Origin of the sequence: Paenibacillus tyrphae, assembly GCF_024158745.1 — a bacterium.
GTDB lineage: Bacteria > Bacillota > Bacilli > Paenibacillales > NBRC-103111 > Paenibacillus_G > Paenibacillus_G tyrfis_A.
The window spans coordinates 57,466-113,652 of record NZ_JAMZAW010000016.1 but is presented as its reverse complement, the minus strand read 5'-3'; the positions used below and the strand labels follow the sequence as shown (position 1 = coordinate 113,652).

57 protein-coding genes (1 of these 57 only partly in view) are annotated in these 56,187 nt (G+C 55.8%); 27 read left to right on the top strand and 30 right to left on the bottom strand.

The features are described 5' to 3' along the window. Positions 1 to 3: 3 nt before the first annotated feature. A complete protein-coding gene (locus NI000_RS23275; RefSeq protein ID WP_253413779.1) occupies positions 4 to 333 on the top strand; it encodes a hypothetical protein in 330 nt (109 codons plus the stop codon). Positions 334 to 590: 257 nt separating this feature from the next. On the opposite strand, the gene NI000_RS23270 is transcribed toward NI000_RS23275, so the two are convergent. After that, positions 591 to 797: a helix-turn-helix domain-containing protein gene (locus NI000_RS23270; protein WP_253413778.1), complete on the bottom strand. Its 207-nt coding sequence runs from the start codon at positions 795 to 797 to the stop codon at positions 591 to 593. 237 nt (positions 798 to 1,034) lie between these two features. Between NI000_RS23270 and NI000_RS23265 the strand changes: the two genes are divergently transcribed. Both NI000_RS23265 and NI000_RS23260 read left to right on the top strand, forming a co-directional pair. Then, positions 1,035 to 1,298, top strand: a complete 264-nt coding sequence (locus NI000_RS23265) for a hypothetical protein (protein WP_253413777.1) — start codon at positions 1,035 to 1,037, stop codon at positions 1,296 to 1,298. A 210-nt stretch (positions 1,299 to 1,508) separates the two neighbouring features. Next, positions 1,509 to 1,913, top strand: a complete 405-nt coding sequence (locus NI000_RS23260; RefSeq protein WP_253413776.1) for a hypothetical protein — start codon at positions 1,509 to 1,511, stop codon at positions 1,911 to 1,913. Between the two features lie 273 nt (positions 1,914 to 2,186). Here the strand turns inward: NI000_RS23260 and NI000_RS23255 are convergent, their stop codons facing one another. The 3 genes from NI000_RS23255 to NI000_RS23245 all read right to left on the bottom strand — a co-directional run bounded on the left by NI000_RS23255 (position 2,187) and on the right by NI000_RS23245 (position 5,876). Continuing rightward, entirely contained in the window at positions 2,187 to 3,143 is a 957-nt protein-coding gene (locus NI000_RS23255; protein ID WP_253413775.1) for a DUF4367 domain-containing protein, read from the bottom strand. Further along, the gene (locus NI000_RS23250; RefSeq protein ID WP_253413774.1) at positions 3,140 to 3,694 is read right to left on the bottom strand and encodes an RNA polymerase sigma factor; all 555 of its coding nucleotides are present in this window, start codon (positions 3,692 to 3,694) and stop codon (positions 3,140 to 3,142) included. Before NI000_RS23250 ends, NI000_RS23255 begins: the two co-directional genes overlap by 4 nt. A 154-nt stretch (positions 3,695 to 3,848) precedes the next feature. Next, positions 3,849 to 5,876 (bottom strand): peptidoglycan D,D-transpeptidase FtsI family protein, encoded by a 2,028-nt coding sequence (locus NI000_RS23245; protein WP_253413773.1) that lies wholly within the window; start codon positions 5,874 to 5,876, stop codon positions 3,849 to 3,851. 241 nt (positions 5,877 to 6,117) lie between these two features. Between NI000_RS23245 and NI000_RS23240 the strand changes: the two genes are divergently transcribed. After that, complete coding sequence (locus NI000_RS23240) at positions 6,118 to 7,179, top strand: YiiG family protein (RefSeq protein WP_253413772.1); 1,062 nt, start codon at positions 6,118 to 6,120, stop codon at positions 7,177 to 7,179. 64 nt (positions 7,180 to 7,243) lie between these two features. Here the strand turns inward: NI000_RS23240 and NI000_RS23235 are convergent, their stop codons facing one another. Then, the gene (locus NI000_RS23235) at positions 7,244 to 7,522 is read right to left on the bottom strand and encodes a DUF3784 domain-containing protein (protein WP_216795720.1); all 279 of its coding nucleotides are present in this window, start codon (positions 7,520 to 7,522) and stop codon (positions 7,244 to 7,246) included. Positions 7,523 to 7,627: 105 nt separating this feature from the next. Here NI000_RS23235 and NI000_RS23230 point away from each other — a divergent pair, with 105 nt between their 5' ends. Next, the gene (locus NI000_RS23230; protein WP_253413771.1) at positions 7,628 to 8,719 is read left to right on the top strand and encodes a M24 family metallopeptidase; all 1,092 of its coding nucleotides are present in this window, start codon (positions 7,628 to 7,630) and stop codon (positions 8,717 to 8,719) included. An 82-nt stretch (positions 8,720 to 8,801) separates the two neighbouring features. Here the strand turns inward: NI000_RS23230 and NI000_RS23225 are convergent, their stop codons facing one another. Together NI000_RS23225 and NI000_RS23220 are read right to left on the bottom strand one after the other, a co-directional pair. Next, entirely contained in the window at positions 8,802 to 10,535 is a 1,734-nt protein-coding gene (locus NI000_RS23225; protein WP_253413770.1) for a sensor histidine kinase, read from the bottom strand. Further along, positions 10,532 to 11,257, bottom strand: a complete 726-nt coding sequence (locus tag NI000_RS23220; RefSeq protein WP_253413769.1) for a response regulator transcription factor — start codon at positions 11,255 to 11,257, stop codon at positions 10,532 to 10,534. Before NI000_RS23220 ends, NI000_RS23225 begins: the two co-directional genes overlap by 4 nt. Positions 11,258 to 11,426: 169 nt before the next feature. Between NI000_RS23220 and NI000_RS23215 the strand changes: the two genes are divergently transcribed. From NI000_RS23215 to NI000_RS23205, 3 genes are all read left to right on the top strand, one after another. Then, a complete protein-coding gene (locus NI000_RS23215) occupies positions 11,427 to 12,113 on the top strand; it encodes an ABC transporter permease (RefSeq protein ID WP_253413768.1) in 687 nt (228 codons plus the stop codon). Further along, on the top strand, positions 12,113 to 13,027 hold the full coding sequence (locus tag NI000_RS23210) for an ABC transporter ATP-binding protein (RefSeq protein WP_253413767.1): 915 nt from the start codon (positions 12,113 to 12,115) through the stop codon (positions 13,025 to 13,027). The genes NI000_RS23215 and NI000_RS23210 overlap by 1 nt, the downstream gene beginning before the upstream one ends. A gap of 106 nt (positions 13,028 to 13,133) precedes the next feature. Further along, entirely contained in the window at positions 13,134 to 13,919 is a 786-nt protein-coding gene (locus NI000_RS23205; RefSeq protein WP_253413766.1) for an endonuclease/exonuclease/phosphatase family protein, read from the top strand. A 127-nt stretch (positions 13,920 to 14,046) separates the two neighbouring features. On the opposite strand, the gene NI000_RS23200 is transcribed toward NI000_RS23205, so the two are convergent. From NI000_RS23200 to NI000_RS23130, 15 genes are all read right to left on the bottom strand, one after another. Then, complete coding sequence (locus tag NI000_RS23200) at positions 14,047 to 14,916, bottom strand: carbohydrate ABC transporter permease (RefSeq protein ID WP_253413765.1); 870 nt, start codon at positions 14,914 to 14,916, stop codon at positions 14,047 to 14,049. Between the two features lie 12 nt (positions 14,917 to 14,928). Beyond that, entirely contained in the window at positions 14,929 to 15,813 is an 885-nt protein-coding gene (locus NI000_RS23195; protein WP_253413764.1) for a carbohydrate ABC transporter permease, read from the bottom strand. 79 nt (positions 15,814 to 15,892) lie between these two features. Beyond that, entirely contained in the window at positions 15,893 to 17,278 is a 1,386-nt protein-coding gene (locus tag NI000_RS23190; RefSeq protein WP_253413763.1) for an extracellular solute-binding protein, read from the bottom strand. A 507-nt stretch (positions 17,279 to 17,785) separates the two neighbouring features. Continuing rightward, positions 17,786 to 18,229: a hypothetical protein gene (locus NI000_RS23185; RefSeq protein ID WP_253413762.1), complete on the bottom strand. Its 444-nt coding sequence runs from the start codon at positions 18,227 to 18,229 to the stop codon at positions 17,786 to 17,788. 480 nt (positions 18,230 to 18,709) lie between these two features. Further along, on the bottom strand, positions 18,710 to 19,978 hold the full coding sequence (locus NI000_RS23180; RefSeq protein WP_253413761.1) for an ABC transporter substrate-binding protein: 1,269 nt from the start codon (positions 19,976 to 19,978) through the stop codon (positions 18,710 to 18,712). Positions 19,979 to 20,029: 51 nt separating this feature from the next. After that, on the bottom strand, positions 20,030 to 21,016 hold the full coding sequence (locus NI000_RS23175; RefSeq protein WP_253413760.1) for a substrate-binding domain-containing protein: 987 nt from the start codon (positions 21,014 to 21,016) through the stop codon (positions 20,030 to 20,032). 14 nt (positions 21,017 to 21,030) lie between these two features. Beyond that, positions 21,031 to 22,806 (bottom strand): cache domain-containing sensor histidine kinase, encoded by a 1,776-nt coding sequence (locus NI000_RS23170; protein WP_253413759.1) that lies wholly within the window; start codon positions 22,804 to 22,806, stop codon positions 21,031 to 21,033. Then, the gene (locus NI000_RS23165; RefSeq protein ID WP_253413758.1) at positions 22,803 to 24,425 is read right to left on the bottom strand and encodes a response regulator transcription factor; all 1,623 of its coding nucleotides are present in this window, start codon (positions 24,423 to 24,425) and stop codon (positions 22,803 to 22,805) included. The genes NI000_RS23170 and NI000_RS23165 overlap by 4 nt, the downstream gene beginning before the upstream one ends. Before the next feature lie 367 nt (positions 24,426 to 24,792). Continuing rightward, a complete protein-coding gene (locus NI000_RS23160) occupies positions 24,793 to 25,374 on the bottom strand; it encodes a YqaA family protein (RefSeq protein ID WP_253413849.1) in 582 nt (193 codons plus the stop codon). A gap of 618 nt (positions 25,375 to 25,992) precedes the next feature. After that, the gene (locus NI000_RS23155) at positions 25,993 to 26,223 is read right to left on the bottom strand and encodes a response regulator transcription factor (RefSeq protein ID WP_301292646.1); all 231 of its coding nucleotides are present in this window, start codon (positions 26,221 to 26,223) and stop codon (positions 25,993 to 25,995) included. 413 nt (positions 26,224 to 26,636) lie between these two features. After that, the gene (locus NI000_RS23150; protein ID WP_127460703.1) at positions 26,637 to 27,365 is read right to left on the bottom strand and encodes a GntR family transcriptional regulator; all 729 of its coding nucleotides are present in this window, start codon (positions 27,363 to 27,365) and stop codon (positions 26,637 to 26,639) included. A 69-nt stretch (positions 27,366 to 27,434) separates the two neighbouring features. Then, positions 27,435 to 28,217, bottom strand: a complete 783-nt coding sequence (gene frlD / locus NI000_RS23145) for a fructoselysine 6-kinase (RefSeq protein WP_253413756.1) — start codon at positions 28,215 to 28,217, stop codon at positions 27,435 to 27,437. Between the two features lie 64 nt (positions 28,218 to 28,281). Next, positions 28,282 to 29,304, bottom strand: a complete 1,023-nt coding sequence (locus tag NI000_RS23140) for an SIS domain-containing protein (protein ID WP_253413755.1) — start codon at positions 29,302 to 29,304, stop codon at positions 28,282 to 28,284. Between the two features lie 79 nt (positions 29,305 to 29,383). After that, entirely contained in the window at positions 29,384 to 30,742 is a 1,359-nt protein-coding gene (locus tag NI000_RS23135) for an amino acid permease (RefSeq protein ID WP_253413753.1), read from the bottom strand. Positions 30,743 to 30,774: 32 nt separating this feature from the next. Beyond that, positions 30,775 to 31,599 carry a sugar phosphate isomerase/epimerase family protein gene (locus tag NI000_RS23130; RefSeq protein ID WP_253413752.1) on the bottom strand — a complete coding sequence of 275 codons (825 nt, stop codon included), beginning with the start codon at positions 31,597 to 31,599 and terminating at the stop codon, positions 30,775 to 30,777. A 326-nt stretch (positions 31,600 to 31,925) separates the two neighbouring features. Here NI000_RS23130 and NI000_RS23125 point away from each other — a divergent pair, with 326 nt between their 5' ends. The 4 genes from NI000_RS23125 to NI000_RS23110 all read left to right on the top strand — a co-directional run bounded on the left by NI000_RS23125 (position 31,926) and on the right by NI000_RS23110 (position 35,026). Beyond that, positions 31,926 to 32,915 carry a cation diffusion facilitator family transporter gene (locus NI000_RS23125; protein ID WP_253413751.1) on the top strand — a complete coding sequence of 330 codons (990 nt, stop codon included), beginning with the start codon at positions 31,926 to 31,928 and terminating at the stop codon, positions 32,913 to 32,915. Between the two features lie 79 nt (positions 32,916 to 32,994). Further along, positions 32,995 to 33,270 carry a hypothetical protein gene (locus NI000_RS23120; RefSeq protein ID WP_216795700.1) on the top strand — a complete coding sequence of 92 codons (276 nt, stop codon included), beginning with the start codon at positions 32,995 to 32,997 and terminating at the stop codon, positions 33,268 to 33,270. A gap of 207 nt (positions 33,271 to 33,477) precedes the next feature. Further along, positions 33,478 to 34,368: an SMP-30/gluconolactonase/LRE family protein gene (locus NI000_RS23115; RefSeq protein ID WP_253413750.1), complete on the top strand. Its 891-nt coding sequence runs from the start codon at positions 33,478 to 33,480 to the stop codon at positions 34,366 to 34,368. After that, positions 34,358 to 35,026 carry a serine/threonine protein kinase gene (locus NI000_RS23110; protein ID WP_253413749.1) on the top strand — a complete coding sequence of 223 codons (669 nt, stop codon included), beginning with the start codon at positions 34,358 to 34,360 and terminating at the stop codon, positions 35,024 to 35,026. Before NI000_RS23115 ends, NI000_RS23110 begins: the two co-directional genes overlap by 11 nt. Before the next feature lie 4 nt (positions 35,027 to 35,030). On the opposite strand, the gene NI000_RS36790 is transcribed toward NI000_RS23110, so the two are convergent. Continuing rightward, complete coding sequence (locus NI000_RS36790) at positions 35,031 to 35,153, bottom strand: hypothetical protein (RefSeq protein ID WP_301292645.1); 123 nt, start codon at positions 35,151 to 35,153, stop codon at positions 35,031 to 35,033. On the opposite strand from NI000_RS36790, the gene NI000_RS23105 reads away from it, so the two are divergent. From NI000_RS23105 to NI000_RS23070, 8 genes are all read left to right on the top strand, one after another. Then, on the top strand, positions 35,146 to 35,919 hold the full coding sequence (locus NI000_RS23105; protein WP_253413748.1) for a sporulation protein: 774 nt from the start codon (positions 35,146 to 35,148) through the stop codon (positions 35,917 to 35,919). The genes NI000_RS36790 and NI000_RS23105 overlap by 8 nt on opposite strands. Before the next feature lie 137 nt (positions 35,920 to 36,056). Continuing rightward, positions 36,057 to 38,411 carry a PAS domain S-box protein gene (locus tag NI000_RS23100; protein WP_253413747.1) on the top strand — a complete coding sequence of 785 codons (2,355 nt, stop codon included), beginning with the start codon at positions 36,057 to 36,059 and terminating at the stop codon, positions 38,409 to 38,411. Between the two features lie 95 nt (positions 38,412 to 38,506). Next, entirely contained in the window at positions 38,507 to 38,947 is a 441-nt protein-coding gene (locus NI000_RS23095; RefSeq protein WP_036688242.1) for a Dps family protein, read from the top strand. 193 nt (positions 38,948 to 39,140) lie between these two features. After that, positions 39,141 to 39,419, top strand: a complete 279-nt coding sequence (locus NI000_RS23090) for a hypothetical protein (protein ID WP_253413746.1) — start codon at positions 39,141 to 39,143, stop codon at positions 39,417 to 39,419. Between the two features lie 90 nt (positions 39,420 to 39,509). Beyond that, the gene (locus NI000_RS23085; protein WP_253413745.1) at positions 39,510 to 40,697 is read left to right on the top strand and encodes a PQQ-dependent sugar dehydrogenase; all 1,188 of its coding nucleotides are present in this window, start codon (positions 39,510 to 39,512) and stop codon (positions 40,695 to 40,697) included. A 28-nt stretch (positions 40,698 to 40,725) separates the two neighbouring features. After that, positions 40,726 to 41,916 carry a class I SAM-dependent methyltransferase gene (locus NI000_RS23080; RefSeq protein ID WP_253413744.1) on the top strand — a complete coding sequence of 397 codons (1,191 nt, stop codon included), beginning with the start codon at positions 40,726 to 40,728 and terminating at the stop codon, positions 41,914 to 41,916. Between the two features lie 220 nt (positions 41,917 to 42,136). Next, positions 42,137 to 44,119, top strand: coding sequence for a methyl-accepting chemotaxis protein (locus tag NI000_RS23075; protein WP_253413743.1), 1,983 nt, complete (start codon positions 42,137 to 42,139; stop codon positions 44,117 to 44,119). A 109-nt stretch (positions 44,120 to 44,228) separates the two neighbouring features. Continuing rightward, positions 44,229 to 44,759, top strand: coding sequence for a DNA-deoxyinosine glycosylase (locus NI000_RS23070; RefSeq protein WP_253413742.1), 531 nt, complete (start codon positions 44,229 to 44,231; stop codon positions 44,757 to 44,759). A gap of 17 nt (positions 44,760 to 44,776) precedes the next feature. Here the strand turns inward: NI000_RS23070 and NI000_RS23065 are convergent, their stop codons facing one another. Continuing rightward, positions 44,777 to 44,926, bottom strand: coding sequence for a hypothetical protein (locus NI000_RS23065; RefSeq protein ID WP_253413741.1), 150 nt, complete (start codon positions 44,924 to 44,926; stop codon positions 44,777 to 44,779). Between the two features lie 139 nt (positions 44,927 to 45,065). Here NI000_RS23065 and NI000_RS23060 point away from each other — a divergent pair, with 139 nt between their 5' ends. Further along, complete coding sequence (locus NI000_RS23060; protein WP_253413740.1) at positions 45,066 to 45,599, top strand: hypothetical protein; 534 nt, start codon at positions 45,066 to 45,068, stop codon at positions 45,597 to 45,599. A 118-nt stretch (positions 45,600 to 45,717) separates the two neighbouring features. Further along, entirely contained in the window at positions 45,718 to 46,719 is a 1,002-nt protein-coding gene (locus NI000_RS23055; RefSeq protein WP_253413739.1) for a hypothetical protein, read from the top strand. A gap of 99 nt (positions 46,720 to 46,818) precedes the next feature. Here the strand turns inward: NI000_RS23055 and NI000_RS23050 are convergent, their stop codons facing one another. Beyond that, entirely contained in the window at positions 46,819 to 46,983 is a 165-nt protein-coding gene (locus tag NI000_RS23050; protein WP_253413738.1) for a hypothetical protein, read from the bottom strand. Positions 46,984 to 46,985: 2 nt separating this feature from the next. Beyond that, on the bottom strand, positions 46,986 to 47,138 hold the full coding sequence (locus NI000_RS23045; RefSeq protein WP_253413737.1) for a hypothetical protein: 153 nt from the start codon (positions 47,136 to 47,138) through the stop codon (positions 46,986 to 46,988). A gap of 197 nt (positions 47,139 to 47,335) precedes the next feature. On the opposite strand from NI000_RS23045, the gene NI000_RS23040 reads away from it, so the two are divergent. Together NI000_RS23040 and NI000_RS23035 are read left to right on the top strand one after the other, a co-directional pair. Then, the gene (locus tag NI000_RS23040) at positions 47,336 to 48,673 is read left to right on the top strand and encodes an MFS transporter (RefSeq protein WP_253413736.1); all 1,338 of its coding nucleotides are present in this window, start codon (positions 47,336 to 47,338) and stop codon (positions 48,671 to 48,673) included. Positions 48,674 to 48,804: 131 nt separating this feature from the next. After that, on the top strand, positions 48,805 to 49,053 hold the full coding sequence (locus NI000_RS23035) for a hypothetical protein (RefSeq protein WP_253413735.1): 249 nt from the start codon (positions 48,805 to 48,807) through the stop codon (positions 49,051 to 49,053). 79 nt (positions 49,054 to 49,132) lie between these two features. Here the strand turns inward: NI000_RS23035 and NI000_RS23030 are convergent, their stop codons facing one another. Beyond that, positions 49,133 to 51,514 carry a transglycosylase domain-containing protein gene (locus tag NI000_RS23030; RefSeq protein ID WP_253413734.1) on the bottom strand — a complete coding sequence of 794 codons (2,382 nt, stop codon included), beginning with the start codon at positions 51,512 to 51,514 and terminating at the stop codon, positions 49,133 to 49,135. A 398-nt stretch (positions 51,515 to 51,912) separates the two neighbouring features. Continuing rightward, positions 51,913 to 52,380: a hypothetical protein gene (locus NI000_RS23025; protein ID WP_253413733.1), complete on the bottom strand. Its 468-nt coding sequence runs from the start codon at positions 52,378 to 52,380 to the stop codon at positions 51,913 to 51,915. A 152-nt stretch (positions 52,381 to 52,532) separates the two neighbouring features. On the opposite strand from NI000_RS23025, the gene NI000_RS23020 reads away from it, so the two are divergent. Further along, the gene (locus NI000_RS23020; RefSeq protein WP_253413732.1) at positions 52,533 to 52,988 is read left to right on the top strand and encodes a hypothetical protein; all 456 of its coding nucleotides are present in this window, start codon (positions 52,533 to 52,535) and stop codon (positions 52,986 to 52,988) included. Between the two features lie 97 nt (positions 52,989 to 53,085). On the opposite strand, the gene NI000_RS23015 is transcribed toward NI000_RS23020, so the two are convergent. Then, positions 53,086 to 53,574, bottom strand: a complete 489-nt coding sequence (locus NI000_RS23015) for an effector binding domain-containing protein (protein ID WP_253413731.1) — start codon at positions 53,572 to 53,574, stop codon at positions 53,086 to 53,088. A gap of 101 nt (positions 53,575 to 53,675) precedes the next feature. Between NI000_RS23015 and rluF the strand changes: the two genes are divergently transcribed. Then, positions 53,676 to 54,374: a 23S rRNA pseudouridine(2604) synthase RluF gene (rluF, locus tag NI000_RS23010; RefSeq protein ID WP_253413730.1), complete on the top strand. Its 699-nt coding sequence runs from the start codon at positions 53,676 to 53,678 to the stop codon at positions 54,372 to 54,374. 8 nt (positions 54,375 to 54,382) lie between these two features. Here the strand turns inward: rluF and NI000_RS23005 are convergent, their stop codons facing one another. Beyond that, a complete protein-coding gene (locus tag NI000_RS23005) occupies positions 54,383 to 55,075 on the bottom strand; it encodes a response regulator transcription factor (RefSeq protein WP_036688281.1) in 693 nt (230 codons plus the stop codon). Between the two features lie 375 nt (positions 55,076 to 55,450). Between NI000_RS23005 and NI000_RS23000 the strand changes: the two genes are divergently transcribed. After that, on the top strand, positions 55,451 to 56,187 hold the beginning of the coding sequence (locus NI000_RS23000) for a sensor histidine kinase (protein WP_253413729.1). 1,219 nt of this gene lie beyond the right edge of the window; 737 of the gene's 1,956 nt are visible here — the first part of the coding sequence; it begins with the start codon at positions 55,451 to 55,453; the stop codon falls past the right edge of the window.

The window sequence follows — 56,187 nt, the reverse complement described above, 5'->3', positions numbered from 1 at the left end:
TATATGATTATTTGGAGGGGCTTAGGAATCTTGAATATCGTTGTTCCAGTGATTGTGTATTTTATAGTCGATATTTTATTATCCGCTCTGGGGCTTAGGTCAATAAATCCCCGGCTGCCGCTGGCTTTTGTCTTCATTGTATCGGGAGTTATTATCTGGTATATGGGGAAAGCACTTAACGCCAACTCAGGCAAAGTGCTAGTTGATGTGGAAACGGGACAACACTATAAAATGGGAACCTCGCACAGTCTGTTTTTCATCCCTATGCATTATTGGGGCCCTGTCGGTCTAGTGATAGGATTTATTTTAATAGTTGCATCGATATTTATATAACCCTGATTGCAGAACATGAGCAATTTCTAGATCAAAAAGTGGTCTTTTTTCTTTTGGTTCTTGTCGCGGCGGCAGGTGAAAAAGCCCCACAAGGTCAACAACTGATAACAAGCAAAACGTTAAAAAGCTTATTCCGACTTGAACTATTAAGTAGGAATAAGCTTATTTTTTACATACTCATTTTTAGGAGGGGGAACTTTTACCGGTTCCGTGAATCATTGGGTACATTTCAATCAGGTATTGTTGCCCAATAAAGATTATTCATCTTCCATAACAATCAAATCATGGATGTGGATGTTCAATGCCGCGCAAATTTCTTCGAGGGTGCTAATGTAAATTCGGTCAGTTGTTCCCCTGCACAGGGCGTTTATCGTTCCCGGGCGCATGTTAGCTATTAACGCAAGCTGACGTTGGGAAATACCTCGTTCATCTAAAATTTCTTGCAATCTAACTTTGATTCTCATTTTGTATCTTCCCCCAGTGGGTATATAGAACAATATATCATGATTTGCAAAAAAACACATTGCATGATACGCTGTAACGTCATATAATATGAGTGTGACGCTGTAACGTAACGGTGGTCTTAAAAATTCTGTGGCGGAGGTCATTTTAATGAATGTAATAAACGATATTAAAGTTTTAAGACGAGTAAAGGTGGAAACTTGGCAAGCATCCAGCCGTCCTACGAGGAGGTTCCCGATATGGAAATGACCGAAACTACCCTTAAGGACCGATTGGATGCCGAAGAACGAGAAATGATGCGGCAAATTCAAACCTATGAAGCTTGCACCATGGCTGTATTAAATATGACCAATGGTCAATTAAAATCATTACATAAGTTAGCGGTTGAAGACATTGTTTCGACCCTTCATCGCGCAGCCCTCGATCTGCAAACCGAATTGCTTTATGTCCGATTAGAAAAGGCGCTGTGCCTATCGTCAAAACAAGAAACAGGATTGGTCTGAGATCCAGGAGATACGCAACTTTACCGAGAGGTTAAATAAAATAATGATCACGTTAACTTCAAAAATTTGTAACTTTTGGATAAAAAGATTGTGTAATTTGATTGAAAAATATTTCAAATAAAGGGTAGATATGGTATTAATTGAGTGAGGGCACTGGCCAGACCTCAAAAATTACTTTTTGCATGGTGTTATTCGGAGGAGGATAAAGAAATGAAAAAAGTGACAACTGCTTTAACGATTGCCGTGATTGGAGCAAGTCTTGTATCAAGCCCCGGCTTTGCGGCGGAGGGAACCCCGGTTCAACAACCGCCTCAGCAGCAGATTATTGTCGCGCCGCCGGAAGGCGAGGTTACGTATCATTTGGAGCCGGGTGCCGTAGCAGTTGCCGGTCCTTATGTACTCCAGCCGAACGAAGGCATTCGCATCACCTCGATTATTGCCGACGAGTACGATTGGTGGCTTGTGGATCTTCGAAATAACAACCAGACGATCCGGAAAGAGCAAGCGGAAAACAATACGATTTATGTGAAACAGAGCAGCCAGTACATGCTTTTCATCAAAAACAAAAAGCAATGCACCAACTTTATGAAGGTGAATATTCGGGTGGTTCGCTAGTTTCATTCCAAGCAAAGTGCAGTTCCTTCACGCTTTTATTCTCGTTCTGAGAAATATTATAGAGCAGTAAGGTTGTAAAGGACGGGACTCCCCACCGGGAGTCTCTTTTCCATTTACCCGGAATACTTCAAGTGTACGAAACATGCAGAGAAATTAGTTTGAACGTTAGGTAAACGTTAAAGGTTAATGATTTTAAAAGTAAGCGTAAAAAAGCTCCCCGCCTTAAGCAAGGAGAGGAACTTTTTACGCTATTGATGATTCGGCATGTTAATTTTAGTTCAAGTACGCTTCGGCGATTTTAACCAGGTCCTCTTTGCTCATGTTGGCGGATTCGTCGATTTGATACGTATATTCGCTGCCCGAAATGCCGTTGTTCCATGTGATATTTTTTCTTCCGCCTTTTCCGTCTTTGTCTTTATATTCCGTGTAAAGCATCTCTACTCCCTTAACCGTGATCTTTTCCTGGTCGAAATCAATTTTTTCATCGATATAAGCTGTAAATGGACCATTGTTGGATTTGATGACAGTAACGGCTACTTCTTGGTCCCCTTGTTTATAAACGGTCCTCAAATGTAAAAGATCATCAGACAGCTCAATCGGCATCATCGCATAATCCTTGCCTGATTCCTCCGCCTGCTTCCGCAGCTTTTCCGCCGTTGCCGCCTTTTCGTCGGGGGTAGGAGGATTTACCTTATCGACTGGCTGAAAGAAGACCTTGGCGTTTTCGAATTTGTAGTTTTCTTGTAAACGATCAAGAATCGTAATCGGCTTGCCTGCCATTTTGGCGCGGAGTGCGGACAGATCGTTAAAGACGAACGGCTTGAACCTGGTGTCCGTTTGCTTGTTCGGATTGTTCGGAACGATATAAAAGATCGCTGCCGAACCATCCGGCAACAGCTCTTCCGCCAAATCCTGGCTCATTCCTATGCGTTGGGTATCTTCTTCCGAATATTTGGTCTGGGGAGGAGCCGACTTCAACGGTTTTACCTCATAAACCGCTTGGCCTTGTTCGTTTTTCAATACCCCGTACTTCACCGCTGCAAACCCTGAAGATACCGTCAACAGCATTCCTGCTACGACCAACATACTGACTTTATATTTCACAAAAAATCGCTCCTTTTTGTTCCGCTCGGCGTACAGCTTCCTCATCACTTCTCCAGTCAAGTCAACATCGGGAATCTGCGGGTCATGAAAAAGTGCTTTCAAATCCTGATCCTTGTCCAATGTCATACGAATCCCACTTCCTTCACTTGAGCATAGTACTTCCGGAATTTTGCAGCCGAACGTCCGTATTTTTTTCGCAGGTTGGCGCTGCTTTGATTCAGAATCAGGCTGATTTCCTCGTAGCTCTTATCCTCCACACAGCGCAAAATTAGCAAGTTCCGCTCTTCTGTCGTTAATCTCGATAGGGCCCGATGCACGAATTCATTAAAATAGTTGGCTTCGATCTGCAGATCTATAGGTTTATTTTCTTTCTCATCCCGGTAAAAGAAGGGCAGATATCTGGCCAGCTTGCGCTTGCGAATCACATCGATACAATGGTTGTAGGCAATCTTGTACAACCAAGCCCCGAACGGCACATCCTGACTGTACTTCGTCAAATTGCGAAATGCCTTCAAAAATACTTCTTGTCCGCTATCCTCCGCTTCCGTATCGCTGCCCAGCATGTGATAGCAGTAGCGGAAAATCGGCTTTTGGTAATGCTGCACGATGTTTTCGAACTTGTCGATATCACCCTCCAAGACGTCAGCAATCATCTGACGCAGTTCTGAATCGTCCACCTCGTTCACTCCCTTTCACCCTGTACAACGAACCACCCGTGCAAAAATGTGACAGTACCAACAGAATAATTTAAGCGCGTCAGCCGGGCAAGCAAGAAAAAAAGCAAGGCTTACTCCGACTCTCATTCGAGAAGGAGCAAGCCTTTCCACATGCTTACTTATCGGCGGGCGCTTTGCTTCCCTTGGGTACGCCGTCCAGGCCGTAATATTGGTCATACGCGTCGAATATTTTGCGGGCGATCGGGGCGGCGCCCCATGCGCCGAATCCGCCCTCCGGGACGACGACGGCTACGGCGAGCGTCGGATTGTCCAGAGGCGCGAAAGCGATGAATACGGCGTTGTCGACCAGTTTTTTGCCGACGGACTGCGTCGAGGTGCCGGTCTTTCGGGCAAAAGGATACGGGAAGCCGTCGAAGCCTTGTACCTTGACATTGGCCATGCCTTGCAGCACCGCGTTCCACTCGGCCGCGGCAAATTCCGTTTCGTCCAGTACGACCGGTTCGTCGAACTTTTGGATCAGCTGGCCTCTATCGTAGCTTTCGATCTTGTCCACCAACAAAGGCTTGAGCCTTTTTCCCCGTGTGGCGAGGGTGGTGGCGAATTGGGCCAATTGCAGCGTCGTGTAACGTTCGTTCTGGCCCCAGGAGGCAAATACCATCCGGGATTGGAACGATTCGCCCTTGTTCGTTTTAAACTCATTGACGCCTTTATACTCTCGCGGCAGGCCGCTTTGCGTGGAAACCCCCAGCCCGAACTTGGCCAAATAATCCTCCCACACGTCTACGGCTTTTTCGCCGTACTTCGAGTGCAGCTCATTGCCGATTTTGGCCGACATAAACGTGTTGGACGAGTGCGCGATGGCCGTGGCCGGCGTCAGCCACCCGTAAGCGGCCCGGTCGGAGTTGGTTAAGCGCGAGTTGTCTTTGCCGTAGGTAAATACGCCGGTATCGTAATATTGGGTTCCAGGATGGATGAGCCCTTCCTTGAAGCCGATCAATACGGACAACGGCTTGATCGTCGAGCCCATATACACGATTGAAGTGGGGTGCTTGGTCCATTCTTCCTTCGGAAAATTGCCATAGGCGGTCGTAATGGTGCCGTTGTTGACAAAAGGCTGGATACTATCGTAATCGCTTTTCGTCGAGAATCCGCTGATCCATAAGTTCGGATCGTAATCCGGCATGCTGGCCATGGCGACCACTTTGCCCGTCTTCACCTCCATCGCTACCGCATACCCCGCCCGGGCATTCGGAGCGTAAGTGAACCGGTTGCCGGAGGATTGCAGCGTCGCCAGATGGTCCATTATCGCTTGTTCGGTGATAAGCTGGACGTCCTTATCAATTGTTAAATACAGGTGATTGCCCTTCTTCGGAGCTTGCAGCGTCACCTCGGGGCCGGCAATTTTATTGGCCGCATTGACCGGAAACGCTTTGTATCCGCTTTCACCACGCAGCTCCTTTTGATACATCAGCTCGATGCCATCGAATCCGACATCCTCCGTATCGACGTAGCCCTCCGTATTTTCTTTCTTTTTATAAAAGGAAAGTCCGTACTGCGGTTCCCGCGCGGCAGGGTACGGCTTCATATAGCCGACCAATTGAACGGCAACCGTATTTTCCCGGTCGTAGGTCCGCGTGCTTTCCTCGATGACTTGAACCCATTTCAGTTCATCGCGCCACTCCCCGATATACGCGATTTCATCGCGGGTGAGATCGGTCTTGATCCGGCGGGGGACGTAATAGAAGGAAGGCTCCTTGGTTTTGGCTTTCGTCAGATCGTATCCGACATCCATCAGCCTGATGATGTCTTCGGCGGACAGCTTTTTGGGAGACGGGGCTCCGCGTTCCGAGAAAATTCGTTCCAGCTCGCGCGCGAGGGCAATGACCTCATCCTGCGTTTGCCCTTGCTCGATACGAAAATAAAGCGATTGGGTAGGCGTGGTATAGGCGATCGGAGCGCCTTTGCGATCGAAAATATTGCCCCGGGTGGGCGGTATGGGCGTGTTTTTATGGTTGAATTCCTCATCCTTCAAATGTTGGCTTTCCACAAGTTGAAGCATGGCAAGCCGGAGAATCAAGACCGAGAATAAGCAGAACGTAATAAAGAAAAAGACATTAATTCTGGATGCAAGGGGAAGTCCGCTGCTTGGCGGACGCATCCGTTCGGCTAACTTTTTCAACATCGTGCCTCCTGAGCGGGAAAAGGAAGAAATTACTTCAATTGTACAGACGATCCAACATGAAAAAAAGGTGCAAAAGCCGAGAAAAAAGGGGGATTTATTTTTTTATACGGTTCAGAATTGTGAAAATCACCACTTTACGGGGTTTTATCCTAAAGCTTTCAAACTCATTCGCCGATAAAACAAGCTGGTATGTATTCGCCAGGTCTGGACCGAAAATTTAAATCGCTTGGAGGCTTATATTTTGAAAAAGTTCAGCTCATTTGTTGCGCTCGCGCTGCTATGCACGATGTTTACCGCCTGCTCGAATCTGAAAATAAACCGGCCGGCTGCGGAGCCAAGCGGCACGACGGCCGAAAAAACGTCCGGAGACGCGTCGGGTTCGAAAAAAAACGACGGGGCGAACATCGAGGAATTGGAAAAGGCGATGGAAATCGAGAAGTATAACGCGTATGTAGGCCTGAATAATTTTATGACCGGACGGTTAGATCAGGTGTTAACCGATTATTTTGACAAGTTTGGCGATGAAGAGCAGCCTGTCATTGACAAGAACTTCAGCTTTACCATGCTCTCGATTTCATCGGGCGACGCGAAAGCTTTGGAAACGCAGTTTGGCTTCGCCGATAAAGCGCCTGCCTTTCCGGCAATCGATCCGGTTGTCGTCCGATTGAAGCCGGCGATGAACGATCTGACGGCGATCCTGAGCGAGGCCCGCGAGTATTATAAAACCAAAGGGTATGTCGATGACCATTTTGCCAAAGCCAAAGAAATGCATCCGAAGATCGTCAAGGCGGCGGATGCGTATTATGCCGTCGCGGACGAGTACTTGAAGGCGATGGCCGGCATGGGAGCCGAGCGCAAGAAGGAAAGCCTGAAGAAATTCCAGGAGAATGACGAGCAGATCAGGTACGGGGCTTTGAAGTTCTTGGTCGATGCCCAGGCGCTGTCCGCCGAGATGGAGGAGCAGGGTATAACGGCAAAAAACATTCTGGATCTGGACATGGAGAAGTTTAGAGCGAAGTACGATCCGCTGGTGGACGATCTTAAAAATCTGACACAGCACGCCCAGGACGAGAAACGGCTGAAGAAAGAAAAGATAGAAAGCTATACCTTGAATTCATATATAGAAGAGGCTCAAAAGGTCAAGGTGGCTGCTTCCGACATCATTGAGCGCGTGAACAAGAAACGCAAGGTGGACGAGTTTGATTTGAAAAATCGTTTCTTTACCGAGAATCAAGACGGCACGCCGGAAAAGTTCGAAAAGATGCTTCGCGAAGCCATCCAAAAGTACAACCGCTTGAAGTAGAGTTGGACTCTCCCGTGTCCGAGGCGGCATTTCGCCGCCCGCCGGGAACATCGTACCTTGGCTATCAGTCCACCATATTCATGTTCACATAGACAAGCAGGATGACATATCCCAGGATAACAAGAGGAACGAGGGCATTGCCGTAAGGAAGGTTGAGTGCGCCGGCCAGGACGAAGAGCACGCTGACGATCAGATTGTAGGTCCCGACGATTTTGGCCAGCTTCTCTTTATCGCGGACCCGGCTTTCGTTGAAACCGGATAAAAAACGGGTATATTTTTTCGCGCCGATCAGATAAGCTAAGAGATAGGTGATGAATCCCAGCAGAATGAGATGATAGTTCATAGGCAAGAACCTCCTCGTATCATCGTATATTCATAGCCTTTGATTTCATTATACCAAGGATTTGTCGCCCCGGCATGAAAACATGAAGGGCAGGGGAGATTGAATATGAACGACAGAATCGCGAAGCTGCAAGCTTATATGGAGAGCCGTGAATTGGACGCGGTGCTGATTACGCTGCCGAAGCACGTATTTTATTTGACGGGCTATGCCTCGGACCCGCACGAACGCTTCCTCGGACTGCTGATCGCCCGTGGGGAGGAACCGACGCTGGTCGTCCCTGCGCTGGATGAAGAAGCCGCGCGGGGTGCAGCCAAGGGTGTCGGCGCGTTCGCCACCCATACGGATACGGACGATCCATACGCCGTGCTCAAGGGGCTGCTCCCGGGAGGAATCCGGCGGTTCGGCCTGGAGAAGACGCATCTGACCGTCAGTCGGTTCGAACGGCTGAACGAGGCGCTCGGCGCTTCGGAATACGTCGACGTGGACGAGCCGCTCCGCGAGATGCGGGTCGTGAAGTCGGACGACGAAATTGTACGGTTGAAGCGGGCCGTGTCGCTAGTGGAAGAGGTGCTGCGGCGCGGGCTGGAGAAGGTTGCGCCGGGAGTCACGGAAATCGAGATTGTCGCCGAGCTGGAGTACCAGATGAAGAAGCTCGGCTCGGAAGGCCCGTCGTTCTCTACGTCGGTCCTGGCAGGTGAAAAATCTGCAATGCCGCACGGAACGCCGGGGCTGCGAAAAATCCAAAGCGGCGAGCTGCTGCTGATCGACTTGGGCGTCTTCGCGGACGGATACGCCTCCGACATTACGCGGACCTTCGCCGTCGGAGATATCGACGACGAACTGAAGCGCATCTACGACACGGTGCTGCAGGCGAATTTGCGGGCGATTGAGGCGACGAGGCCCGGGGTGACGTACGCCAGCATCGATAAGGCGGCCAGAGACGTGATCGAGGCGGCTGGATACGGTCCGCAGTTCGTGCACCGGCTCGGCCACGGGCTCGGCATCGATATCCACGAGTTCCCGTCGATTCATGCCGGAACCGCCGATCTCCTCGTTGCGGGCGCAGTCTTTACGGTCGAACCGGGCATTTATGTCCCGGGGCTTGGCGGCGTGCGCATCGAAGACGACGTCCGGGTGACCGACAGCGGCGTCGAGGTGCTGACGTCGTTCCCGAAGGAACTGACGGTGATCGGGTAAACTCGCATGAAGAAAGGTCTGCTTGCTCGTCCTTCGGACGGCAGGCAGACCTTTTTCGTATGGGCGAATAAGCGTCTAAACCTTAAGCTCCGCCAAAACGCAGCACAATCTCCGTCCCCTCGCCCGGCTCGCTGCGTACGGTAATGTCGCCGCCATGCGCCAGCGTCAACTGCTTGGCGATCGTCATGCCGAGGCCCGAACCGCTCGTCGTTTCCTCCGTGTTCGTGCCGCGATAGTAGCGATCGAACAGCCGGTCCAGCGTCCTCGGGTCCATCCCCGCGCCGTTGTCGCGGATCGTGACCGTGAAGCCATGGTCGGCCTCTGCTTTCACCACAATGTCGATCGCCGTCTGCGCCGGGTTGTGCTTGATCGCATTGGAGATCATATTGTCGACGATGCGGGTGAACCATTTGCGGTCGATCGGGTACGTGACCGGGCTGCTCGATGGGGAGAACGTGATGGCGTAGGAGGCCGCCTGTGGATCGTTCATAAAGGCGACCACCGCCCGGCGCACGACTTCATTCACGTCCGAAGGCTTCCGGTCGAGCGGCAGCGCGTTGTTTTTCAGGCGGTACGTCAGGCTCAAATCCTCGATCAGCTCCGACATGAAATCGGACTTCTCGCGCAGGGTGCGGCCAATCGTTCGCAGCTCCTCTTCGGACCAAGAGTATGGGGCCGATTCGAGTACATGCGCATAGCCGCTGATCGACGACAACGGCGTCTTCAGGTCGTGGGATACGCCGGTGATCCATTCCTCGCGCGTCTGCTCCAGCCGGTTCCGCAGCTGCTCGCCGCGGGCAAGCTCCAGCCTCAAGCCTTCGAGCGATTCGTTCACTTCCCGGAACAACCGGAAGGTCCCCTTCGGCTTCCTGAGCCGTTTCCCGCTGACGCCGGACTTCCCCTTGCCCGTCCGGGGCGGCTGCGCATAGTTCCCCGAAGCCAATTGCTCGATGAATTCCAGCATCGCCCGGAACGGACGTCCGAAGCGGACGCCGTATACGTAGGAGAGGAGCAGAATGAACGCGGCCAGACCGATAAAATAGGCGAGAAACCCATTCGAGATGATCTGGTCCAACCCTTCCCCGGCCTCCGCAGACATCCCGTCCGAGGTACGGACGATCCACGTCTGCCGGGTCGCCGGGTCAAAGTGCACCGCTTCCTCCGCCTCCGTCTTCCCCGCAGCTGAGGCGCTCCCAATCATGTCACTTAGCGTAGCCTCTGAACGGGCCGCATGTTCTTCCCCAAATGCGTGAAGCAGCCGGCCGTCGGCGTCGTAAATGTACAGCGAAGCATGCTGCTGCCGCAGCGCCTGCTCGCCTGCCAGCGATAAAGCCTGCCCGTCGAAGGCGGACAGCACCTGTTGCAGTGCCTGTTCGGCCTTGCGCTTCTCGCCGTAGACGACGACGTACGTCTTGTTGTCCTTCTCCACTCGATTGACGGTCAGCGCGTATGGAAAAGGAAGCTTTTTCTTCCAGTAGGCGAATAGCTCTCCTGCCGCGTACTGCCCGGGGACATCGACGGGAGCCGCGGATGAGGCGAGCACACGCCCCTCCGGGCTTACGACCTGAAGCCAGCCGCCGCGCTCCGGCAAGGCGGACGCCCATCCGGCATCGACGACGGCTTGACCGCCCTTCACGGCAAACAAAGAACGGAACGCCCCTAACCCCGGCAGGCCTTCGGGATTTTGGGCGGCGTGTTTTTCCGTCTGCAGGCCGATGTAGACGATTAATACGAGTGCCCCCAGCGCCATGACCCCAATGAACAAGACCAACTGCGCAACGAATTGAAAGGTGAGCCTGCGGCTGATCCGGTTCATGGCAGCTCCTTCGGCGGGACGAGCTTGTAGCCGAGCCCGCGGACCGTCACCAGGTAATCCGGCTGCCCCGGGTCCCGTTCGATGCGCTCGCGGATGCGCCGGATATGGACGATGACCGTATGATCGTCGCCCATGCTGTCGATGCCCCAGACCGCTTCATATAGCTGGTCCTTCGTGAAGATGCGGTTCGGATGCTTGCAGAGGAAAAGCAGCAGTTGGAACACCTGGGCGGGGCAGGCGACCGGCTTTCCTTCCACGCGTAATTCTCCGGCCAGCTCGTCGACCTGAAAGCGCCCGTAATCGTAGACGGGCGTATGCGTGCGTGCGGACTTGCCCGGTTCCTCCGCCTGCGGCCTGGAACGGCGCAGCTGCGCCTTCATGCGCGCGACGACCTCCAGCGGATTGAACGGCTTCGTAATATAATCGTCGCCGCCCATCGCGAAGCCCGTCAGCTTGTCCAGATCCGAGCCCTTCGCGGTCACGAACAGGATCGGGGCATCCGTCGTCTCCCGGATAAACGGGCAAATCTCGAAGCCGCTTTTATCCGGAAGCATCACATCGAGCAAAATGATATCGTAGCGCTTTTGTCTGCATCGGGTGAGCGCCGCGGCGGCCGATTCGGCATGGTCGATGCGGCGGAAGCCTTCTTTTTTCAACACCATATCCAGCATCAGCAGGAGAGCCGGCTCGTCGTCCACCAGCAAAACAGCCGTTTCTTCCATGTCTATCGTTCCTCTCTATAGGCCAAAGATGATCTTGTCTTAAGTATAACGCTTCCGGGTTAACAGAACCTAAACGGCGCGGCACATGATTTATCTTGTCTTTATCTGATGCTTTGTCGCCGTTTAGCTCCGTGGGGTATGCTGGTTGGAGTGAAGGAGGAGAAGCAAAATGTTAGCCATCTGGAAAAAAGAATTCGTGCAGTCCTTTAAAAGCGTGTTTTCGATCGTGACGATTGCGATTTTTACGGCGGTCTCTTATTACTTGTCCGATTTCATAGCGAAGAACGGCGCGATGCTCGGCAAGGAGGTCGCCGAAGAAGGCTATGTCAGCGGCTTGGTGCTGCTGATGTATCTCTTTGGGTTTCTGTTTATGTTTTCCCTTTTCCACGATACCATGAATCGCGAGTTGGAAAGCCGGACCATCCGTTTTTTGGTAACCAAAACGTCGCGGTTGTCCATCGTGCTGGGCAAATTTCTCGGTATTTTTACGTACTGGTTCGTCTGTTTGCTGGTATCGTTCGGCATCATTACGGTGTTCGCGGAAAAGTTTTATTTCAAGTCGTTCGGCCAACTGCTGGTGATGATTCTCTACATGGTATCCATGTGCCTGTTGCTGTCCAGTCTGATTCCCAGACGCTCGATGTCGATGTTTAGCGGTCTGCTCGTCGGCTTGGCCATCCCCCTGTTCGGGCTGTGGAGCCAGTTTTCCGACAAGCTGTGGCTGAAAATATTCAAGTATGCGACCCCGTATTATTATTTTATCGATGGCGGCTCGTGGGGCTGGGCGGTCGTTCTGCTGATGGCTGCTGTCATGTTGGGCGGCTCCATTCTGCTGCTGCAAAGGAGGGATCTGTAATGCTCGTGATCCAGACGAAGGAGCTGAGAAAATCGTACGGCCCGCACGAGGTGGTGCGCGGCATATCGCTGCAGGTGAGCCAAGGGGAAATTTTCGGCTTCCTCGGCCGCAACGGCGCGGGGAAAACGACGTTCATCAACATGCTGACCGGCATCGTCCGGCCCTCGGGCGGGGAATTTTCCATTCTGGGCACGCCTCACGGACAGTTGGACCGCGTGAAGCGGCATATCGGGGTGCTGCCGGATTATACGGAGTTTTACGGGAACGACACGGCGCTTGAGCACTTGCGGTATTTTTCCGGTGTGAAGGGGCTGAAGGTCTCCAAGCGGGAATGTCTGGACGTGCTGGACAAGGTCGGCTTAAGTCAGGCGGCGCATGTGAAGACGAAGAAATTTTCGTTCGGGATGAAAAAGAAGCTTGGAGTCGCGCAGGCGATTCTCGGACAGCCTGAGCTGATTTTTCTAGACGAGCCGACCTCCGGCATGGACCCCGAGTCGGCCTTGGAGATGCAGCAGCTCATCCGCACGCTCGCGGACAAGCGGCAGACGATCTTTATGACCTCCCATAATCTCCATGAAGTGGAAAAGCTCTGCACGCGCATTGCGATCATGAAGCGGGGGACGATCACGGGGCTGGGTACGATCGAAGAGCTGCAGCGGACGTTCCAGCCGGGCATGCAGGTGACGGTCAAGCTGGCGGCGCGGAACGAAGAGCTGTATGGGAAGGCGCGCGAAGCCTTGCAGCAGCAGGGTGTATGCCGCATCCAAAGCTGGGACGAGCGGTACCTTACGGCGGAGATCGGGGAGGAAGCGGACATTGCCGCCGTCATCCGCGTGCTATGCTCGCATGAAGTGGACATGTTCAGCGTACAAACGGCCCGTCTGTCGCTGGAGGACATTTTTATGTTGGATTAGCACTTGCGGGATATCTCCTCATGGTTGACAATGGAAAATGGAAAAAGCCCATCTGTGAAGATGCGTTCACGCCGAAGTACATCACCCATTGGAGGAGAATGCCGCGATGGAACTGAACCTGATGACGTTTAACCTGCGCGTAAATACGCCCGTAGACGGAGGCAACGCTTGGCCTTACCGCATCCGGCACGCAGCCGCCGCCATCAAGAAGACGGTCCCCCTTGTCGTAGGGACGCAGGAAGGGACAAACGCGATGCTGCTCGACTTGGACCGGGAGCTGCCGGGGTACAGCCGGCTGGGCGAAGGACGGAGCGGTTCGACGAACGAGGAAGACAGGCTCCACGACGAATGCTGCGCGATCTATTACCGGCATGACCTGCTTGCTCCGGTGGCGAGCGGGCAGTTCTGGCTGTCGGAGACGCCGGACGTGCCGGGCAGCAAGAGCTGGGACAGCAGCCTGCCGAGAATTTGCACGTGGGCTTGCTTTGAGGTGAAGGCGTCGGGACGCCGCTTCTATGCGTTCAACACGCACTTCGATCATCTGGGGCAGCGGGCCAGGGAAGAAAGCGCGCGCCTCGTGCTGGAGCGTATCCGACGGTGCCGGGAGGAAGACGGAATTCCGGCCGTACTCACGGGGGATTTCAATGCCTTCCCCGACAATCCCGCGATTGTCGCGCTGAAGGAGCGGCTGGCCGACGCCTTCGACGTTCTGCAGGAGGAGGTCGGCCGGACGTTCCATGCCTACGAAGGCGGTACGGAAGGTCAGCCGATCGATTACCTGTTCGCCACGGAAGGCGCCGAATTTGCGAGAACGATCGTACACCGCGAGCGCTGGGAAGGTGTGTATCCGTCGGACCATTACCCCGTCGAGGCACACGTGCGGCTGCTCTAGGAGGCGATCCAGGGGCGGCTGGCACGCTCCACGACCTGCCTGTTCAACGCACATCTAAGGTCTGCTTCTCGCCCTCAACCGGGCAAAGGAGCAGACCTTATTTTTGTCGGGAACATGTTCCCTCGTATCATCCCTTCAGCGCCCCTGCGGTCAACCCGCCGGTAATTTGCCGTTGGAAGAAGCTGTAAGCGACGATGACTGGAATCATCGAGATGGCGAGTCCCGCGAACAAGGGGCCCCATTCCGTACGGTACTGCATCTCCCCCTGCATGATGGCGATCCCGACCGGAACCGTATATTTCGTCGGATCGTTGATCAGGACGGTTGCCATGATATATTCGTTCCAGACGGTCAGCGCGTTCATAATGGCGACGGTGACCAGCCCCGGCTTGGATAACGGCAGCATGATGCGGAAGAACGTTCCGAAATACGAGCAGCCGTCGATCGTGGCCGCTTCTTCCAGCTCTTTCGGCAGCGATTTGTAGAAGCCGACGAGGAAGAAGACGCCGAAGGGCAATATGCCGACCGCCCCCACCGAGTAGACCAAGGTCAAGCCCAGCAGCGAATTGGACAACTGCAGCGTATTAAGCAAAAAGACGAGTGGAATCAAGCCGAGAATCGTCGGAATCATCATGGAGGCGACGTAGACGAAATAAAGCGCGCCTCGTCCTTTGAATTCGTAGCGGGCGAGCACGTAGGCGGTCGTAGCGGCCATCGCCAGCGAGAGCAGCGTGCTGCCCGCGGTGACCAGCGTTGAGTTGATGAAATAATCGCCGAAATGCGCGCGGCTCCAGACGTTGGCGTAATTTTCGAAGATCAGCGGGGACGGCAGATCCCACGGCTTTCCCTGAAGCACCTGCGGATTATCCTTCAGCGAGGTGAAGAAGGTCCACAGGACCGGGTAAATGACAAGAATGCTCCATACCAGAGGAAAAAAACGGACGAGCGCTTTCGTTGCGCCATGTGCGGGTTTGCCTGCGGCGGAAGTCCCGGCCATACCCATCCCTCCCTACAATTCGATGGTTTCCCGCTTCAAGAACCGGCTCAAGATCAGCGTGGTCAGCAAAGACAGGATTAAAATCAGGACGCCGATGGTTGCGCCGTAGCTTAAGTGATACTGCTTGAAGCCCATCTGATACAAATAGTAGCCCATCACCTGCGTCGCGTTGTCGGGACCGCCGTCGGTCATGAGCCGGACGATAATGAACGACCCGTTCAGCGTGGTGATGACAATGTGCAGCACCGAGGTTTTGAACTGCTCCCAGATGAGCGGCAGCGTCACGTTCCAGAACTGCTGCCACTGCCCGGCGCCATCGATCTCCGCAGCCTCGTAGAGCGAGCTTGGAATCGCCAGGATGGAAGCGATGATCAGAATCATGTAAAAGCCGATCCCGGCCCACACGCTCGGAGGCAGCAGCGACCACATGGCGAGCTTCGCGTCGCCCAGCCAGTTCGTCTCGACCGGCTTGTCGGTGAAGAGCGACAGGAACGCATTGAGAAAGCCGAGCTGCGGATTATAGATGAAGCTCCACAGCACGCCGATGACCGCAACCGAAATGATGTTCGGGAAGAAGAAAATGACGCGGTAGAAGCCGTATTCCCGCAGCTTCAGCCGGGTCAGAGCCACGGCGAAGAAGGTGGCGATCAGCATGATCAGAACCACTTTCCAGAAGACGAGAAAATAGTCGTTCTTGATCGCTTGGCCGATAATCTCGTCGGACAGCAGCTCGCGGTAGTTGCCGAGTCCGATGAAATTCATCGTTTCCGAGCCGCCGGACCAGTCGAAGAAGCTCAAATACAAGCCGCGGAATAACGGATAGATCGTGAACACCAGAAACACCGCGAAGGTCGGCAGCAGGAAGGTCGTAATAAAAAGCGCGCGATTCCATTTCATAAGACATCCTCCACTGCTAGGGATTGGAAGAAACAAATCGGCAGGAAGAGGTCCTGCCGATCGTTCCCGGGTCGAGACGCTATTTGCTTCCTCTGACTTTAGCGGCGGCTTTCTCCATGCGGTCCATCCATTCGTCCGGCGTAATTTTCTTTTGCAGCAGCGCGATCGTGGCGTCATTCTCGGCCTGCTCCAAGTCGGCGTTCAGCTTGAATACGGGGGCGACGATGGTGTTGCTGCTGTTGAAATATTTCATGGCCGTTTTCACGACGCCGCTGGCGCTTGTCGCTTCGAGGTCGGCCTTCACGTTCATGATGGCTCCGGTCAGCTCCGCCCAGCGGGTGGCCGTTTTCTTCGTGAAAATGAACTGCACGAACGCTTTGGCCGCTTCGGGGTTTTTCGCTTTCTTCGCGATGGCGATATTGCTCGTGTATGGAATGGCAATGCTTTTGCCGCCCGGCTTCTGCATGACGGAAGGAAGGAAGCCGAATTTGAAGTCGGCCGGGACGTCCTTCTTCATTTCGTTCTCCAGCCACAGCCCGTTCGGAATCATGGCGTCTTTACGCTGGAGGAACAGCATTTGCGAATCGGTGTGATTGATGCCGAAGGAGGCATTGTCAAAGTACCCTTTGTCCCGCATAACGACCAGCTTTTGCAGCGTTTTGGCGACGGCGTCGTTTTTGAACGCTTTTTCCTTCGCGGCTTCCTGATCCTTCAAAATTTGCGGATTGTCGCCGTTCTCGGACACGAAGCCGGAGTTGACCAGCCCGCCGACGATGTAGTACGGGTATTTGCCGGTATGGATGTAAGGATTGATGCCGGAGGCTTTGATCTTCTCGCTGGTGGCGAGGAAGCTGTCCCAATCGGTCGGAACGGTCCAGCCGTTCTTCTTGAACAGCGCTTCGTCGTAGAACGTGCCCCAAGAGCCGAAGACGAGCGGGATCGTAAAGTTTTTGCCGTTGAAATCTTGAGGAGGGGCGATCAATTGGTCCGTCAGCTTGTCGCCGTCAACGTTTTTCGCGGTTTTCACCCAGTCGGAGATGTCCATGAGCTGATCGTCCTTGACCATCTGGGCTTCGTTCGACCCGGCTCCATCGATGTAGACGACGTCGGGCGGATTGCCTTGAATCCAGCGCGGCTTCATTTGGTCGTTGATCTGCGAGCCGGCCGATTGCTTGATTTTCAGGTCCGGGTACTTCTTCTGGAACTCGCCGATCACTTCTTTCCACCAGGCGTCGCCGTAGCCGCCGACGAAGTATTGAATCTCGAAGTCGCCCGCGATTTTGGTGCCGTCCGCCGGTTTGGCCCCGTCCGCAGGCTTCGCTCCGTCGGCGGGCTTGGCGGCTTCGCCCGGCTTGGCCGTGTCTGCCGGTTTAGCGGCCGGTGCGCCCCCGCAGCCGGCCAGCGAAAGCGCACAAAGCAGGGAGGCCATACCCAAGGCCGCGCTTTTGGTTAATGCTTTTTTCATCATACAAACCCTCCTAAAATAGGATCTCTAAGGCATACATTGATTGCGTAACCTTATCTTAGGAGGTTTGATGCAAAAGCTCCATTGAATATCTTCCAAGAGTTCTTTATTTTTTTATGATAATCGTCACTCAAACAAATGAAATAAGCTTCCTATGCAAGGAAGCTTATTCAGAGTGTCGAGAAAGTAGTCAATCAAGGTAATAGAGGTTACGAGGGGGTGGGGTATCTACTTCCGGTCGCTGTTGTCAGTGGGAAACTTTGATTGAAGCCGCTTAACAGCGGATATTTCCCACAGACAAAGGCGAACGCTATCGCTCCTCCAGTAGATACCCCACCTCCGTATGTTTCTCTATTTTTGTCAAAAGATCTTTCTTAAACACTCTAATCTTCCAAAACAAGGAAGCTTGTTTCATGTAGGCGAAACATGTTCTAGAAGGCGAAGACGACAAGCAATACGCAATGTTCGCGTCAGAGTTCGTGAAGACGATGCCGCAGAAAGGAACCGCTAGCGGCTGGCGTGTGGTCGAGGAGACGAGGCCGAAGTTTGCTTCTTACTATACCTCTGTTCCAACCTAGATTCTCTCTTTTGTTTGACTTTTTCTAGGTCTGCAATTCTTTTTTCTACAAATTTCAGTTCTAGCACGTCCCTCGCTACTTCTCGAATAATTTTTAAGAATAGCAACGAAGATGAGAATCCTATAGCGCAATACACTATTATTCCCAAAGTAGTTATAGTGGATGGACTTAAAATCCCCCAAGTAGGAATAACATCCTTAATGAAGTAGGTACAGAAAGTTATAATGAGCCCAATAATGACTGGTATATAAGCACTTTGTTTGCCACCTTCAATTTTTGCTTCTAAGGTGCCTTTTCTCAGTAAAAGCGAGTCCGCCGAAAGAGATCGAATCTCGTCAATAGATGCATCAGAGACACTAAGTTTATATCCCATAATTATTCCGCCCCCTATAAGATTGTTATAAATACTGGCATCGGTATATTCTAACAGATTCTTTAGAGGATTACGGAGACGGTATTATCGAGGTCGAAAACCCACGCAGAGTGACACTCTTTACCACTGCCCGGCGTGCGGCGACGGCTCTGACGGCCGCGCTACAACGGAAGTCCCGATGCCTTCACTTAACGTTAAAATCCGTAAACTCCACCCACACGCTACCGTACCTACTTACGCCACGGCCGGCGCTGCCGCTTTCGATCCTGTCGCGGTCGAGGACTTTGTGATCGCGCCCGGCGAGACCGCTAAAATACCTCATGGCCTCACGTTCGAGATTACGCCCGGATACGATGTATGTTTGTATGCGGTCCTATTTGTTTTAAAAATTTTTCCATGCGTTCCCAAAACCTTTATTCGAAGAGATAGGCACTGACCACTACCATTCAAACGCTTTTTTAGTATTGGATTCCCATCACATTATTCCCTGCTTTTCGTGAGGGCGATCTGCTGAAGCTGATCGAGGGCGGCTTGGGGCGGCATGTGGTCGACCAGGACGGCTTGACCCATCTTTCGCGTTCCGTCCATGACCTTCTGCCAGGCAGGGTGGTTGACAGGATAAAATTTGGCCGTCTGCAGCGCTTCGAGGCTGTCTTTTACGTTCTTGTCCTTGGCCGCAAGCTTGTCTCCTACGGATTTGGTCACCGGCAGGAAGCCTTCGCGCAGAATAAGGTTCTCGTAGCGCGCATCGTCGTATAGAAAGCTGATGAATTTGGAAAGCGCCTCTTTGTTCGTATGATCCGTCTTGAAGGACACCAGCACATCCTGCACGCCGAAGGAGATGGGCGGGGTTCCGTCCTTGACCGGCATCGGTCCGATGCCCCATTTCAGACCGGGAAATTCTTTGGGAACGACGGAAGTGAAATAATTGCCCGAAATCATCGTCCCGAGCTTTCCGTTCCCGAGAATGCGGTGCTTCTCGTCGCGTGTCGTGACGGTCGGCTCGGTATCGGTCAGCCCTTGGTCGTAAAGCGACTTCAGAAAGGTCAGCCCTTCGACGTTTTCCGGCGAATTGATCGTCCACTGCCCGTCCTTCATCCAGCCTCCGCCCGCTCCGAAGAAGAAATAGGACAAGTAGGCTTGGCTTTCGTTGTCCGTCAAGTCCACGCCGAAGCCTTCGGCTTTTCCCGTCTGCTTGATTTTCCGCGCCGTCTCGACCAGCTCGGACCACGTTTTCGGCGGCTCGGTCAGCCCGATGTCATCAAAAATGTCCTTGTTGTAATACAGGTTGCGGACAGTGGCGAGATAAGGGATCGCGTATTGGGCGCCGTTCCAATAATCCATTTGCAGAAACTTGGGAAGAAGGTCCGCCTTCAGCTCCGGGGACAGGATTTCGTTCCAGTCGTTGAGCAGGCCGTCCTTGGCAAAATGGGCGTACACGTTCGTATTCAACAGGTCCGGCGGCTGGTTCTTGCTGATCATGGTCGTATAGACGCCGTCGAGGATGTCCCAATTCGCCACCTGCAGCTCGACGTCAATGTTCGGATATTTCGCTTCGAAATCTTTCACGATGCTCTCCAGCAGCGGCCGCGTATCCGTGCTGTACTCCGCGGCCAAGAACTGGATCAACGCCTTCTGCTCCGCCAGAGCGGGAGAAGGGGAAGAGTCGATCCCGCAGCCGGACAGCGGCATCAGCAGCAGCGGCAGCGTGGCCGACACGGCCACTGCGGCGGGCTTCCGTCGGTTCATTCGGTCCACCTCGATTCTTGGATTGATCGCCCGAGCCGGGGCATGGTTTCCTTACCTTTCCACAAAAGGGAAGAGCAGCTTTTGATTCTCCGGATCGTACATGTTCTCCTTGGTGACGACCGTCGAATCGATGTTGTCGCGCGGGTTCGCATTTTTCCCGTCGATGAGCTCCACAGCCGCCTTTACGCCCAAATAACCGATGTTAAAAGGCTTCTGGACCAGCGTGGCATGCAGCGCGCCTTCCTCCAGCAGCTTGATCTCATAGATCGAAGCTCCGAAGCCGACGAGCTTGACCGAGGCGCTTTTGTTCAGTTCCTTGATCGCTTTGGCGGCTCCCAAGGTAGCCGTCTCGTTCAGGCAGATCATGCCGTTAATCTCCGGGTGGTCGGCCAGCAACTGCTTGGTCGCTTGGTAGGCCAGCTCCTCCTGATTCGCAGCATACCGCGTGCCGACGACGGCCGCCGGCGGGTCGGCGGCGAGCACCTCCCGAACGCCGTTTTCCCGGTCTGTGGCGGTGGGCGAGCCGCCCTTGTCGCTAAGGATCGCCACGGCGGGCCGGCCATTGGTCATGGAGACCAGCGCCCGTCCGGCTTTTCGGCCTGCGTCCAGATTGTTGCTGGCGATAAAGCTGTCGCCGGGATTGCCGTCCAACGGCGAATCGATCACGACCAGCTTGATTCCGGCTTGGCGCACCTTCTCCGCTACAGGAACGAGCAGATCGTTGTCGGCGGGGGCCAGCACGATCGCTTGGGGCTTCTCCGCGATCGCTTGCTCCACGAGGCCGATTTGCTCGTGCACGTCGGTTTCCTGCAAGGGGCCGCGAATGTCCGCCTTCGCCTGAAATTCTTTGGCGGCCGTCTTCGCCCCGGCCCGGACCGTCTGCCAAAATTCCGTGCGGATATCGTTGCTTTTCATAATGACGATAATGCTCTTGTCCTTGCCGCTTTCGGTCCGGACGGACTGGAGCAGGATGGCGGTATAGGCGCCCAAGGCCAAGAGGGGCACTAGCATCCACACGATTTTTTTATGCGTCTGCATCGGCTGCTCCTTTCCTACTCGCTTTTCGGGATCGTCAGCGTGACCCGGGTGCCCTTCTCCGGTTCGCTTTCGAAGCTCACGCCGTAGCTCGTCCCGAAATAAAGCTGAATCCGCTCGTGAACGTTGGCGATGCCTACGCCCGTGCCGCGCTCCGTTCCCGTCTTCGGCACCAGAATGTGCCGCAGCTGGTCCGGTGTCATGCCGAGGCCGTTGTCCTCGATGGTGAACACGATCTTGCCGTCTTTCTCCCTGCCCGCAATGGTGATGAGTCCGCACCCCGGTTTGTTTTTGATCCCGTGGTAGATGGCGTTTTCGACGAAGGGCTGGAGCAAAATTTTGATCGTTTTGCAGGCCATAATGTCTTGGGAGACGTCGATCCGGTAATCCAGCTTTTCCTTGTACCTCATCTTCTGGATCAGCAGATAGCTGCGGATATGCTCGATTTCGATGAAGAGGGGCACGAGCTCGTCGCTTTTGTTGATGCTGGCGCGGAACAGCTTGGCGAGCGCGGAGGTCATGAGCACGACTTCCTCATGCTTTTTGCCCTCGGCCATCCAGATGATCGAATCGAGCGTATTGTACAGAAAATGCGGATTGATCTGCGCTTGAAGTACCTTGAGCTCGCTTTTGCGCTTCGTTTCCTCGTTGCGGATGATTTCGCTCATCAGCTCCTTCGTGTGGCCGACCATCAGGTTGAACGTGCGCCCGAGCTGGCCGATCTCGTTCTGCTGCTCGATCTCGGCGCGAATGTCGAAGTTGCCTTTTTCCACCTGCTTCATCTTATCCTGAAGGTTCTTGATCGGCTTGGAAAACCGGTGCGAGAGCACAAACGACAGCAGCAGGGTGATCGCCAGCCCGAAGACGGCCAGCAGCAGGAACGAGCCTTGAATCGTGTGCTTGTTGGTGACGAGCTCGTCCGTGTAGGCGACGCCGACGATTTTCCAGCCGAATTTCGTATCGTGGACCGAGTAGATCCGCGATTCGTCGCCGTCGTACGCGACGAAGCTTTCCGTATGCATCACCTTGTCGATCAGCTCGCTTTTCAGGTTGCTGTAGATGAGCTGCTGCTGCGGGTGGTAGACGATGTTGCCGCCGTTGTCGACAATGAACACGTAGCCCCGCTTGCCGAGGTTGACCTGGCTGCAGATTTCGCTGATGACGCTCAAGTTGAGATCGACGAGAAAAATGCCTTCCCCCGCGATCCCGTCGGTGCTTTTCAGCTCCCGGCTGAGGGAGACGACCCAGCGATATTCGTTCTGGATCACATGCTGGACGTGGGAGGAGGAGACGACCGGCTTGCCGCCTTCCTGCTTCGCTTGCTTGTACCAGAGCTGCTCCTCCGGTCTCGCGTTCGGATTGAGGCTGGTGCTGCGCCGGTCTGACACGAACTTGCCGTTGTATCCGAACACCATGATGGAGGCGATGTCTTTGCGGGTGTACAGAATCGACTGGAACATGTCCGAAATGCGTTTCTCGTATATCCGGCGGTCGGCCTCGCTGATGAACACCGTGTTGGAGATAAAATATTTGACGTCTTTGTTCGTTAGGGCCAGGGTGGAGATGTTTTCCATGTTCGTGAAGTAGGACTGGATGTTGGCGCCGACCTGCTTCATGACTTCCGAGAGGTAGGCTTGCGAATTTTTCTCCACGGCGTCGGCGGACAGCCGGTAGGAGATGAAGCTGGTGATGCCGACGGAGACGAGAATCAAGCAGGAAAAAGCCGCAGCGATGCTGGAGCGGATGCTCTTGAATTGGAACCGTGGCAGCGGAGGGCGGAGCATCGGCTTCATTGGCGTGGCTCCTTGGTCGCGTTATCCCGGTATTCCGTCGGCGTGAGGCCGGAGTGCTTCTTGAAGATCAGGCTGAAATAGTTCGGATCGGCATAGCCGACCTGCGCCGCAATCTCATAGGATTTGAGCGGGGTATGCAGCAGCAGCTCCTTCGCCTTGTCGATGCGCACCCGCGTCAAATATTCGACGAACGTTTCACCGAGCTGCTGCTTGAACACGGTGCTGAAATAGCTGGTGCTCATGAGCGTATGCCGGCACAGCTCCTGCAGGGAGAGCTTCTCGTTCGCGTAATGCTCGTGAATATACTCGGTGGCCCGCAGCACCTGCATATGCGTCAGGCGGTTTCGCTGCTCGGAAATTTGGTTCAGCGCCAGGCTTAGAATGTGCTTCAGCCAGTCTAGGATTTCGTCCAGCGTTTTGAACCGGTACACGTCCGTCAGCCAATTGCGCTCGCCTACGGCTGCGCGCGGTTCGTCCGCTCCGAGCTCCCGGACCGTATTCGTCAGCGTGACGATCACCGACTGGATCTGCCAATAGCACGCTTCGATCGGCATCCGGGACGTTTTCAAGTGGGTGACCAACTGCTCGATCAAGAGGTGAACGTCTGCGGTTGTGCCCGTTTTCACGGCGGAGGCAAGCAGCCGGTTCCATTCCGCGCCGTTGTCCGGAGCGGCGGGCGGCTGTCCCTCCATATCGACGATGCCGATCACTTGGTTTTTGCCGAGCAGCAGCCGGTATTCGAGCGCGGACAGGGCGCTTTTGTAAGAGAGGGGAAGCTGCTCCAGCGCGCCGCATACGCGTCCGACGCCTATGCTTACGGTCAGTTTCAAATATTTCTCGACAAACTGCCGGATCGTTTCGGCGAGCTGGTACGCGAGCTCGTACAGAGGCATGGCTGCAAGCCCGGACACGATGGCCACAACGCGCTCCTCGCGGGTACGAAACGCGATTCCATTCTCCTGGCCCACGATTTCCTGGACCATGTTGTACACGGCAAAGCGCAGCAGCTCCTGATCCTGGTCGGAGGGCAGGTGGCCGCCGCCGCCGAAATCGTCGATGTCGACGACCATCGCCACATAGTCGGGCAGAGGCTCGGGAAGCCCGAAATAGCGGAGCCGCTCGCGGATTTCCATATCCCCCATGGTGGTCGTCGCCCATCGTTCGAGAAAGCGTTCCTTCAGCAGGGGCAGACTTTGGTTCAATTGCATGTGCAGCCGCGTCAAATCTTCCCGCTGGCGGGTCTCCTCGTCGAGCTCGCCTTTCACTTTCGTCAGCAGCGCGCGAAGGTCGGCCGCTGTAATCGGTTTCAAAATAAAGTCATAAGCTTTGAGCCGCAGCGCCTGCTGCGCATAATCGAAATCGTCGAAGCCGGTCAGGATGATCACCTTCACGAAAGGGTACCGGGTCCGGATGAGCCGCGTCAGCTCCAGCCCGTCCATAAACGGCATGCAAATATCCGACAGCACGAGGTCCGGTCTGAGCTGCTCCATCGCTTCCCACGCTTCCCGGCCGCTCGCATAATCGCCTACGAGCTCGAAACCAAGCCCGTTCCAATCGATATGCTCCTTGATGCCCTCGCGTACGATCGCTTCGTCGTCCACAATCATGATTTTGTACATGCGCACCCCCGGATTTCCAGCGTAACTTTGTGTTGAGTGTACTGTAAAAAGGGAAATTCAGGCAAGAGGATTGTGGGCGCTTTTGCATTTTTTTGTAGAAACTTAACATGCCGCCCTCGCTCATCGCAGCTACGGCATCCGTAATATGAATCGTGTCCGCCTTCAACGAATCGTCCGCATGCCGTACGATGGCTTCGACCAAACCGAAAAGGAGAAAGCATCTCATGATCAAACAACCTGCGGCGTTAAGCCGCAACCTGTTCGACAAGCAATGGATCGGGGAATCGATACATCTACAAAAAATTGCTCCGCATAATTTCAAATGAAAAAGCCAGCATTCTTCAGAGAAGAACGACTGGCTCGCAGCTTATTGTGAAATGTCGGTTTGGCGTTTTTCTTTTTTCCGGCGTTGAATTTTTCGCACGAGCAGCCAGCATAATGCAATCACTGCGCCGGCAGCCAGCATGGAGATGGTGAGCGTGCTTCCGCCGACCATATCTTCTGCCGCATGGCCGTAAATGTAGAACAAAATTCCGACGACATAAAATTTCGCCGCACGCCCGATGGCAGCATAACCGATCAGCTTCCAAAGGGGATAATTCATACAACCCGATACAATGGTAAAAATCTTGAAAGGAATAGGAGTGAAAGAACCGATCATAATGGCTGCTTCTCCATGACGACGGAACATTTCGGTAACGGAATCCAGCTGCTTTTGTTTCATAAATTTGCGAAGAATAAGATTGCCTGAAGTTTTACCGATGGCGTAGCCGATTGGCGTACCGATCATACAACCTATAAAGCCGATCGTAGCCAGCCATAAGGCGTTCCCGGGGTTTAAAGCGCTCAAGGAAATTTGAAGAAAAAACGCGGGAATTGGAAAAATAATAGCGTCGATCATGGCGTGAATGAAAAGCCCGATATCCCCGAAGCTGCGCAGAAATTCCAAAACTGAATTAATCAAGCCTGTTTGCCCCCTCAACGAAAAGAAGGGCTTGTATCTTAGTTCCAATCATTTGCATTCTCCTCGAAGTCCTCTGTCCGGCAACTTCATAATATTTCGTTACTGTCATGATATCAAAAAATGGAGCGAAAGGCACTATTCCGAGGTATAGTTCCCGTCCTAGACTGAAGTCTTGGAAGCCGGACTTTTCCTATTTAAGCTCGAGGAGTTTCAATCGTATTTAACGGAATTGACGGCAATCGAAAAAAATCCCCCTTTTCGCCAGTGAAGAGAATGAAAAAACGGGCATAGTCCTCCGACAAGTGACAAGTTGGGGCGTGTTTGAGAACGGGATTTCAGCTTGTTATGCCAATTCCGTTGCTCCGATGACAGTAGGATGGTCGCGCAGCATGTCAACACGGATTTCCTTATACTTATAAAAGGTATAGACGGCTGGGAGATTAGCTCGTATGAATCCGACCTTGATTACAAACTGCCTGGTTAGTATCCGCATATATCGAAGTGGCAAATAAAAAAAGAGTGTCTCAAAAGCCAAAAATGGTTAGGGACACTCTCTTGTTCATTCAGCTTGGTTATCCGCTGTTTAAAGTATGGGAAAACGCGCTAGTTGACTAGACCGTTCTGAATGGCAAAAATCACCGCTTGCGTACGATCCCGAACCTCCATTTTAGCAAATATGCTGGAGAGGTGGTTCTTAATCGTAGTCTCGCTTACGTACATTCTTCCTGCCATTTCTTTATTGCTGCAGCCTTCCATTAACAGGTGCACTACCTCTCGTTCCCGTTCGGTTAACTGGACGTCAGCTTTGTCTTCTCTATGATAGGACCGCGACATCCTGAATGGTTGCCACGGTAAGAAACAGAGGAATCATCCACAATGTCCAGCCCCGTACCCGTCTTTCTCTAAGCTGAATTAAAGCTACTAGAATCATAACCAACACAAAATAAGCCAGTTGTGGATCTGCCATTTTATCCTCCACCATCCCATTCATCATAATGAGGATAATTATAAAAAATGCAGATTCAACTCACGTCACCCATTCAGGCAACATTCATCTGGCTGATTGGACCGTTTTTTTTGAGATTTGGTTATACGCTCAATCAAATATTGAAGAAAGGTAAAAAAAACAAGCGACCCCGGAACAGCACCGGGGTTCGATTGTTTTTTTTACCAGACTCGCATGGAAGCATACCCGAACCTTGGCCGGCAAGGGTAGCCCAATATTTTTGAGGAGGGGGGGATTCGCCTCATTTCGCGCGGTGCACGGTCAGATTCACCTTGTTCGTCTCGCACATGAACGTGGAGAGATGAACCGGCCGGTCGTGCGAATCGTAGGCGATTTTGACGATGCGGAACAGGTTGGCGCCGACGTCGCATTCCAGCGCTTTCGCCAGATCCTTCGTCGCTCCGATCACATTGATAATTTTATCGTTGCTGTCGATTTCCGTTTCGTAGTCTTGCTTCAAAATCTTGTACGTCGATTCGTCGCGCGCGATTTTTTTCTCCAGATCGGGGAATCGCGTCAGTGGGTAGTGGGCCAGATCGTAAAACAGCGGCCGCTCGTTGACATACATCAGCCGTTCGAGCTCAAGCACCGGGCTTCCTTCCTCGATCTGCAGCCGCTCGGCCATATCCGCGGTAGCCGGAATCACTTCACTGCGCAGCGTGCGCGAATTGGGGATCATCCCCAATTGGTGGCTGAATTCCGAGAAGCCGCTGACCGACAGCAGCTCGTTCTGGAATTTGCTTGAGGTGACGAAGGTGCCCTTGCGCTGGATGCGGGTGAGCGTGCCATCCTTGACCAGTTCCTCGATCGCTTTGCGGATCGTGATGCGGCTGACCTGATAGATGTCGCACAGCTCCGCTTCCGTCGGAATCTGCTCGTCGGGCTTGTATTTTCCTTCTTGAATATCGTTCTTCAGCATTTGCCTGATTTGCATGTATAAGGGCTGCGCTGTCGATGGGTTTAAGTTCATAGCGTAAAATCGACTCCATGTCGCCAATGTTTCTTCTCATTATACATGCAACTTTGCCGCGAATTCCAGCTACCAGGCCCCGAAATACGTAATCGTGTGCGCCGCGGCCCGCGTTCCTTGCTCCAGGCACTGCGTCAGCGGAAGTCCGTTCATGATCCCGTGCAGGAAGCCGGCAATAAACGAATCGCCCGCGCCCATCGTGTCCACGACGGTGACCGCTTCCGCCTCGTGCCGGAAATAACGCTCGCCGTCGTAGGCAAGCGAGCCGTTTTCCCCCAAGGTGGCGACGGCGACCCGGGCTCCGAGCGCATGCGTTTCTTTCAGGTAGCTGCGGATATAAGCGTCGTCCTGCGTATAAGAGAAGAAAGCGTAATCAACGAAGGCCGGGAGCCGCCGGGTCAAGTCGTGATGAAGCTGGTCCGAGAAGTCGAAGGAGGTGATCAGGCCCTTCTCCTTGAACCGCGGAAAATACGGCTCCGCGTGGCCCCAGATTCCGGCATGCACCAGCGCATGCCCTTCGATAAACCGCAGATCGGCTTCCGTCAGCGCGAAGTGCTCCATCACCCCTTCGTGATAGTCGCCGAATTTGCGGTCGCTGCCGATCAGCTCGACGTAGGTTACGGCGGTTTGGCCTTCTTTTTGGTGCAGATGGCTGACGTCGATCCCTTTGTCGCGGATCGCCCGGCGCATTTGCTCGCCGTAGCTATCGGTGCCGACCCAGCCGATATACGAAGCATCGCCCCCGAGCCGCTTTAAGTAGACGGCTACGTTCACCGGATTGCCGCCCGGGTAGCTTTCCTGCCTTGACAAATAGACGTCCATACAGTTGTCTCCGACGGTAGCAGCTTTCATTCTTCCCATTCGCCTCCTACAGGAGCGTAACCCCCTGTCCGGAAGACAGGGGGATCGCGCCATTCTAGTATTCGACGACGCCGTAGTAGCGGCGGTCATCGGGGTTGTGGTCTCTCGCGACGGCGAAGTAGTAAGAGAACCATTCCAGCGGCACGAACATGACCATCGGGGCCAGATCCGGATGCAAGCCGCCGGACAATTCCTGATAGTCAAACACGATGTGCTCGCCTTTGTATTTTTGCACGAAGCGCAGGGCGCGCTCCGTAATGTGGCGGGAAGCGTCGGTGCCAACCAGGAAGACGAACGGAACGCCGGGCTCGACGATTTCCAGCGGGCCGTGGCGGAACTCGCCGCTTTCGATCACCGCGCCGTGACCCCACATGAATTCCATATTCGTAATGACGCCTTCTTTATAAGCAAGGGACACGAGCGGACCGGCCGCCACCGTATAGAAGCCTTTCCAACTGCTGACCGATTCCGCCAGCTTCAGCGCTTTTTCCTCGAACGAATCGATATGGCCTACCAGGACGGCGGGCAGCTTCGGAATATCGGCAAGAATGCGCTCGACCTCTTCGGACGGTTCGACTTCCCGAATCCATTGCAGGGCCAAGAAGTACAGGGCTAGCAGATGGCATTCCCACATCGCATGGGCGTTGTAGTCGATCACGAATTGGGCTTCGTCGCCAAGCGGATTGCCTTCCTTCTTGTTCACGACGCTGATCGTCACGGCCCCGGCTTGGTTGGCTTTCCGCAGCGATTGAACGACTTCCTCCGTCGTGCCGGAGTGGGAGATGACGACGACCGCCGTGGAGGCATCCAGTGCGCGGGGCGTATGGTCGACGAATTCCCAGCCGGTATACACGTTCGAGACCAGCGTGCTGTATTTGTCGATCAAATATTTGGCCGCCGCACCGACAGCCTTGGAGCTGCCGCAGCCGACGAAGTATACGCGCCGGATCTTTTGCTGCGCCAGCTTTTGCGCGATGCCGGCAACTTTCGGCTGGCCTTCCCGGATGAAGGTTTCGACCTCGGGGATCATGCTCGACGTTACGAGAAAATCGACTTTTGTTTTGTCCAAATGCAGCATGAGTTCAACACGCCTCTCTTTTTTGATTTATTTGTTATGTTTTGTATTATAACAAAATAGAATTAAAAATCAATCCCAATTAGGCTTCTTTCGGAATTTCGTCATGGCCGATGCCGGGGGCGCGATGAGAGCGATTTCTTTTTTCCCAGTAATAGTACACCGGAAGGCCTGTGACGATGACGATCCCTGCCGCGAGCAAGCCCTGCCAAGGGGCCCAGGTGAACGTTCCCCATGCGAGCCACGTGGCGCCCAGAATCGCGAGAATCGTCGTCAGACGCCACACCGGCATGCGGTACACGGGCTTGTAATCGTCGCGTTTGCGGCATTTGTAGATCGCGACGAAGTCCATAATGTTAATCGCGAGCTGCGTCAGCGTAAAATAACCGAGCAGCGTCGTCAGATCGCTTAAAAAGACGAGCACGCATGCATAAACGACCTGAACGATGATGGAGAAGCTCGGCGTCTCGTATTTGGGGTGCACCTGCCCGAACCGTTTGAAGAATAGCCCGTCGCGGGCCATGACGTATTCCAGGCGCGGCTGGAACATGATGCACGAGCTGAGCGAGCCGATAATGACAATAATGGCAGTGATCGAGACAAACGACGAAGCGATATGCGCAAGCCCGGGAATAAACGAAACCGCCTCGGACACCGGCGCTTCCGATTTCATCAGCTGCTCGAAGGGCATTAAGCCCGTCACGGAGACGGCCAGCGTCGTATAGAGGGTCAGCACGATCAGCACCGAGCCGATCAGGGCGCGGGGGAGCACCTTCCCGGGATTTTTGATTTCACCGGCCATGAAGCAGATCGCCGCCATGCCCGTATAGGCCCATGTCGTGGCGGAAATGCCGCCCATTAGACTTGTATTGGCCGTACCGCCCGGAGGGGTGTAGGCGAAATTGTCGGTATTCATATACATAAAGCCGAGCGCGACGACGATGACGAACGGAACGATTTTGACCGCGGTAATCAGGACCTGGAATACGCCGCCTTCCTTCACGCTGCGATAGTGGATCGCGGTGATGGCCAGAATGATGGCGACGGCCAGAAATTTTCCCGCGATGCCTGCGAAGAACGGGAAAAACACGGCGGCGTAGGACACGATCGCGATAGCCATGATCGCAATCGACGGGGGATCGAGCGCCCAGAACGTGGCCCAGCCGTACAGAAAGGCGAGCGGCCGCCAGCCGGCTTTGTTCAGGTACACGTACCCGCTGCCGTTCTCGGGATAAGCGGTCGACAATTCGCCCAGAACCATCATTTGCGGAATGGCGATCAAGCCGCCGATCAGCCATGCCATGATCGAGACTGTCGGGGTGCCGGACGCGCGGGCCACCTCGCCGACCGATACGAAAATGCCCGAGCCGATCGTGGTCCCGACGGCGAGCGCCAAGGCGGACCAGAATCCAAGTTTTCGTGTGAGACTGCCGTTGCTCATACACGATTCCTCCATGTTCAAGTTGTTAAACCCTATGAAGAAAATCCGAACTGCCGGAGCTTGTCCAGCGACTTTTCAATGGCTTCTTGCGGATTGGCATAATAACGCGAGCCCATGATTTCCAGCGTGCAGCATCCCCGGTACCCGTGCTTTTGCAAGCTCTGCACGTAGCTTTCCCAGTTCAGAGCCCCGTCTCCAAGCGCCAGATGCGCGTCCGACTGACCGTCTCCGTCGATCAGATGGACATGCAGCAGGCCGCCCGGCGCGGCAAAATAATCGTCCGGCGTTTCGTCGGCCAGCTGCATCGCGACGGTATCGATCATGCCGCGCAGGGATGGGGAGCCGATTTCCGTCATCATGCTTCGCACATCCCGAAGGCTCGTGATCAGGTTCGTTTCAAATGACGTCAGCGGCTCTAGCGCCAGAAGCAGCCCTTCCGCTTCGGCGATTCGGGCCAATTGCGCAATGGAATCGCTTGCAAAATTCCAAGAATCGGCTTGTGGGACGGCAAAGTCGCCAATGCCCGACGTAACGAGCATCATCGGGGCTTCCAATTCAACCGCGGCGTACAGGTTTTCCTTGAAATACGCCACGCTCCTCGCTCGCCATTCTGGGTCCGAAGCAGCCAAATTATACGGGTAGACGCACTGCTCGGGGGTGTAGCATACGACGTTCAGCTTTCGTGCTTTCACCTCCTTTCGAATGCTCCGCAGCGTGGAGAGCGGATCTCGCCCCACATAGAAGTGAGGTTCCCCGGCCCATAACTCGATGCTGCCGATTCCCGCGCGTTCCATCCCGTTCAAGAAATGCTCGAACAGAAAATGACGATACGTAATATTCATGCCTGCGATGATCATGTGAGCAGCTCGCCTCCTGCATCGGTTTTATTTGTTATGTTTTGTATTATAATTAAACAGTACATAAAATGGCAAGCGCTTTCTTTTAAAAGTTTGAATTTTCCACGCAGCCGGCTTCACGGTTTTGTCAAAAACGAACGTTCCTCTTAAACCGGCATGGAAATGGTCATACTGACATCATGGGCAAGACGGCGGGTAAAAAATCTCATGGATAGCATTGACAGGGGATATGCGATGATGCATAATAATATATGAACATGTATTCATATATTAAATATACGGTCGAACGCCTCAGCGGATCGTCCGTATCTTGGGAGGGACGACCTATGCACAGTCATAACCATAGCGCGCATGCGCATAGCGGAGGAGCAGCTCATAAGCACGATCACAGCCACGGTCACGGTCACCATCATCACGGCCACGGGCATCACCATCACGACCACGCCCGGGAAGGGAACAAAAAGGGCCTGATCATCGCTTTGTCCATCACGGCGGGCATTTTGCTGCTGGAGTTTTTCGGGGGACTCATTACGAACAGTCTGGCGCTGCTTTCGGATTCCGGGCATATGCTCAGCGATGCCAGCTCGCTCTTGCTCAGCTTGATCGCGCTCAGCTTCGCCGCGAGACCGGCTTCCCCGGCCAAGACGTACGGCTTTCACCGCTTCGAGATTTTGGCGGCGCTGTTCAACGGCATTACGCTGTTTCTCATCGCCGGTTTTATTATATGGGAAGCGTACGGCCGCTTCTTCAACCCGCCGGAAGTCGCCAGCGGCTCGATGATGCTGATTGCTTCCGTAGGGCTGCTCGCCAACCTGATCAGCGCGTGGGCGCTAATGCGGAAGGGCGACGTGAAGAACAACGTCAACCTGCGCAGCGCTTATCTCCACGTGCTCGGGGATGCGCTCGGCTCCGTCGGCGCCATTATCGCGGGGCTGGTGATGCTGGCCTTCGGCTGGTACGTGGCCGATCCGATCATCAGCGTGCTCGTAGCGCTGCTGATTCTTAAGGGAGCTTGGGGCGTGATCTCCCATACGGTTCACGTGCTGATGGAAGGGACGCCGGCCGGCGTGAGTCAAGAGGAAGTGAAGCAGGCGCTGGAGAGCATCGACGGCGTGGTGGACGTGCATGATCTTCACATCTGGACGATTACGTCGGGCCTCGATTCGTTCAGCTGCCACATCCAGATCGAGGACGATCGGGACAGTCAAAAGGTGCTGCAGCAGGCAATCGGGCTGATGGCGGAGCGGTTCAATATCCACCATGCGACGATCCAGGTCGAGAAATCGGCTATACGCCACGAGGAATTGCGGGTATAATCCGGAATCCTGAAAGAATAAAAACGGCCGTTTCTTCCCACATTAACAGCAACCCCGTATGTGGAAAGGATGACCAAGAATGACCCGTTACGAATACGACACCAGCCTGCAATCGCAAAATCCGGTCTCGCAAGCGCAAAATTCGGTGGAAAAGGCGCATAACGCCGTAACCCAAGCGCAGAGCCATCCGACCGCCCAAATGATCGAGCAGGCCGAAACGGCCGTGGAAAAAGCCGAGCGCTCGATCGCCCAAGCCGGGCATGACGAGAACAAGCCCGCCGTAGAGCAAGCGTCTGCGCAGCTTGCCGAAGACCAATCGGACCTGCAAAGCTTGCAGCCGATGGAAGAAGAATAACGGCCGAAGCAAGTCTCAAGACCCGTTAACCCCTCCTCTTTAAGAGGTGGGGCCGACGGGTCTTTTTTCGGCTCGATGCAGGGCGTAACCAGACCTGCGGTGCCGTTGTCAAGCTTGGCGGCCGCATCGCTTTTGGCTTTTCCTTTGTGCTACAATGGAACCATATGGTACGTGCTTCAGGGCACGCAAGGAAGAGGAGGGCTGCAATTGGAACCGTGGCAGCTAACGGCGGAATTGATTTTGGACGGGAAGGCGGCGCTGGGCGAAGGGCCGGTATGGGATCACCGCAGCGGACGGCTGCTGTGGGTCGATATCGAGGGAATGCGGATTCATCACTATGATCCGGTCCAAGGAACGGACCGTTCGATTCAGCTTGACCAGCGGGTCGGGGCTGCGGTGCCGAGAGCGGAGGGCGACGGTCTGGTGCTCGCGCTGGAGCATGGCTTCCATCTGCTCGATCCGGCGACGGAGCGGCTGACGAAGATTGCCGACCCGGAGGCGGGGCTTCTGGAAAACCGGTTTAACGACGGCAAGTGCGACGAAGCCGGACGGTTCTGGGCGGGGACGATGAACCGCATGAGCAGCGGCCCGACGGGCGCGCTGTACTGCCTGGAGACTGACGGGTCGCTGCGGAAGGCGATCGATGGCGTGGTCTGCTCCAACGGGCTTGGCTGGAGCCCCGACGGGCGCACGATGTATTACATCGATTCGCCTACCAAGCAGGTCGTCGCCTACGACTACGAGCCGGCAGCAGGAGCGATCTCGAACCGGCGCACGGTCGTCACGATTCCGGAAGGCGAGGGCGTTCCCGACGGCATGGCCGTCGATCGTGAAGGGATGCTATGGGTTGCCCAGTGGGGCGGCTGGCGGGTGTCCTGCTGGAATCCGCAGACCGGCGAAAGGCTCGGCTTCGTCCGCGTCCCGGCTGCGCAGACGACCTCCTGCGCGTTCGGCGGTCCGGACTGGGACGAGCTGTACATTACGACGGCCCGGACCGGGCTGAGCGAGGAACAGTTGGCGCAGCAGCCGCATGCCGGCGGCTTGTTCCGCGTCAAGACGGGCGTGAAGGGCAGACCGGCTTGCTTTTATGGCGGATAACAATCGGATGATGGCAGGCGATGACGCCTGGGATGAGCGTCGCCCGTTCATCGTGCAGATCGAGCGCCGCCTATTGCCGGAGCTGCGCATCAAGAGCGAGCAGCCGCACGATCCGATCGCCGTATACCGCGTGCCTGTCCCTTGGCGGTTGATCGGTGCGGGCAACTATGCGGCGGTTGTTGCGCACACGGATTACCCGGAGTATGTGGTGAAGGTATATGCGCCGGGTCGGCCGGGGCTGGAAGAGGAGGCCGAGGTGTACCGCCGTCTGGGGCGGCATCCGGCCTATTCGGAGTGCCTGTACTATGGCGACGGCTACCTAGTGCTCCGGCGGTTGAACGGCATCACGCTGTACGATTGCATCCGGAAGGGCATCCCGATCCCCCGGCAGGTAATCGACGATATAGACGAAGCGCTTGCCTATGCGGTAAACAAAGGGCTTCGCCCGCACGACGTTCACGGCAAAAACGTCATGATGCGGGACGGCCGCGGCGTCGTGGTCGACGTATCGGATTTTTTGAAGCCGGAGCCGTGCGGGATGTGGGACGATCTGAAGAAGGCGTACGACCGGTTTTACCTTCCGCCCCTGCAGCGTGTCCCAATTCCCGGCTTCGTGCTGAATGCGGTCCGGAAAGGCTACCGTTTGCTCAAAAGATAAAGATTTATTCAAGCTTCGCCGGCATGGCGTTCCGGGCGAAACCGCCCGGCACTGTGCCGCGTATTGAAACCGCAGAGCTACAAATAACTTTGGCATACTTCAAGCGGGAGGCAAAGACGATGTCCATATTTAAGAAAGTGCTTGCAAGTGTAGGAATCGGTTCGGCGAAGGTGGATACGAGGCTGGATCATCCGCGGGTTTCACCAGGGGAGACGATTAGCGGAGTCATGCATATTCAAGGCGGTCAATTGGATCAGCAGATCGAAAGCATCTATATGTATTTGAAGACGGAGTACTTGAAGGAAGAAAACGATAAGAAAATGACCTATACCGCGGAGATTGCCAAGTACCACATCACCGACGGCTTCCTGCTGCGGGCGGGCGAGGGCCGGGAGGTCGCATTTACGCTGGCGATCCCGGAAAACGCTCCGCTGTCGCTGCAGAACACGCCGGTCTGGCTGGAAACGGGACTCGATATCGACATGGCGATCGATCCGAGGGACCGGGACCAGATCGACATCGTTGCCGGCCCGAACGTGGCTACCGTGATGGAGGCGCTGAATGAGCTCGGCTTCCGTCTGCGCGAAGTCTCCAACGACTACTCGCCAAACTTGGGCGGGCCGCTGCCGTTCGTGCAGGAGTTCGAGTACGTGCCGACGACGAATTTCCGCGGCGCGCTCGACGAGCTCGAAGTGCTTTATTTCCCAAGAGGAAACGATCTGGAGCTGTTTCTGCAGATCGACCGCCGCGCCCGGGGCTTCAAGGGAAAATTCGAAGAACAACTGGGGCTGGACGAAAGCTTCGTCCGCTTGACCATTCCGGGCAGCGAGCTGCGCCGGGGCTCGACAATCGTTGCAGGGCAGCTGCATGACCTCATTTCGCGTTATACTTAATCGTATACTTACCAGGAAGTCCGTTCCCTCGGGAAACGGGCTTCTTTTTTTTCGCGGCGGCAAGCAGGAGAAGAATGTCCGGCTAGCGAAAAATGTAAGGATATAGGATAATAACCGGACCCTAGGAGAGTATACATATGGCTGAACCGCAAGTGAATATACTGATTGTCGACGATCGGCCGGAACATTTGCTCGCTATGTCTTCCATACTGCAATCTCCCGATTATCGCATCGCCACCGCCAATTCCGGAGAGGAAGCGCTGCGGCAAGTGATGCAGGAGTCTTTCGCCTTGATTCTGATGGATATTGAAATGCCGGGAATGAACGGCTTTGAAACCGTTCGCATGCTGAAATCGCAAGAGCGGTACAGGTCGATTCCCGTAATCTTCGTTACGGCGCTCAGTCAAGCGACGGAGCACATGGTACGAGGCTATGAAATCGGAGCGATCGATTTTATATTCAAGCCCGTGCAGCCGGTTGTATTAAAAGTAAAGGTCAAGCAGTTCGCAAGCATCTACCGGGACCGGGAGCAGCTTAAGGCGCAAAAGGAGCTGATCACCCGGCGCACGATCGACCTGGAGCAGGCGCATGCCCGGCTTCTGGACAATACGGATAAGCTTCGGCGGATGGAAGCGATGGCCCGGGCCATCAGCGAGACGTCGACCGATGCTTTCTTGACCGTCGATGCGGAAGGAACGATCCTGTCGGCCAATCCTGCCGTGCGACCGCTGTTCAGGTACGGCCCGGAAGAGCTGATCGGGAAGCCCGTGTGGCTGGTGGTGCCGTACACCGAGCGGCTGTTCGGCTCGGGGGAAAGCGGCTCCCTGCTGCCGGATTGCGGCACGAGGGAAGCGACGGACGTTACGGCCGTGCGCCGCAACGGCGGGACGTTCCCCGCCGAGCTGCAGATCGGAAGCGCCTGTATCGGCGACCGGCCGATTTACGTCTGCTCGGTTCGCGACGTGACCGAACGCAAAATGCAATATATTCGCATGGAGCAAGCCGTAGAGCAGCGCACGTATGCGCTGCGCGAAGCCAACGGAAGGCTTCAGGCGGAAATCCGGCGCCGGCATCAGGTAACCGAGCAGCTGCTGCGGTCGTATGACCGGATCAACGATATTTTGGAGAGCATCACGGACGCGTTTTACGCGCTTGACCACGACGGGGCGATCGTCTACATGAACCGTTCGGCCGAGCAGCGCCTCCGCATCGTGAAGGAGCAGGCGCTCGGCCGGCCGTTCTGGGATTATGCGCCGGTGGAGCGCTCGAAGTGCTACGATTTGTTTCTGCGCGCAGCCTTGGAGCAAGCGCCGCAGCGAGCGGAATTTTATTCGAATCTGACGGATAGCTGGGTCGAGGTACGGGCTTTCCCGTCGTCGCTCGGCATCAGCTTATATATTCAGGATACGAACGAGCGGCGGCGCATGGAGCAGGATGCCCGGGAATCGCAGGAGCGGTTTTATACGATTTTTCAGGCGACGCCCTGTCTGATGGCGATTCAGTCGTTAAGCGGCCGGACGTATCTCGACGTCAACGAGAGCTGGATGAAGCATACGGGATATACGTATGAAGAAATGACGTCGGGAACCGCCAATTTGCAGATGACGCTCATCTCGGACGAAGGGCTGGTCGAGACGGTCCCCGTGGATTTCGCCGATACGGTGACGGACGTGAAGGTACAGTATGTGACGAAGGCGGGCGAGCGGCGGACGGGGCTGTTGTCCACGGAGATCATTGAGACGCCGGATGTGCCGTGTGTGCTGGCGGTCATTACGGATATTACGGACCGGGTGGCGCTGGAGAGGGAGATTGCGCGGCTGGACCGGCTGCATATGATCGGGGAGATGGCGGCAGGTATCGCGCATGAAATCCGCAATCCGATGACGACCGTCCGCGGCTTTCTCCAACTGATGCGCGCGAAGAAAACCCTTCCGCCCAAGGACATTATCGACGTCATGGTGGAGGAGCTGAACCGCGCCAACGGGATTATCAGCGAGTTTTTGGCGCTGGCCAAAAACAAGACCACCGACCGCCGCCCGCAAAATCTGGCTCAGGTGATCGAGGCCATCGGTCCGCTCATTCAAGCGGAGGCGACGCTGGCCGATAAACAGCTTCACCTGCGGCTCGAATCGTGTCCCGAGCTGGAGCTCGACGAGAAGGAGATCCGGCAGATGGTATTGAATCTCGCGCTGAACGGGCTCGAAGCGATGGACGCCGGAGGACGGCTCGAAATCGCCACCTACACGGAAGAGTCGGAGGTCGTGCTGGAGGTCAGCGACCAGGGCCACGGCATGGACAAGGACGTGCTGGCCAAGGTCGGGACGCCGTTCTTTACGACGAAGGAGCGGGGGACGGGGCTCGGTCTGGCGGTCTGCTTCAGTATTGCTGCCCGGCACGGAGCGAAGCTGACGTGGCAGACCGGACCGGAGGGCACGGCATTCTATGTCCGGTTTGCGGTACCGGCTGAGCCCATCGCCGCGAATGCCCCCTAGCCAGTTCCTTCGGTGGTATGTATAAAAGCGGCTTCAGTTTTTCATATTAACTAGGGATAAGCTGGAAAAGAACGCGATCCAAGGAGGAACGACCCATGTCCAAAAGCTTAACGGAAGTGCTGAATACCCAGATAGCGAACTGGAGCCTGCTGTTCATCAAGCTCCATAATTACCATTGGTATGTGAAGGGGCCGCAATTTTTCACCCTGCATGCGAAATTTGAAGAGCTGTATAACGAGGCGGCCCTTCACGTGGACAATTTGGCCGAGCGACTGCTGGCGCTCAAAGGGCAGCCGGTCGCCACCATGAAAGAAATTTTGGAGAAAACGACCCTGCACGAAGCTTCCGGCAGCGAGAATGCCGAGCAGATGGTCCGTTCCATCGCCAACGACTTCGGAACGCTGATTGGGGAGCTGAAGGAAGGGATGGCGATTGCCGAAGCGGCGGACGACGAGACGACCGGCGATATGCTGCTTGCGATCCACAGCGAGCTGGAGAAGCACGTTTGGATGCTGGAATCGTTTTTGGGAAAATAGCGTCCCGGACCGGGGGCATGGCGACTTGCGGATGGCGCAGGAAGCCGTGCCTTTTTTTGTAAATTGAGGCCTGATTACCCGCAGCCGCTGTGTAATCGTCGCTTCGGCGGGGAGGCTTGTCGCATATACTGTAGAGCGGAACCCAGTCGGCAGACCGCTCGCGGCGCTGCCCAGCAAAGGAGTGACAAAAACAATGAACGCGAATTCGTATAAAGACGGGGAACGGTTAACGAAGGTTGAAACCCGGCTCGAGAATATCGAAGTCGCCGTCACGCGCATGGAAGAAAAGCTGGATAAGTGGCATGGTAACTATATATCCCGAATGGAATTGAACGAGATGCTGCGTGCACGCGACGAACGTCTCGAACGGATTGAAAAAGAGCGGCTGCTCAACAAGCAGCTCTACCCCGGCTGGATCAATCTGCTCATTGCTTTTGCCGCATTGCTTGTCGCGTGGTTCCACAATAAATAAAGCAGCAGAATGAAATATGGTTCGGACAGGTCGCTTTTCCTTGCGCCGTTTGGGTATAATGGGATGAAAAGGGATGGAGGCTCTGGCCCTATGAATCGAACGATTTTGCGTACCGCAGCGGGACTGCTTCTTGCGCTGCTGCTTGCCGGCTGCGAGGAGGAGCGTCAGGCAGCCCCTGCTTCGGGCACGGCACCTTCCGCCCCGTCTCCGGGCGAAGCGTCCAAAGCTGCCTTTCCTTATAATCGGGAAACCGTAGCTGCAGGATTGGCCGTGCCGTGGGAAATCGATTTTGCGCCGGATGGCCGTATTTTCTTTACCGAGCGCGGCGGTGCGCTGCGCGTCATCGACAAGGGGAAGCTGATCGCGGAGCCGGTGTTTCAAGTGAACGGCAGTTTGTACAAGCAGGGGGAAGCGGGGCTGCTTGGCTTCGCGCTCGATCCGCAATTTGCACGCAACGGCTATATTTATGCCTATCATACGTACGTCCAAGACGAACGGCCGGTCAATCGGGTTGTCCGCCTGAAGGAGCAGGGCGGGAAAGCCGTTCTCGACCAAGTGCTGCTGGATAACCTGCCGGGCAACCGGATTCACGACGGCGGGCGGGTGAAGTTCGGGCCGGACGGCGTGCTGTATATTACGAACGGAGATGCCGACGACCGCCCGGCTGCTCAAGATGCGGCCAAGTTCGCCGGCAAAATATTCCGCATCGCCAAAGACGGCTCCGTGCCGCCGGACAATCCGTTCCCCGGCTCGCCGGTCTACAGCCTCGGCCACCGCAACCCTCAAGGGCTTGCCTGGCATCCGGAGACGAAGCGGCTGTACAGCTCCGAGCACGGCCAGACGGCTCACGACGAGATCAATCTCATCGAGGCCGGGGCCAACTACGGTTGGCCTCTCGTCGAAGGCGACGAGACCGAGATCAAGCCGGCCGATACCGGGAAAAAAGGGCTGGGACCGCTAAGAGCGCCGGTCGTGCACAGCCGCGACGTCACGTGGGCGCCGTCGGGCATGACCTTCGTCAGCCGCGGACCGTGGAAAGGCCACCTGCTGGTCGCCAATCTGCGCGGGACGCAGGTGCTGCACATCGTGCTGGCGCAAGACGGCAAGAGCGCCCATTCCGTCGAGCCGCTGCTCGCCGGCGAGTTGGGCCGGCTCCGGACGGTGGCGGAAGCGCCGGACGGTTCGCTCTATGTGCTGACGAACAACCGGGACGGCCGCGGCCAGCCGCAGAAGGACGACGATAAAATCATCCGGTTGATACCGGAATTTAAATCATGAACTAACGGATTGGAGAACGTGAAGCGGGATGCAAGAGCGGGAATTGACGGAATTGACGGGCCGATTGTTTCAGGAAGGGACGCTGATCCAAGCGACGCTGAGCCAGGTGCGGCGAAGCGATCCGGACGGCTGCACGAAGGTGACGGTGAAGCCCGTACAGCTCAAGGGGGCTTTGAATTATCAATTCAGCTCCTTCTGCGGGCCGAAGGTGCTGCATGAGAATTTGGCGCCGGAAGCGGCGGAGGCGAAGCTGAACGCGATGCTTGCCGAGCAGTTCCGGCAAGGGCTGCTGCAGACGGGCGAAGCGGACTATCAGGTGCTGATCAGCAAGAAGGGCAAGATCGGCGTCCTTCGCAAGCCGTCGACCAAGCAAGCAGTGGGCGGAGCGCCTGTCCATAACCGGAAAAAGAACTACGTGCTGGAGGAAGGCGTTCCCGTTCCTTTTTTGATCGAGCTCGGAATTATGAACGCACAGGGGAAGGTGCTTGCCCCCAAATACGACAAGTTCCGCCAAATCAACCGGTTTGTCGAAATGATCGCCGATATTTTGCCGCATTTGCCGAAGGATCGGACGCTCACCATCGTCGATTTCGGCTGCGGCAAATCGTATTTGACGTTTGCGATGTATCATTTTCTGAAGGAGATGCAGGGCTTCGACCTGCGCGTCGTCGGCCTTGATCTCAAGGAGGATGTGATCCGGCACTGCAGCGCGCTTGCGGAGAAGCTCGGCTATGACGGGCTGCGGTTCCTTGTCGGCGACATCGCCAAGTATGACGAGCTGCGGCAGGTCGACATGGTCGTGACGCTGCATGCCTGCGATACGGCGACCGATGCGGCGCTGGAGAAGGCGGTCCGCTGGGGCGCTTCGGTCATCTTGTCCGTGCCTTGCTGCCAGCATGAGCTGTTCCGGCAGGTGCGAAGCGACGTGCTCGGCCCGCTGCTGCAGCACGGCATTTTGAAGGAACGGTTTTCCGCGCTGGCCACGGATGCGATCCGGGCGAAGCTGCTCGAGCTGGTCGGCTACAAGACGCAGCTGCTTGAATTTATCGACCTGGAGCATACGCCGAAAAATATTTTAATCCGGGCGGTTCGCAGCGGCCAACCGCCGAAACCCGCCGAACGGGTCAAGTTGGCGGAGGAGTACCAAGGATTCCGGAATTTCCTGCAGGCGGAGCCATACTTGGAACGGGCGTTGCAGGATAAGCTGGACCTTGGCTGAAGCTGTAAATTTTAATTAGAGAGGGAGTCCCATGACATAAGTGGGGCTTTCTCTCTTTTTTTGTCCTTTTCCATGCATATGTCCTAAAATTCGACAAAACTTCTTCGCTTCTTGTGAAACTTTTCTCCTAGTTTCCGTAGTACAATGGAGGTTAATGTCCAATTGGAATATGGTTCCAACCATGGATTGTAAAAAAACTGAGAACCGAGGTGCTTGTATCATGAGAAATCCACTTCATTCGTTAACGGGCCGATTTATGGTGTACAGCAGCCTGGTGCTCCTGCTCTTAATGGGTGTGGTGTTCGCTTATCAAAGCAGCATCATTCGCCGCCATGCGGAAGCTTCGTTGTTCGACAAAGGACGGACGATGGCCATATCGTTATCCAAAAGCTTGCAGAGCCTGACCGAGTCGGATCTGCGTACCGGGGTGACGCTGCAAGACGGCACGAAGCTGTCCGGCGAAGAACTTCGGACCCGATTGTTCGACGACCGGCTGGAGCCTATCGCCGCGAGCCGCGAGGAAGCGGAGAAGCGGTCGAAGGATAAGGAATACGCTTCGGCGAAGCAGAAACGATTCGACGGCCAAGACATCCCGCTCGCGCAATACGAGCTGAAATATACGAGCGCTTACGGCGCTTATACGGACGAGCGGTGGCAGGCGCTGGTCGACGGATTTTTGACCGACCCGCAGATCGTGTTCGCCGTTCCGATCGCCTACTCGGCGAATCCGGACGCGGTCGGCTTCATCGCGACGCACAACAGCAGCTACAGCCCGCAAGGCGAGTCTTCGAAGGACCGCTGGGGAGCGGAGGGGCGGCTTAGCCAGAAATACCGAGCCAATCGCGTATTTAACGACCCAACGGGCTATGCGGCCGCGGCGTACAAGGACACTTCCGATGTGCTGCTGCAAAAATACCCGCGAAGCGTGGAAGGACGGGTCGTCGAGACGTGGGACATGTCTTACCCGCTTTTCTTCGAGGGCAAGCATTGGGGGGCGGTTCGCGTTGCGCTCAATAAGGAAAAATCGGACGCGCTGATCGCCCAGCAGCAGCTCACGGTCGCCGCAGAGCTTCTGATCGTGCTGCTTGTTGTGCTTGGCCTGCTGTTCGTGCTGTCGAAGTTTTCCGTCGCCCGCAAGCTTCAGGCGGTGCTGGATGCGACGGCCAATCTCAACTCGCAGGAAGCGGATTTGACCTATCGCCTTGCCGTAAAAGGCAAGGACGAGATGGGCCGGCTTTCCGGGGAGATCAACCGGTTTATCGCCCACTTGCAGCAAATGATGAAGGGAATGCATGCTCTTTCCCTTCGGGTAACGGACGGCTCGCACCAGCTGGCGGCGCATGCCGTGCAATCCCGCGAAGCTTCGGAGGCGATTGCGCATACGCTGGACGAACTGGCGGCGGGCGCCGAAAGCCAAGCCGTCAGCGCCGGGGACAGCGCCAAGGCAATGGAGGAGATGGCGGCGGGCATTCAGCGCATCGCCGAGGCGTCGGCCCACGTCACGGAGGCGTCGCTCGCGATGGTGCAGGAGGCCGAAGCAGGCAACCGCACTTCGGTTGGAGCCATGGAGCAGATGGGGACGATGCGTCAGTCGGCGCAGCAGGTCGGCCAAGCGATCAGGGAGCTGGAAGGCCGCATGCAGTCGGTGCAGGAGATGGCTGGCGCCATATCCGGCATCGCGTCCCAGACGGGTCTGCTCGCGCTGAACGCGGCGATCGAAGCGGCCCGGGCCGGAGAACACGGCCGAGGCTTTGCGGTCGTCGCCGGCGAGGTGCGCAAGCTGGCCGAGCAGTCCGAGGCGTCGGCGCAGCGCATTCAGGAGCAGATCGAAGACATACAGGCCTCGATGGCTTCGGCGGTAGCTGCGATGGCAAAGGGCGGCCGCGAGGTGGAGAAAGGTGTCGGGGAAGTCGGGCAGGCCGGCGCGGCCTTCGAGCGGATTTTGACGATGGCGCAGGGCATCACGGCACAAATCCAGGAAATATCGGCCGCCTCCGAGCAACTGTCCGCCGGCACCGAGGAGGTGACGGCCGGCATCGAGGAGATGGCACGCATCGCAGGCAGCGCCTCGGAGCAGACGCTGCGGGCGGCGACGGCATCCGCCGGTCAGCTCGACCTTGCAGGTCAGGCGTCCGGGGAAGCCGAACAGCTTCGGAAGGCGGCGGACGAGCTTCAGCAAACCGCAGGACGGTTCAAAATATAACCGCGTCCTGCGGTTTTTCTTTTGGCTTCGCTGTGTGTCTGTGTTGGAGTGGCTGTGCTACAATGAGGCTACTTGGGTGTGAAACGAATGAACGGGAGGCGATGCATCGATGGCAGCAGATAAGGAACGTCCCCGCTTGACCGGCTTGCCGCCGGTCGCGGATGAGCGCTGCCGGCTGCTGATTCTCGGATCGATGCCGGGGGAGGCGTCCTTACGGGCGCAGCAGTATTACGGCCATCCGCGCAACGGCTTCTGGCCGCTTCTTTACGCGCTGCTGGACGGCGGGGAGCCGGCTGCGGCATACGATGAGCGGCTTCGCTTTGCGTTATCCCGCGGCGTAGCGCTGTGGGACGTGCTGGAGGCCTGCGAGCGCGAAGGCAGTCTCGACACGGCGATTCGCCGCCCGGAGGCCAACGACTTCGCGCGGTTCTACGCGGCGTATCCGGGCATCCGCTATGTTTTCTTCAACGGCAGCACGGCGGCGGACCTGTACCGCAGGCAGGTCATGAAGGGGGCCGCGGACGACGGCAGGAGCTATACGCTGCTGCCGTCGTCGAGTCCGGCGCGGGCCATGTCGCCGGCTGCCAAGCTGGAAGCATGGCAGCCTGTGCGGGAGACTTGGCTCGCCGTACGCGGCTAGCGGCACAGCGAGCCGGATTACTCCTTCTCTTTCTGGGTGGCTCCGATCTGATTGACCGTCGTTTTCACCTGATTGAGCGTATCGTTGACGAATTCCATATCTTGATTTTCGGCTTTCATCGAAGCCGTGCTTTCGTAATTGCCGTCGTGCTTTTTATTTTCCGACATGCCGTTTCCTCCTTTCGGGATAAGGTTAATATCGTCAGTTCATGCTTAACGTGCGCAGTCTGCCCGGAAAATATTCTCTTTTTCCGAAAGGCATACTAAGTGAAAACCCATTTCTGCAAGCGACGAGAGGAGATGCCGGATGGCAAGACAGACGAGCCAAGTTCCGTTCGGGTACGAACCGCCGAATGGGCGCGATATGGTCCGCGGAAGCTTATGGATTTACGATGCGTTCGAGGATTACACGGAGCAGGAGCTTGCACGCGTCCTTGCGCTGGCGAGCGGGCGCGGCATCGCCAAGGCGGTGTTTTACCCGCTGCACGAGGAGACGGTCCGGCGCATGGAGAAACGGCGTTCCGTAGCTCCCTACTACCAAAGGGTCGAAGCGCTGCAGGCGCTGCTCGCCGCTTCGGATACGGATGTCGACTATGCCGTCGAACCGTTCGAGGGCAAGCGTAAGAAATACACTCCCGCAGACACTGCTTTCCGGTTTCTGGAAGAGAAATACGCCGCTCCCCATTTCGTTTGGGTGACCGGGACGACAGCCGAGCTGCTCGCAGGCTACGAGTCGTTCGAGACGTGGATCAAGAAAATCCGCTGGTTCGTGAGCGAGGAGGGAAGCCCGGCCACGCATCCCCGGCTGCAAGCGTATGCCAACCGTTGGGACCTGGTCTGAAGGCCTGGTTGGGTCCGCATCCCCTGAAAATGGCATGAAAGCCCGAACCCTATATCGAACTCTGTTCGAAAAACCGCGGGCGATAGCTTTCATGGCCTGTTACAGGGGGAGAGAAACGATGGGGAAACTTAAAAAAACGGTCGTGTGGGTTATTGCAGCCGCGCTTTTGGGCGGACTGGTTTATGGTGTCACTTGGGTGGGCGATGCGCCCGTATCGGCAGAAATATCGACGGAAGCCAAAGGGCGGTTCGTCGGCTTGGCGGACGGCAGCAAACAAATCAAAGTGTCTTACGACGGAACGGAAAAAACTTATCCGCTGACTGCGGACGTATGGGTATACCGCAATTTGCAGAAAGCGGCGATCACCGATTTGAAGCCGGGCGATTCGCTGGACATTATATTGAACAGCAAAAATCAAGCCGCCTACATTAAGGCGGCGGCACCCGAACAAACCGCTGCGCCGCAGAGCCCGGCCCCGCCGGCCGCCGAGCCGAACGCGGCGCCGGCGCAAGGCTCCGGCGCATCGCAGGGGTCTGCCGCGCCTGCGCCTTCCGGCAGCACGTCCGCCGTGCCGCCGGCCGGTCCGGCGCATACGTCTGCGGCCTCGACTTCGGTTTCGGCTGACCGTGCGGTTGCCGCGGAACCGGCTAAGCCGGCGGTAAACGGGAGCTGGCCTTGGGAGCGGCTGTCGTTGGAGTTGAAAAGCCGGGAGCTGGCTTTGAAGGTAAAGCAGGAGCAGACGGACAAGGGCGATGAGGCCGACGTTTATATCCAAACCAAAGATCGCGCGGTCGTTCATCTGAACGGAGCGCAGGCGGAGCAACTGCTTCTTCTGCTGATGCAGGGGCTGCCTTCGGAGAAAGAAGCTTGGGAGAAGGCGCTCAAGCAGCGCTTGGCGGCGCAGTTTAAGCTCAAGGACGATTCGCCGGATTGGAAGATCGACGTGAAGTGGAAAGAAGACGCCAAAGTCGTCCGTACGCCTCCCCTACAGGCCGGGAAGCCGGAGTCTAACGGTCACGGAGCGGACAAGGAGCATGGCAAAGGCAAGAATAAGGAGAAAGAGAAAGAAAAGGAAAAAGCGAAAAGCCGCGATAAGCACGACGATGAGGATGACGACTGATCGAAGGGCTTCCGCTTTCACCGCCTACACAACGGCAGCCCGTCTGGAGATGATTAACGCTCCGACGGGCTGCTTTTTTTCCGCGTTCCTCTAACCGCTCTAGTCCTCGGGAGTCCGGTCCAAATACAAACGGGAGACGAGAGTGGCGTCTCCGCGTCGCACTTCTTCCTCTGTCGCCTTTTCCTCCAAAGGATCGTGCGTATTCATGCCCGGGGCGATGGACGGCTCGTGGGGCCGCCGCGCCTCTTCTTTCTTGCCGGTCACAATTACTTCTCTCCTTCCGTCTTAGAATAGGCAATTAGCGTAATCGGATTACCGGTCAGTTCAGCTAATCGAGCTTCCGTCTGTTGAATGATATCGATGACTTTTTCTTGCTCGAGAAGCGGGGCGATTTGGTAATCGGTCGTTTCGATTTTCACGGGCGTTGGGCCTCCTGTATGGGATAATATCGATTTCCCGGTTAGAATTCCCTTCGGGAAACCCCTGCATGCGTGGAAGGCAATGGAAACAGAGCTGGAAAAAAACGCAAAAAACATGGCTCGGTATCACGCCGCTGTGTTATATTGAAGCTACTGTTCCGGGAACACGGTGAAACGATGAAGGAGGAAGGAACCGCATGAAATGGAACCGCTTGGCCGTGATGGCGAGCATCGTGCTTGCCGTGCTGATTTCGTCGATGGATACGACGATCATGAATACGACGATGCCGCGGATCGCGGAGGAGCTCGGGGATGTGAAGCTGTATGCGTGGAGCTTCGCTTCTTATATGATTTTATGTACGATCGTGACGCCGCTCAGCGGCAGGCTTTCGGATTTGTTCGGACGCAAAAAAGTGCTGTCGGTCGGCATTTTGGTCTTCTTGCTCGGGTCCGTACTGTGCGGTACGGCTGTGACCATGCTGCAGCTTGTGCTGTACCGGGGGCTCCAAGGGCTCGGCGCGGGCGCGATGATTGCGTTCCCGGCTATTATCGCCGGGGATTTATTCCCGGTGGAAGCGCGGGGCAAAATCCAGGCGTTCTTCACGGGCATGTGGGGCATCTCGTCGGTGCTGGCGCCGCTGCTCGGCAGCTTGTTCATCGAGCATTTGAGCTGGCGGTGGATTTTTTATATCAATATTCCGATTTGTCTGGCGTCGCTGCTGCTGCTTGTGCCATACCGGGAAGTGTACGAGGCCCGCAAAAGCCGGATTAACTACTGGGGAGCCCTCTGGTTCGGACTCGGCATCGGGCTGCTGCTGTTCAATACGGTGGTGAGCGAGGGCTTTTTGCTGTATACGGCGGGCGGTGTGTTGTTTTTGCTGCTGTTCGTGTATAACGAGCGGAGGCATCCTTCACCGATTATGCCGATGGCGCTGCTTAAGAACGGCTCGGTCGCCTGGATGAACCTGAACGGCTTCTTGACGTGTGCGGCGCTGTTCGGCACGTCCAGCTACATTCCGTTTTATTTGCAGCAGCACGGTTACTCGCTTTTCGTCAGCGGGCTGTCGCTGCTCGGCATGTCCGTCGGATGGATTCTTGTAGGCGTCCCGGCCGGCAAATGGGTGCTGCGCTACGGCTACCGGCCGCTGCTGTTTACCGGCAACGTACTGCTGGTGCTGTCCGGGCTGCTGCTGCTGTTTTTGCCGGACCAAGGGGGCTTCTGGTACGTCAATGCGATCATGGTGGTGCAAGGACTGGCGTACGGGCTGCTCTATACCGTATCGGTCATCGGGGTGCAGCAGCTTGTCGCCGCCGATCAAAAAGGGATTTCCACGTCGCTGCAGGTCTTCTCGAGGAATATCGGCACGGCGGCCGGAGTTACGATTATGGGCGCGCTTCTGACGTCGGCGCCGGCTTTTATGACCGGCATCCACCAGCTGTTCCTGTACGGGTTTATCGTCAGTTTGGTCGCGTTGGTATCCACTGTTTTTCTGTTTACGCGCCGTACGGTGTCGATTTCCGGAAGCGGGGCTTAAGAGCGGCGGCGCGATAGCCGTTGAAATGAACAAAGGGCGGTCTGCTTAATGCAAACCGTCCTTTGTTGTTACGTCGTCTTTCTTTAGTCGAGGTACCATTCGCCGGACCAAGGATCTTGTACCCAGCGAGCATGATGGTAAAAATGATGCCCATGCATATGATGATGGTGATGTGGATGATGATGCGGAAAGTGGTGCGGATGGAATCCAAACGGATGGAATCCGTGGGGGTGGAAGACATGTGGATGGAAGCCATGCGGATGAAAGCCATGCGGATGGAAGCCGTGGGGATGCGGGAAATGATGCGGATGATGCGGACGGATGTAGTCGATCTCCCCCGCTGTTTCAGTTTCGATTATCGTCTCTTGAGACATATTTGATTTCTCCTCTCTGATTGGAACATACTCCACCATATGTCAGAGAGGAGGAATTGGGCACTTATCCATCTAAAAAATGGGCTTAATTATCTTGTTTTTTTCTTAACCAGCCGGGACGGTGCGTTTCCGGCTTGCCGCCGCGCTCCTGCGGTTCCCCCGTTTCCGGCGCGCGTCCGTCGCTTCCGAGCGGTGAGCGCAGCTGCGCCTCCTCCATGGCCCGGCGCACTTCTTCGGGTACCGGAAAATCCGTCACCGGGACATCCTTCAGCGCTCGGGTCATGATTTCCCGAAACAGCTGAGCAGGCACCGCTCCGCCGGATGTCGTCAAATAATGGGTCTTATCCGTCTGATCGTACCCAAGCCAGATGGCGGCCGTCAGCTCGGGGGTGAAGCCTACGAACCAGGCGTCCTTAGCGCCGTTCCGGCCGATCGCCTCGAATTCGGCCGTTGCGGGCAGCTGCGTCGTCCCCGTCTTGCCTGCGGCGGGACGGCCGCTGAGTGCGGCAGCTATCCCTGTTCCCTGCGCGACGGTCTCTTGAAGCAGCCTTGTCAGCGTATAGGCATAGACCGGCTCCGTCAGCTTGGTCGGCTGCGGCTTGGCCTCGACGAGCGTAAGGCCGTCCTTGGTCGTAATTTTGGTGATGGCGTGGGCGTTCTGCATCACGCCCTCGTTGGCTATGGCGCCGTACGCCTGCGCCATCTGCAAGGGTGAGACGCCTTCGGACAAGCCGCCGAGCGCGAGGCTCAAGTTGCGGTCCGCCGAAGGCAGAGCGATCCCGGCCTTACGCACATAATTCATCCCGGCGTCGATGCCGATTTCATTCAGCAGCCAGACCGCCGGAATATTCCACGAACGCATCACGGCCTCCCGAAGCGAGACTTGCCCCCTCGTCTGTCCGTCCCAATCCTTGGGACGGTACCCGGAAATATCGAGCTGCCCGTCATACAAGATCGACTCCGGCGTATAGCCAAGCTCAAGCGCAGGCCCATAGACCGCCAGCGGCTTAAACGACGAGCCGGGCTGCCGCTTCAGCTCGGTGGCGCGGTTGAAACCGCGGTAGGTCTGATCCCCTCGCGCGCCGACGATCGCGCGGATGCCGCCGGTTCGCTGGTCCAGAACGACCGCTCCGCTCTGCACCAGGCGGTCGGGAGGACTTTGCGGGAAGAGCGCATCGATGCGGTACACCTCTTCCGCCGCCTGCTGCACCTTAAGGTCCATCGCGGTATGAATCCGCAGGCCGAGCGTCAAAATCTGCTGCTCCGTGAAGCCGTAGAGCTTCTCGGCTTCGTCCATGACGTAGTCGACATAGGAAGGGTGCCGCCCCTTCAGCGACTCTCCGTTGTTCGGCTTAAGCGCAATCGGCTCGGCGACGGCCTTGTCGTAGGCGGCGGCGCTGATGAAATGCTGCTCCTTCATCAGCGACAGCACGAGATTTCGCCGCTCCAGCGCCTTGTCCGGATGCCGCACTGGAGAGTAGAGCGAAGGAGCTTTGGGCAGACCGGCCAGCACGGCCGATTCGGCAAGCGTCAGCTGCTGAACGGATTTGCCGAAGTATTGCTGCGCCGCCCCTTCGATGCCCCAGCGCCCTTCGCCGAAGTAAATGCTGTTCAGATACAGCTCCAAAATTTCGTCTTTGCTGTAAGCAAAGTTGATTTTTATCGCGTAGCCGAGCTCCTTGAATTTGCGGTTGAACGATTTGTCCGAGTCGAGAAACAAATTTTTGGCAAGCTGCTGCGTGATCGTGCTGCCGCCTTCCTCCAGCGCTCCGGCTTTCAAGTCGCGGATCAGCGCGCGGCCGATCGACCACACGTCGAAGCCGGCATGATCGTAAAACCGCCGGTCTTCTACCGCAACGACGGCATTCCGCAAATCCAGCGGAATTTGGCCGAGCGGCACCGGGACGATTCGGGAGGAGGACAGCTGCGATACCGGCTTCCCCCCGGCGTCCATGACGAAGCTCGGCTCGGGGAGCGGATGCTCCAGCTTGCTGATGTCCAGACCGCGTACCCATACGGCGGCAGCGCCAAGACCGGCTGCCCCGGCCGCAAAACAGAGCAGCCCTGCCGTCCACAGCCACCGCCGTCCCCGTAACCGGCGCGCCTTCTTCGTCTCTCGCGCCGCCGTACCGCCGCTGTCCGGCGCAGGCTCTCGTGCCGCAGCACGGTTATCGGTCGCCGCATTTGCCCGTTCCTTCCGCGCCGCTGCTCCGCCACCATCACCCGGTACAGGCTCCCGTGCCTCGCGTGACGCAGGGCGGAAATCGCCTGCCGCCTGTCTGCGGCTCGGATCATCCTGCCCCGCACTGCCGGCTCTGCGCCACGTGGACCGGGCCGCCTGCCGCGCTTCGTCCGCCGCGCGGCTTCCTCCGCCGGAGGCTCTATACGACTGCCCCTCGCGTTTCGGCGAGGAGCCCGTGCCAGGCTTTGCTTTCGGCCTCCAACGAAACATCCGGAATAAGCTCATGGCAGATGGTCCCCCTTTTTGTCGCCACGGAATGTTCGCCGCTTTAGCGCAAAATAATCAATGCTAATAATATTCGAGCCGGACGCCTTGTTTCGGCAGGTGGACAAGCAAAAAAGGAGCCTCCGAAGGAAGCTCCAACAGGTTGTTGAGAATGTGGCTAATATAAAAATAGAGATAAATACGCAGGTGGGGTATCTACTGGAGGAGCGATAGCGTTCGCCTTTGTCTGCGGGAAATATCCGCTGTAAGCGGCTTTAATCAAAATTTCCCGCCGACAACAGCGACCGGAAGTAGGTACCCCACCCTCTCGTAACACCTCTATTACCTTAACTGACCACTTTCTCAACAAGCTCAGGAGCCTCTGAAGGAAGCTCCAAGCAATCCGCTATCGGGCGATCTCATTGCAGAGGGTCCGGCATCATGCCCTTTTCCATCACCTGCGAATTCGTTGGGAGGCTTGCCATCACCTTGCCAAGCTGTCGAACCTCTTTCTCGTTGTTGGCCATCTTGCCGTTCATCGCTTTGCCGATGGGCGTCGATTCGGTTGGCTTTGTCTTGGCCGGGCCGTATTCCATATATTGCTGAAGCTCCGCCAACATCTCTTGGGCAGCGGCGGCTGCCGAAACGGGTATATTTTGCTGCGCAACGAAGCCGGCCTCGTTCAAGTCAACGCGTGTCTGGCCGTTCTCCTGTGTGTGCGTATAGATACGGTACGGAAATTCCTGCAGCGAAGCGGAATCACGAAATGTCAATTCGTACGTGCTTCCTTCCCGGGACGGCAGTTCGGTGAATCCCATCGTTTTGAGCGTAGCGTGCACGTGGGAGAAGGGCTTGGTGATCGACGGCAGCGTTTTTTTACGGGTCATAGGGCAACACTCCTCGATTCGTTATTTTCCGCCGGACGGCGTGACGCATCTGTGTACCCACTTATTACACAGTTCCGGACAGGTTGAAACTTTGTACGGCACTTTATCGTCATTCTTTTTCGAATAGGTATTGAAGAACCGGGGGTGTTGGTATGCGCGGCAGATCGCTGCGAATTATTTTATTTCTTATGGTGTCGGTGACTTTATCAGCTCTGGTGTACGGGTACGCGTTTTCCAATAACAATAGCTTTGTCGGCTCCAGCATCGACGAGCAGTTTCCCGTGCCGGCGGAGGCTCGCAAATCGGACGTTCCGTTCTCCAATCCGGGAGTCGTCTATGTCCGCTATAACATGAAAGGTATTGAAGAAAAGGAAAGTATTCCCGACTTCTACGCGAGCGAGATTCGCAAGTGGGGGTGGAAGGAAGACAAAGAGGAGCAGGTGGGGGCCCTCCGTGTTTTTGTCAAGGACGGTAAAACGATGAATGTAACGACGCACAGCGGCTTTTTCACTTTGTTTACCAAAAAAGGCTCCGCTAAGCCGCACACAGCGGTTGCCGGTGCGCCGCGCGCCGAGGGTTCCAAGCCGCAAAGCCCGCCGGAGCGGTAAAACCCCCATGCGGCCAAATTCGCTTTTCCGGAGCTTGTCCGGCAGGAGAAGCGCATGGCAGGCGCAAGGGGGCTGGCGTTCGGTTCAACAGGCGGCTTTAATCGACGAGCGGAAGCGAGTACCGTGCGAATCCTTCGCCTTCGTAGCTGTATCGTTCGCATATCGTGTAGGTACGGTCGCCGACGCTTGTTTGAAGTCCCTTTTCGCGCAAATACGCTTCGACCGCTTGACCGGCCGCCTCGAAGTTCCCGTCCTTATTCGCCACGACGACGCACCGGTGCGCCGGGACGGTCAGGTGCAGGAACCATTCGGGAATGCCGTCGTACGATTCGACCTCCGTGCAAAGGATGTATACGTGCGTATCCGGATGGCTCTGCGATGGTCCGTGCGGCCACAGGCCGTAATGAATTTGAGGATTCACGATATGGGGCAAATGCTTGGCGGAGGACAGCAGCGCTTCTTTGGCGTGCCGATACTTGCCTCCCATGTCGTTCAGGCCGATGCACGGGATGCCGATCAGCTTCAATTCCTTGTGCTCCACCAGAACAGGCTCCATCTCCGGGAGCTTTGCCGCGTTTTCGATCATACGATGTTCGCCTCTTTTCCTAAAGTTATTTTCATTTTTTGCAACGAAAAACCCGCATGGTATAATGGAGCGATAAAGCCAGGACAAGCGGAGTGAGAACGATGAGAATCAACAAATATATCAGCGAAACGGGAATTTGCTCCCGGCGCGAAGCGGATCAGCTGATCGAGGGAAAGCGCGTCACGATTAACGGCCAGCTGGCCGAGCTCGGAAGCCGGGTGAGCGAAGGAGACGACGTGCGGATCGACGGAAAACCGATCAGCGAGAAGAAAAAGCACGTCTATATTGCGCTCCACAAGCCGGTAGGCATCACCAGCACGACGGAACGGCACGTCCGCGGCAATATCGTGGATTTTGTGGGACACCGCGAGCGCATTTTCCCGATCGGACGGTTGGATAAAGATTCCGAAGGATTGATTTTGCTTACGAATGACGGCGATATCGTCAACAAAATATTACGTTCCGAGCACGAGCACGAGAAGGAATACATCGTGACGGTGAACAAACCGGTCACGCCGATGTTTTTGCAGGGAATGGCGAGCGGCGTGCGGATTCTCGGAACCGTCACCAAACCGTGCAAAGTGAGCCGCATCGACGACCGGACGTTTCGGATCGTGCTGACGCAAGGGTTGAACCGCCAAATCCGCCGGATGAGTGCCGCCTTTGGCTACGAGGTGCGCCGGTTAAAGCGGGTGCGCATTATGAACATCAAGCTGGCCGGTTTGCCGGTAGGGCAGTGGCGCGATCTGGCCCCGGAAGAGCTGGACAAGCTGATGAGTACCATCGGGCATCAGCCGTAAGTTTTATGCTACACGTTGAATTTGTAGCCGATCCCCCGCACGGTATGGATGTACTTCGGATCGGTGGGGTTCGGCTCGATCTTCTTGCGCAGGTTGCTGATGTGAACGAGCAGCGTGCGCGTGTCGCCGTTGCTGTCCACGCCCCAGGTCATTTTATACAGCTGTTCGAGCGGGAGCACCTTACCGGGTGAGCGGGCGAGATGCAGCAGCAGGTCGAATTCCTTGGAAGACAGCGGCACGAGCCCGCCGCTTGCTTTCACGGTCCGGCTGAGCAGATCGATCTCCAGTCCCGGAAACGACAGGTACTGGGAATCTTCCTTGTGCTGCTCAAGCAGCTGGCTGCGGCGCAGATGCGCTTTGACCCGGGCGACGAGCTGGCCGGGACTGAACGGCTTCGTAATGTAATCGTCCCCTCCGATGCTGAACCCCAGAATGATATCCATATCCTCGCTTTTGCAGCTCAGAAATAAAATCGGCGTATTATAGGACTTCCGGATCTGCCGGCATACTTCGATGCCGTCCATTTCGGGGAGCAAAATGTCGAGAATCACCAGGTCCGGACGGTGCTCCCGCACCATGGCAAGCGCTTCGGCCCCATTTCCGGAATACAGTACGTCATACCCCTCCTTACGCAAATAAAGACTGATTAATTCGACAATCTCGGCTTCATCGTCGACGATGAGTATTTTTTCTCCAGGCATCGATTTCTCCTCCAAAAGATGATGCGGCGAAACATGATGTTTCTTTGAAACTATCAGAATCATATCCCGCCGGACTCGATACTGGATTCTGATATGGCAGCGACAAACGTCCCGAAATCCTCCAAAGGTGAGCCGTTTATCCCGGTTTCCAAATAATGCAGTTTAAGGTACGATATTAGCAGGAAGCCCATTTGAGCAACAGGAAAGAAAGTGGTATCGATTTCCAGAAACTATTTCTATTATAAATGGTTTTGGGTGTGTATTTCCATAGTTTTATTGGCCGCCGCGATTGCCGGTATCAGTTACTATAGTTCCGCTGCCGGGGAGTCCGCGCCCCGTGCCGTTCAAGGTGTCATAGATCTGGAGGGCTACGGCTTGGAATCCCATGGAACGGTCCGGCTGGACGGCGAATGGGATATGCACTGGATGCGCCTCATGACGCCGGAAGAGCTGGCCTCCCCGGAGCATGCCGCAGGGGAGCGGGCGACCTTGATTGCTCTCCCCGAGGTGTGGAATCGCGTCTTGGTAGAGGGCGTGCAGCCCGGCGGTTCGGGTCATGCGACCTTTCACTTGAAAGTGAAGCTGGATGGCCCCGCTTCCGATCTGGGGCTGAAGCTGCCATATATCCGTACGGCCTACAAGGCTTGGGTGAACGGCGAGCCGGTCGCAAGCAGCGGCACGGTCGGAGAAGACATGCTGACTTCCAAGCCTCAATATACTCCGAATTTGATCCGGTTCCGCCATACGGGCGGGCCGCTCGATATCGTCATTCAGGTTTCCAATTATCATCACCGGCTCGGGGGCATCTGGAAACCGGTCGAGCTCGGCTCATGGAGCGCGCTGGACAGCAAGCTCCGGAGAGAGCTTGCGATCGAGACGCTTGTGGTCGGAAGCCTGCTGTCGATGGGGCTGTATCACATCGGATTGATTGCGCTGAGGCGCAAAGAGAGAGGATCGCTTTATTTCGGCCTTTTTTGTTTATTGATCGGCATACGGGCCTTCTTCGCGGGCGAAGGCGTGATGTATTATTTTGTCCCCGAGGTGCATTGGCTGACGGAGCTGCGCATCGAGTACGTATGCTTCTACATGGGCGTGCCCGTCATGATTATGTT

Bases quoted from the DNA above. Each gene is read 5' to 3' on its own strand.
- NI000_RS23270 (WP_253413778.1), bottom strand. From the start codon at position 797: ATGAGAATCAAAGTTAGATTGCAAGAAATTTTAGATGAACGAGGTATT.
- NI000_RS23230 (WP_253413771.1), top strand. From the start codon at position 7,628: ATGAACGACAGAATCGCGAAGCTGCAAGCTTATATGGAGAGCCGTGAA.
- NI000_RS23100 (WP_253413747.1), top strand. From the start codon at position 36,057: ATGGCTGAACCGCAAGTGAATATACTGATTGTCGACGATCGGCCGGAA.
- NI000_RS23085 (WP_253413745.1), top strand. From the start codon at position 39,510: ATGAATCGAACGATTTTGCGTACCGCAGCGGGACTGCTTCTTGCGCTG.
- NI000_RS23140 (WP_253413755.1), bottom strand. From the start codon at position 29,304: ATGCTGCATTTGGACAAAACAAAAGTCGATTTTCTCGTAACGTCGAGC.
- frlD (WP_253413756.1), bottom strand. From the start codon at position 28,217: ATGAAAGCTGCTACCGTCGGAGACAACTGTATGGACGTCTATTTGTCA.
- NI000_RS23065 (WP_253413741.1), bottom strand. From the start codon at position 44,926: ATGTCGGAAAATAAAAAGCACGACGGCAATTACGAAAGCACGGCTTCG.
- NI000_RS23210 (WP_253413767.1), top strand. From the start codon at position 12,113: ATGCTCGTGATCCAGACGAAGGAGCTGAGAAAATCGTACGGCCCGCAC.
- NI000_RS23255 (WP_253413775.1), bottom strand. From the start codon at position 3,143: ATGACATTGGACAAGGATCAGGATTTGAAAGCACTTTTTCATGACCCG.
- NI000_RS23090 (WP_253413746.1), top strand. From the start codon at position 39,141: ATGAACGCGAATTCGTATAAAGACGGGGAACGGTTAACGAAGGTTGAA.
- NI000_RS23040 (WP_253413736.1), top strand. From the start codon at position 47,336: ATGAAATGGAACCGCTTGGCCGTGATGGCGAGCATCGTGCTTGCCGTG.
- NI000_RS23185 (WP_253413762.1), bottom strand. From the start codon at position 18,229: ATGGGATATAAACTTAGTGTCTCTGATGCATCTATTGACGAGATTCGA.
- NI000_RS23175 (WP_253413760.1), bottom strand. From the start codon at position 21,016: ATGCAGACGCATAAAAAAATCGTGTGGATGCTAGTGCCCCTCTTGGCC.
- NI000_RS23060 (WP_253413740.1), top strand. From the start codon at position 45,066: ATGGCAAGACAGACGAGCCAAGTTCCGTTCGGGTACGAACCGCCGAAT.
- NI000_RS23075 (WP_253413743.1), top strand. From the start codon at position 42,137: ATGAGAAATCCACTTCATTCGTTAACGGGCCGATTTATGGTGTACAGC.
- NI000_RS23265 (WP_253413777.1), top strand. From the start codon at position 1,035: ATGGAAATGACCGAAACTACCCTTAAGGACCGATTGGATGCCGAAGAA.
- NI000_RS23220 (WP_253413769.1), bottom strand. From the start codon at position 11,257: ATGGAAGAAACGGCTGTTTTGCTGGTGGACGACGAGCCGGCTCTCCTG.
- NI000_RS23260 (WP_253413776.1), top strand. From the start codon at position 1,509: ATGAAAAAAGTGACAACTGCTTTAACGATTGCCGTGATTGGAGCAAGT.
- NI000_RS23130 (WP_253413752.1), bottom strand. From the start codon at position 31,599: ATGATCATCGCAGGCATGAATATTACGTATCGTCATTTTCTGTTCGAG.
- NI000_RS23070 (WP_253413742.1), top strand. From the start codon at position 44,229: ATGGCAGCAGATAAGGAACGTCCCCGCTTGACCGGCTTGCCGCCGGTC.
- NI000_RS23245 (WP_253413773.1), bottom strand. From the start codon at position 5,876: ATGTTGAAAAAGTTAGCCGAACGGATGCGTCCGCCAAGCAGCGGACTT.
- NI000_RS23005 (WP_036688281.1), bottom strand. From the start codon at position 55,075: ATGCCTGGAGAAAAAATACTCATCGTCGACGATGAAGCCGAGATTGTC.
- NI000_RS23030 (WP_253413734.1), bottom strand. From the start codon at position 51,514: ATGAGCTTATTCCGGATGTTTCGTTGGAGGCCGAAAGCAAAGCCTGGC.
- NI000_RS36790 (WP_301292645.1), bottom strand. From the start codon at position 35,153: ATGGACATCGTCTTTGCCTCCCGCTTGAAGTATGCCAAAGTTATTTGT.
- NI000_RS23180 (WP_253413761.1), bottom strand. From the start codon at position 19,978: ATGAACCGACGGAAGCCCGCCGCAGTGGCCGTGTCGGCCACGCTGCCG.
- NI000_RS23105 (WP_253413748.1), top strand. From the start codon at position 35,146: ATGTCCATATTTAAGAAAGTGCTTGCAAGTGTAGGAATCGGTTCGGCG.
- NI000_RS23025 (WP_253413733.1), bottom strand. From the start codon at position 52,380: ATGACCCGTAAAAAAACGCTGCCGTCGATCACCAAGCCCTTCTCCCAC.
- NI000_RS23170 (WP_253413759.1), bottom strand. From the start codon at position 22,806: ATGAAGCCGATGCTCCGCCCTCCGCTGCCACGGTTCCAATTCAAGAGC.
- NI000_RS23020 (WP_253413732.1), top strand. From the start codon at position 52,533: ATGCGCGGCAGATCGCTGCGAATTATTTTATTTCTTATGGTGTCGGTG.
- NI000_RS23235 (WP_216795720.1), bottom strand. From the start codon at position 7,522: ATGAACTATCATCTCATTCTGCTGGGATTCATCACCTATCTCTTAGCT.
- NI000_RS23015 (WP_253413731.1), bottom strand. From the start codon at position 53,574: ATGATCGAAAACGCGGCAAAGCTCCCGGAGATGGAGCCTGTTCTGGTG.
- NI000_RS23150 (WP_127460703.1), bottom strand. From the start codon at position 27,365: ATGAACTTAAACCCATCGACAGCGCAGCCCTTATACATGCAAATCAGG.
- rluF (WP_253413730.1), top strand. From the start codon at position 53,676: ATGAGAATCAACAAATATATCAGCGAAACGGGAATTTGCTCCCGGCGC.
- NI000_RS23125 (WP_253413751.1), top strand. From the start codon at position 31,926: ATGCACAGTCATAACCATAGCGCGCATGCGCATAGCGGAGGAGCAGCT.
- NI000_RS23110 (WP_253413749.1), top strand. From the start codon at position 34,358: ATGGCGGATAACAATCGGATGATGGCAGGCGATGACGCCTGGGATGAG.
- NI000_RS23200 (WP_253413765.1), bottom strand. From the start codon at position 14,916: ATGGCCGGGACTTCCGCCGCAGGCAAACCCGCACATGGCGCAACGAAA.
- NI000_RS23205 (WP_253413766.1), top strand. From the start codon at position 13,134: ATGGAACTGAACCTGATGACGTTTAACCTGCGCGTAAATACGCCCGTA.
- NI000_RS23190 (WP_253413763.1), bottom strand. From the start codon at position 17,278: ATGAAAAAAGCATTAACCAAAAGCGCGGCCTTGGGTATGGCCTCCCTG.
- NI000_RS23155 (WP_301292646.1), bottom strand. From the start codon at position 26,223: ATGTCGCGGTCCTATCATAGAGAAGACAAAGCTGACGTCCAGTTAACC.
- NI000_RS23135 (WP_253413753.1), bottom strand. From the start codon at position 30,742: ATGAGCAACGGCAGTCTCACACGAAAACTTGGATTCTGGTCCGCCTTG.
- NI000_RS23215 (WP_253413768.1), top strand. From the start codon at position 11,427: ATGTTAGCCATCTGGAAAAAAGAATTCGTGCAGTCCTTTAAAAGCGTG.
- NI000_RS23120 (WP_216795700.1), top strand. From the start codon at position 32,995: ATGACCCGTTACGAATACGACACCAGCCTGCAATCGCAAAATCCGGTC.
- NI000_RS23035 (WP_253413735.1), top strand. From the start codon at position 48,805: ATGATGGTAAAAATGATGCCCATGCATATGATGATGGTGATGTGGATG.
- NI000_RS23275 (WP_253413779.1), top strand. From the start codon at position 4: ATGATTATTTGGAGGGGCTTAGGAATCTTGAATATCGTTGTTCCAGTG.
- NI000_RS23080 (WP_253413744.1), top strand. From the start codon at position 40,726: ATGCAAGAGCGGGAATTGACGGAATTGACGGGCCGATTGTTTCAGGAA.
- NI000_RS23165 (WP_253413758.1), bottom strand. From the start codon at position 24,425: ATGTACAAAATCATGATTGTGGACGACGAAGCGATCGTACGCGAGGGC.
- NI000_RS23195 (WP_253413764.1), bottom strand. From the start codon at position 15,813: ATGAAATGGAATCGCGCGCTTTTTATTACGACCTTCCTGCTGCCGACC.
- NI000_RS23225 (WP_253413770.1), bottom strand. From the start codon at position 10,535: ATGAACCGGATCAGCCGCAGGCTCACCTTTCAATTCGTTGCGCAGTTG.
- NI000_RS23055 (WP_253413739.1), top strand. From the start codon at position 45,718: ATGGGGAAACTTAAAAAAACGGTCGTGTGGGTTATTGCAGCCGCGCTT.
- NI000_RS23095 (WP_036688242.1), top strand. From the start codon at position 38,507: ATGTCCAAAAGCTTAACGGAAGTGCTGAATACCCAGATAGCGAACTGG.